Raw genomic sequence first — 56034 nt, 5'->3', positions numbered from 1 at the left:
CGCCCGCGGCGCGACGACCGAGGTGGAAGGTGCCGATATTGACCCCGGCCTCGCCCAACGTGGTGCCGATGCGGCCGATGAAGCCCGGCGCGTCCTCGTTGACGACGTAGAGCATGTGCCCGGCGAGATCGGCCTCGACCTTGATGCCGAACAGCTCGACGAGGCGCGGCGCGGCGTTGCCGAACAGCGTGCCGGCGACCGACCGCTCGCCCTGATCGGTCGTCACGGTGACGCGGACCAGCGTGTGATAATCGCCTTCGCGATCGTGGCGCACCTCGCGCACGTCGAGCCCGCGCTCCTTGGCGAGATACGGCGCGTTCACCATGTTCACCGTGTCGGTGTAGCGGCGCATCAGCCCGGCCAGCACCGCGCCGGTGATCGGCTTCATGTTGAGCTCGGCCGCGGCCCCCTCGACCTCGATGGCGATGCCCTTGAGCGGACCCGTCGCGAGCTGGCCGACCAGGCTGCCGAGCTTTTCGGCGAGCGCCATATACGGCTTGAGCTTGGGCGCTTCCTCGGCCGACAGACTGGGCATGTTGAGCGCATTGGTGACGCCGCCATTGACCAGGTAATCGGCCATCTGCTCGGCGACCTGGATCGCGACATTGACCTGCGCCTCGGTGGTCGACGCGCCGAGATGCGGGGTGGAGACGAAATTGGGCGTGCCGAACAGCGGCGATTCCTTGGCCGGCTCGGTGACGAACACGTCGAGCGCGGCGCCGGCGATATGGCCCGATTCGAGCCCTTCCTTGAGCGCCGCCTCGTCGATCAGCCCGCCGCGCGCGCAATTGATGATCCGCACGCCCTGCTTGGTCTTGGCGAGGTTTTCCTTGGACAGGATGTTGCGCGTCTGATCGGTCAGCGGGGTGTGCAGCGTGATGAAATCGGCGCGCGCGAGCAGCGCGTCGAGATCGACCTTCTCGACCCCCATCTCGATCGCGCGCTCGGGCGTGAGAAAGGGATCGTAAGCGATCACCTTCATCTTGAGGCCGCGCGCACGATCGGCGACGATCGAGCCGATATTGCCGGCGCCGATCAGGCCGAGCGTCTTGCTGGTCAGCTCGACGCCCATGAAGCGGTTCTTTTCCCACTTGCCGGCCTGGGTGGAGGCGTCGGCCTCGGGAAGCTGGCGGGCGAGCGCGAACATCAGCGCAATGGCGTGCTCGGCGGTGGTGATCGAGTTGCCGAACGGGGTGTTCATGACGACCACGCCCTTGGCCGAGGCGGCGGGAATATCGACGTTATCGACGCCGATGCCGGCGCGGCCGACGACCTTCAGGTTGGTCGCGTGATCGAGAATGTCCTTCGTCACCTTGGTCGAGCTGCGGATCGCAAGTCCGTCATAATCGCCGATGATCGCCTTCAGTTCGTCGGGCGTCTTGCCGGTAATCTCGTCGACCTCGACGCCACGCTCCTTGAAGATCTGCGCGGCCTTGGGGTCCATTTTGTCGGAAATAAGCACTTTGGGCATGGGTAATTCCTTGAATCTAGACACCCGTTCGCCCTGAGCTTGTCGAAGGGCGTGATCCGGGCACGTGCTTCGACAGGCTCAGCACGAACGGTGGAAGGGGTTCAGCCGGCCTTTACGGTCGCCCAGGCCCAGTCGAGCCAGGGGCCGAGCGCCTCGATATCGGCAGTGTCGACGGTGGCGCCGCACCAGATGCGCAAGCCCGGCGGGGCGTCGCGATAGCCGGCGATGTCGTAGGCGGCACCTTCCTTCTCGAGCAGGCCGGCGAACGTCTTGATGAAGTCGGTATCGGCGCCCTCGACGGTGAGGCACACGCTGGTCTTCGAGCGGATGCCGCGATCGACCGCGAGATGGCCGAGCCACTCACGATGCGCGACAATCTTGTCGAGCGCCTCGGCATTGGCGTCGGAGCGGGCGATCAGCCCGTCGGCGCCGCCAACCGACTTCGCCCATTCGAGCGCGGCGATCGCGTCCTCGACAGCGAGCATCGACGGGGTGTTGATCGTCTCGCCCTTGAACACGCCCTCGACCAGCTTGCCGCCTTTGGTCAGGCGGAACACCTTGGGCAGCGGCCAGGCAGGGGTGTAGCTTTCCAGCCGCTCGACCGCGCGGGGGCCGAGGATCAGCACGCCATGCGCCGCCTCGCCACCCAGCACCTTCTGCCACGAGAAGGTGGCGACATCGATTTTGTCCCACGGCAGGTCATAGGCGAACACCGCGCTGGTCGCGTCGGCGAAGCTCAGGCCCTCGCGACCGTCGGCGATCCACTCGCCATCGGGCACGCGCACGCCCGAGGTGGTGCCGTTCCAAGTGAACAGCACGTCGTCCGACCAGTCGACGCTGTCGAGATCGGGAAGCTGGCCGTAATCGGCGCGCATCACCGTGGGTTCGAGCTTCAACTGCTTGAGCGCATCGGTGACCCAACCTTCACCGAAGCTCTCCCACGCCAGCGTCGTCACGCCGCGCGCGCCCAGCATCGTCCACATCGCCATTTCGAAGGCGCCGGTATCCGAACCGGGCACGATGCCGATGCGGTGCGTATCGGGCAACCGCAGCAGCTCGCGCATCAGATCGAGGCAATATTGCAGGCGCGCCTTGCCGAGCTTCGAGCGGTGCGAACGGCCGAGCGAATCGGTGGCGAGTTTGGCGGCATCCCAGCCCGGCGGCTTGGCGCAGGGGCCCGAGGAAAAGAACGGGCGGGCAGGCTTGGTAGCTGGTTTTGCGGACGCAAGGGTGGCGTCGGCGGCAGTCGTATCAGTCATATAGACTCTCCTTGCAGAGAGCACGCGCGGCGTTGGGACCGCGTGGCCCGCCGACGGCCCTATAGATGGTCGCGGCGAAGTCAAGGAAAGCGTGGTGGGCCGGGGCTATTTCGGCACGAACACCGGCTTGGGATGATAGAGCAGACCCTGGTCGGACAGCCAGTCGGTTACCCGTTCCGGCCAGTGCTGCAGGCTGACCAGCGGCGTATCCTCACCCATGTTGAAAGCGTGCCCGCCGGCGGCATAGAGGTGCATTTCGACCGACGCATGCGCGGCGCGATATTCGTTGAGCACGTCGACAGCGGGGCCGGAGCAGCATTTGTCGTCGTTCGCCGCGCTGATCAGCACGGGCGGCGAGTCGGCGGTGACATGCTCGACGGCGTGAAGCGGGCCGGGAAATTCGAGGATCGAGAAATCGGGCTTTTCGGAAACACGGTCGATCGCGTCGGGCGTGCCTTGTGGCGGCACCGGCGGGCTGAGCGTCACCATCCGCGCCAGTTCGCCGCCGGCGGAAAAGCCCCATACGCCGATGCGGTGCGGATCGATATGGAACTCGGCCGCCCGCGCGCGCACCGTGCGCATCGCGCGTTCGACATCGGCGCGTGCATCCTCCTCGGTGTAGGGCGTCCCTTTCTCTCTAAACAGGCGATAGCGCACGACGAACGCCGCCACGCCCTTGTCGGCGAGCCAGTGCGCGACATCGCCGCCCTCGGTGGTCGTCACCAGCAATTCATGGCCGCCGCCGGGCAGGATGACGATCGCGGTGCCGGTCGCATTCTTCGGATCGGGCAGATAGGCGGTGATGCTGGGATTGTTGATATGCTTCGTCCAGTAGTCCTGGGATTGTTCGGGGATGTCGGCGCGATCCTCGAAGCCCGGCGCGCCGTGCGCCCAGAGCGGATAGCGCTGCTGCGCCGACGCCCCGCACGACAGCATTGCCAGCGCGATCGCACCGATTCCGATCAATGGCCTCATCATCCGACTCCCCTTTTTGTCTGACATACGTCGAACGGGGAACGGCATCTGTCAATCGGGGGAGCGATGTGTAAGGTGGCGGGCGTCCATGCGTCGCGTTTTTCCCTTTCTCTTGATCGTCCTGCTGCTCGCCGGCTGCGGCGGGCGGTCGGCGCCGACAACGCCCCACGGCCGCACCATGGCCTATGCGCCGAGCAAGGCCGAGACGCGGCAATGCTATGCCGAACTCCGCCGCATCGGCGTCGCCTTCACGCCGCTGCCCGATCGCAACCGCGGGCATAGCTGCTCGACGATCGGCACCGTGCGGCTCGACAATATCGGCGTGCCGGTAAGCAATCTCGGCGCGATGCGCTGCGGGCTTGCCGAGGCATTCACCGAATGGGTGAGGAACGCGGTGGCGCCGGCGGCATATCAGATGCTCGGCAGCCAGCTGGTCAAGGTGGAGACCTATGGCACCTATGCCTGCCGCGACACGGTCGGCACCGCGAATGCGAAACTTTCCGGCCATGCGATCGCCAATGCAGTCGACGTCGCCGCATTCGACCTTGCCGACGGGCGACGGATCAGCGTGCTCGACGACTGGCATTCGAGCGACGCGCAGGTGCGCGGCTTCATGGCGATGATCCACACCTCGGCGTGCAAGCGCTTTGGCACGGTGCTGAGCCCCGATTACAATTATGCACATCGCAACCACTTCCACCTCGAGGACGACCACGCCGATTTCTGCCGCTGACGCCTCGTCGACGGGCCTCTCCGGGCGATCACGACCATTGCCAGTAACCGGCCCTGACCCTAAAGACCGCTTCAATGAGCGATACACATGTTCCGTCCCGCGTGTTCCGCGGGGCCAAGCAGGAAGCCGAGACCGTCAAGGCCGGCGTCTCCACCCCGCAGACCGAAAATCCCGCCTATCGCCTGGCCTTCCAGGACATGGATTTCCTGCTGCGCGAAGATCTGCGCCCGGTGCGCTTCCAGCTCGAGCTGCTCAAGCCGCAGCTGCTGCTCGACGAGGCGAATATCGGCTCGACCTTCGTGTTCTACGGCTCGGCGCGCATCCCATCGCCCGACAAGGCCGAAGCGCTGTTGAAGGCCGCCGAAGGCGAGGAGGCGAAGAAGGTCGCCGAGCGGCTGGTCGCCAAGTCGAAATATTATGAAGTCGCGCGCGAGCTTGCCCGGACCGTGAGCCAGCTGCCGACCGACGAGAACGGCAAGCGGCAGTTCGTGGTCTGCTCGGGCGGCGGGCCGTCGATCATGGAAGCGGCCAATCGCGGCGCCGCCGACGTCGGCGCCGAATCGGTAGGGCTCAACATCGTGTTGCCGCACGAACAAGCGCCCAACCCGTATGTGACGCCGTCGCTGAGCATGCAGTTCCACTATTTTGCGCTGCGCAAGATGCACTTCCTGCTGCACGCCCGCGCGCTCGCCGCTTTCCCCGGCGGGTTCGGCACGTTCGACGAACTGTTCGAGCTGTTGACGCTGATCCAGACCGGCAAGATCGATCCGATTCCAGTGCTGCTCTACGGCCGGGATTTCTGGAGCCGCGTGGTCAATTTCGAGGCGCTGTGCGAGGAAGGCGTCATCAGCCCGCGCGATCTCGACATCTTCACCATCGTCGAGACGGCCGAGGAAGGGTGGAACGTCGTCAAGGACTTCTATCGCCGCCGCCGCGAGGCCGAGCAGGCGATCGAGACCGCCAACGAACACGCCCGCCACGAATTCGAGGAACAGGCGCCGATGGAGCGCAAACAGGGCTGACGCTCGGCCGCGCGCGACCGGCGCAGGACAACAAGCGGCGGTTGGCTCGCGGCACCCGGCCCCCGAACAAGTCCGGGGGACGGATAGCCTTATTTGCCGGCCTTGCTCGCCTCGACGGCAGCCTGCTTGTCGACCGAGGGCGCGCCGGGCGCAGGCGTCGCCTGATTGGTGACGTTGGTCGACGAGGTGACATTGTCCTCCGCCGCGGCCTCGCTGGCCGGCGCCGCACCGTTGGCGGCGGCAGCGCCGTTGTCAGCAGCGGCGGGCGCGGCCTCGGGCTTGGGCAGCGGCAGGTTCGAGCCTTGCGAGTTAAGATAGGCGATTACATTGGCGCGATCCTGCGGATCGGACAGGCCGGCGAAGGTCATCTTGGTGCCGTTGGCGAACTTGCGCGGGCTCGTCAGCCACTTGTCGAGCGCCTCGAAAGTCCAGGTGCCGCCGACGCCCTTCAGCGCATCGGAGAAAGCGAAGCCGTTCTTGCCCTTCGCGATCGGTTCGCCGACCGTGGCGTAGAGGTTCGGCCCCTGGCCATTGGCGCCGCCCTGGTTGATCGTGTGGCAGGTCTGGCACTTCTTGAACACCTCCGCGCCCTTGGCCGGATCGGCCTTGGCGAGGCGATTGGCGATCGGCTCGACCGCCGCCCCGGCATCGCCGGATGATTCCTCGACCCCTTGGATCGGATAGCCTGGTTTTTCCGGCGCTTCGGAATGCAGCCACATGCCGCCGACGATCGACAAGCCCAGCGCCGAAGCAAAGCCCGCCAGAATCCACCCCGCAATCGTATTTGTTCTATTATCCATGTCGTCGTCGCGTCCTTGAAGAACGGGCCCCCGAAGCCGGCCGCCCATGGGAAGGGCCCTTTCTTTAGAATCGCCGTGGCGCCATCGCAAGCCGCGCTTGCCGACGCCGCCAACCGCCGCTACGCGCGCCAGCGCAATGGAAAATTATCCCGCACCGGCGCGCCCGATCGTCGCCGCCATGTCCGCCGAAGCCGCCGCGCATCCCGAGCGCGCCGTCGCGTTCCAGGGCGCACCGGGGGCCAATTCGCATATCGCGGCGAACGAGGCGCTGCCCGGCTGCCTGCCGCTGCCGTGCTTCGCCTTCGCCGACGCGATCGAGGCGGTGCAGGACGGCACCGCCGCGCGCGCGATCATCCCGATCGAGAATTCGCTGCACGGCCGCGTCGCCGATATCCACTTCCTGCTGCCCGAATCGGGGCTGGTCATCACCGGCGAATATTTTCTGCCGATCCGCTACGCGCTGATGGGGCTGGGCAGCGTTGGCGAGGTGCGCGAGGCGATGAGCCATCCGCAGGCGCTGGGCCAGTGCCGGCATTGGCTCAAGGCCAAGGGGATCGAGCCGATCGCCTATCCCGATACCGCCGGCGCCGCGGCACGGGTCGCCGAACTCGCCGATCCGCGCACGGCGGCACTGGCGCCACCGGGCGCGGCCGAGATCTACGGGCTGACGCGGCTCGCCGAGGATATCGCCGATGCCGAGCACAACACCACGCGCTTCGTGGTGCTGGCGCGCGAAGCCGAGGCACTGACCGGGGACGGGCCGTTCGTCACTACCCTGATCTTCGAGGTGAAGAACATTCCCGCCGCGCTGTACAAGGCGATGGGCGGCTTCGCGACCAACGGCGTCAACATGACCAAGCTGGAAAGCTACCAGCGCGGCGGCAGCTTCGCGGCGACCGAATTCTACGCCGATATCGCCGGCAAGCCCGGCGACCCGGCGGTCGATCGCGCGCTGGACGAGCTTGCCTATCACAGCAAATGGGTGCGGCTGCTCGGCACCTATCCCGAGGCGCGGCCGCGGTAACGAGCGGAACGACGCAATGCAGTGAAGCGCGCGGCGCCCTGGGGTCGTGTCGTCGCGGCACCCTCGCAATGACGGCGAGGCACAAAATCCCTGTCACCCGGCGCCGTATCTGTGCCACGATGGCGGCAACACGACTTTCAAGGGGATATGCCGCCGATGACCGACGACCGCACCGCGAGGCCGCTCGCCGAGTTGACCTTGCGCGGGATCATCCTCGGCGGGCTGATTACCCTGCTGTTCACCGCGGCGAACGTCTATCTGGGGCTCAAGGTCGGGCTGACCTTCGCGACCTCGATTCCCGCCGCTGTCATCTCGATGGCAATCCTGCGCGGGTTCAAGGATTCGACGATCCTCGAGAACAACATCGTCCAGACCGTGGCGAGCGCGGCGGGAACGCTGGCGGCGATCATCTTCGTGCTGCCCGGCCTGATCATGATCGGCTGGTGGCAGGGCTTTCCCTATTGGACGACCGCGCTGATCACCGGGACGGGCGGCATCTTGGGCGTGCTGTTCTCGGTGCCGCTCAGGCGCGCGCTGGTAGTCGATACCGACCTGCCCTATCCCGAGGGCCGCGCGGCGGCGGAGGTGCTGCGGGTCGGATCGGGCAGCCGCGAGGGCGCGGAGGAAAGTGCCAAGGGGCTGGCGGTGCTGGTCGTCAACAGCATCGCCTCGGCGGCCTTCGCGATCCTGACGCAGACGCGGCTGGTGGTCAGCGAGGCGGCGACCTATTTCAAGGCCGGCGCGGGCGCGACCGGGATTTCGGGCAGCCTGTCGATGGCGCTGATCGGGGTGGGTCATCTGGTCGGCATCTCGGTCGGGGCCGCGATGGGGCTGGGCATGGTGATCGGCTGGTGGGTGCTGCTGCCGATCCTGACCGCGCACCACCCGATGCCGGGATCGAGCGCGGGCGATTGGGCCAATGCCATTTTTTCGCAGGACGTGCGCTTCTTCGGCGCGGGCGTAATCGGCGTCGCGGCGATCTGGACGCTGGTCAAGATCGCCGGGCCGGTGATCGGCGGCATCCGATCGGCGATGGCGGCAAGCGCGGCGCGGCGCGGCGGCGAGACGCTGGCGCTGACCGAGCGCGATCTGCCGATCTGGATCGTCGGCGCCGGATCGATCGCGATGCTGGCGCCGATCGCCTGGCTGTTGTGGAGCGTGATCGCCGGCGGGCCGATCGCGGGATCGGCGGTGTTGGTGATCGCCGGCGCGCTGGTGTTCGTACTCGTCATCGGGCTGCTGATCGCGGCGGTGTGCGGCTATATGGCCGGGCTGATCGGCGCGTCGAACTCGCCCGTTTCGGGGATCGGCATCCTGTCGGTGGTCGGCGCGGCACTGATGCTGGTCGGCATCTTCGGGCGTCACAGCCCGCCCGACACCACTGCGGCGCTGGTCGCCTATGCGTTGATCGTGACGGGCGTGGTGTTCGGCGTGGCGACGATTTCCAACGACAATCTGCAGGATCTGAAGACCGGCGAGCTGGTCGGCGCGACGCCGTGGAAACAGCAGGTGGCGCTGGTGATCGGCGTGGTGTTCGGGGCGCTGGTGATCCCGGTGGTGCTGAACCTGCTCAACACCGCGTTCGGGTTCGCAGGCGCGGCCAATGCCGGGCCGAACGCATTGCCGGCGCCGCAGGCCGCGCTGATCTCGGCGCTGGCCAAGGGCGTGCTGGGCGGGAGCCTCAACGCCGCGATGATCGGCTATGGCGCGCTGACCGGAATCGGGCTGATCGTGCTCGACGAGGTGCTGGGCAAGCTGAAGCTGCTGCGGCTGCCGCCGCTCGGCGTCGGCATGGGGGTCTATCTGCCGATGAGCCTGATCCTGCCGACCGTGGTCGGCTCGGTGGTCGGGCTGTTCTACGATCGCTGGGCCGATCGCACGTCGAACCCCGAGTTCGCGCGGCGCATGGGCGTGCTGACCGCGACCGGGCTGATCGTCGGCGAATCGCTATGGGGCGTGGTGTTCGCCGGGATCGTCGCGACATCGGGGAGCGATGCGCCGCTGGCGCTGGTCGGCGACGGCTTCGCAACCTATGCGCTGATCGGCGGGACGATCGTGTTCATCGCGCTGCTCGCGTGGCTCTATCGCCGGACGCGAGGCCTGGTGCGAGACTAAGCACGAAGGGCGTTTTCACGCCCGGCTCTCTTGCGGCAGGCGCCTTTCGACACGCTCAGGGCGAACGGCGGGAGTGTAGCCGATAAGGAGCGGTTACATCGCCGAGAGGATCGCGCTGATTGGCGCAAACGCGAAAGCGACCGAGGAATCCGCCACGCCATAGGGGATGAACAGCGTGTCCTCGTGGCGCAGCGCGCCGCAGGAATAGACGACGTTGGGGACATAGCCCTCGCGGTCTTCGTCGGCGGCAGCGATGATCGGTTCGCGGGTGCGACCGAGCACCTTGGCCGGATCGTCCTTGTCGAGCAGCACCGCGCCGATCGAATATTTGCGCATCGCGCCGACCCCATGGGTGAGCAGCAGCCAGCCCTCGTCGAGCTCGATCGGTGGCCCGCAATTGCCGATCTGGACGAATTCCCACGGATATTCGGGCGTGAGCAGCTTGCGCCCCTCCTCCCAATGCGTGACATCGTCCGAATCGAGCAGGAACAGGTTCTCGCCATCCTGCCGGCCGATCATCATGTATCTCCCGCCGATCTTGCGCGGGAACAGCGCCATGCCCTTGTTGCGCGCCGCCGAACCGGACATCGGCACCAGCTCGAACGCGCGGAAATCACGCGTCCGCATCAGCTCGGACTGGATCTGCGAGCCGTTATAGGCGGTATAGGTGCCGAGCCATTCATACGTGTTGTCATCGTGATCGAAGCGGACGAGGCGCAGATCCTCGAGCCCGTTCGACTGCGCCTTGGTGATCGGGAAGATCACCGTGCCCGACAGCGTCGAATCGCGATGGCGGTGGACCGTCACCGGGCCTTCGGGAATGTGCATTTCCTGCTTGCCGAACACATCGGTCGCGGTGGCGAACGGCGGCTCGGGTGCGAGCTTCAGCTCGCCCTTGTCGGTGATGATGCCTTCGCGGAAGGCGACCGAGGAGATGTGCCCCTCCCCCACCGCGCGCATCGACATGATGACGCGCATCGATCCCGGCGGCATGCCCGATTGATCGAAATGCGGCACCGCGCTGGGGTTCATCAGCGCCGCGGCGGCATAGGAATATTCGTGGCAGAAATAGGCGCCGATCAACTGGCGCCGCTCGTCACCGATCTCGGCGCCATCGAGCTTCAGCTCGGCCTCGATCTCGTCATAGCGGGTCATGAACACGCGCCGCGTCTGCCAATGGCGCGCCTCGAAATCCTTGAGCACGCGATCGAGCTGCTGGCGCGCCTCGCCTGCCGGCATCTCGAGCACTTCATGGACCAGCCGCTCGGCCCGACTCGGCGCCGAGCCATTCGATTGCCAGCCAATCTGGAAAGGCCGCACCACGACGCGCGACGGATCGGCGTGCAACCGCAACGAATGATAGAAAATCTCGGCCATGCCCCGCCCGGTATTGCGCAAACAAACAGCGCGCCGCGAGTCAGGCCACGGCGCGCTCGGGCCGTCCTGCCACGGTTCCGCCCTGCTTTGAAAGAGCCGAAATCGCGCATGAGGCGAGTTGCAGCGCGAGGATCGACTCTGCGCCCTGGTTGCGATTGACACCGTGCGGCATCAGCCCGTCGAAGCAGCCGCCGTCCTGCGGCGAGGCGAGCGGCAGATCGAGATCGTTGACCCCGAGGAACCAACGGTATGCGCGCTCGGCCTCGGCGACCCAACGGCGATCGCGCGTGACGGCGAAGGCGGCCGCGCAGGCATCGATCGTCGCCTGCGCCTCGAGCGGCTGCTGATCGAACGCGGCCGGCTCGGCGTACGCGCGGCCGAAACTTTCGGTGCCGACGGCGCGGAAGCGGCCCTCGGGCGAAGTCTGCTGCGCGACGATCCAGTCGAGCGTTTCGAGCCCGCGCGCCATCATGTCATCACGGCCCAGCGCCTCGCCGGCGCGGATCAGCGCTTCGGGCAAGCGCGCGTTGTCGTACGCAAGAACGATCTCGAACCACGACCATTCGGGCCGCCGCGCCTCGGCAAGCAACGCCATCAGCTCCTCGCCGAAGGTGGTGAGGATGCGGCGTGCCACGGCATGATCCGGATGCGTGTCGAGCATCGCCGAAGCGCCGAGCATCGCGAACGCCTGCGCACGCGGGCTGCCGAGATCGAAGGCAAGCCCGGCCGTCATATCGAACATCGAGCCGGCCCAATCGCGATGCTTGACGATCCCGGCATCGCGCGCGACGACGCCGAGCGCCCACAGCGTGCGCCCGTTCGAATCCTCCGATCCTGCGTCCTCGCACCAACTGCGGTCGTAATTCATGAAATTGCGGAAACGGCGGGTGTCCGGATTCCAGGCATGCTGGACGAACGAGGCGTAGATCGTCGTCCAGGTATCCCGCAGTTCTTCGACAAGATCGGCCATCTGGGTGACCAGCATCAGCGCGCGGGCATTGTCGTCGATGCAATAGCCATGACGGCGATCGGGCACCGAATAGATCGCATGCTGAAGGATACCGGTCGCGTCGCTCATCCGCTCGATCGCGGTGAGATCGGGGGTGAGCGGCTTGAGCGGGGCCGGCACCGCGCGGGCGATGCGGCGCGGGGCGGACGCGACGGCGGCATCTACCTCGCGCATCGCGGCTTCGGCGAGACGCGGCCAGATCATCGTCCGGCCGCGGGCATAGGCGCGTTCGGACAGCGCACGCCGCGCGGCAGCATCCGCGAGCAGCGCACCGATCTCGTGCGCCATCGCCGTGCTGTCGCCGAACGGCACCAGCCGGCCGTGATCGTCGGCCAGTATCTCGGTCGCATGGACATAGGGCGTCGACACAACCGCCTGGCCGACGCCGACTGCATAGGACAGCGTGCCCGAGGTGATCTGCGCCGGGTTAGTATAGGGTGTTACATAGACGTCGGCGGCCTGGAGGTAATCGAGCAATTCCTCCTGCTCAACGAAGCGATCGACGAAGGCGATGTTGCCGGCGACGCCAAGCTCGGCGGCCAGCGCCTTCAGGCGATCGCGATACGCCTCGCCCTCATGCGCGACGAGATTGGGATGCGTCGCGCCGACCAGCACATAGAGTGTCGACGGTTCGGCCGCGACGATCGCGGGCAGCGCCTCGATCAGCGTCTCGATCCCCTTGCCGGGCGCGAGCAGGCCGAAGGTGAGGACCACCTTGTGGCCCTGCCAGCCGAAGCGCGGTTTGATCGCGTCAGGCTCTGCCAGCGCGCGATCGGGCACGCCGTGCGGGATCATCACCACCTTGCGCGGATCGGCCTGATAGACGCGCGCGAGGATTTCGCGCCCCTTCTCCGCCATCACAACGACGCGCGCGGCGCGCTTCAGCAGCGCCTCGAGCACGCGGCGCTCATCGGGATTGGGCTGTTCGAGAACGGTGTGCAGGGTGACGATCAACGGCGCCGAGACGCGATCGAGCAACGCCAGGATCAATTCGCCGGCGGGGCCGCCATAAATGCCGTATTCGTGCTGCAGCCAGACTGCCTGCGCACCGCTCGCCTCGATCGCGCGCGCGGCATCGAGATAGGCGCCGCGCTCATTCTGCGCGATCGCGCGAGTGACCTCGGCGGGATAATCATAGGCGCCGGGACGATCATCCATCGCATAGACGTCTACCCGAAGATCGGGGAACCGTGCCTTGAGCGCGTTGTAGGTATCGGTCGTGTAGGTGGCGATACCGCATTTGCGAGGCAGGAAATTGCCGATCAGCGCGATATGCCGCGTCCTGGGAAGATCATCCTGCACGATCGCCATCATAACCCTTTCGCTAACGCAACAAGAGGCGAACCCCGACTCAACTCCTTGCATCGAAACACGTCAATGATACGAAGGTTTCACAAATGCTGCGGTGCAGCAAGACGAATCTCGCTAACGTGCGTCAAGGCGGGCGTGCTACCGGGTCAACCGCGGCCGCGATATCCGGGAACTCCCTGATCCGGGAGCCACAGCCCCTCGGGCGGCACCCCCGATTGCCAGAACACGTCGATCGGGATGCCGCCGCGCGGATACCAATAGCCGCCGATCCTGAGCCAGCGCGGCTTCATCTCTTCGGTGAGCCGCTGGCCGATGCCGACCGTGCAATCCTCGTGAAACGCCGCATGATTGCGGAACGAGCCGAGGAACAGCTTCAACGATTTCGATTCGACGATCGTCTCGGCCGGGGCATAGTCGATCACCAGATGCGCGAAATCGGGCTGTCCGGTGACCGGGCAGAGCGAGGTGAATTCGGGCGCCGCGAAGCGCACGAGATAGAGTTCGCCCGCGCGCGGATTGGGAACATAATCGAGCTCCGCCTCTTCCGGACTGGCGGGGAGCAGGCTGGCCTGGCCGAGATGCTTGGGTGTCATGGCGCGGATGTAGGAGGTGGGACGGCGAAATGAAACGGCGGCGATGACGATCCTGATCCCGATCCTGGGCGACCAACTCACCCCGGCGATCACGTCTCTCGATGGAGTCGATGCAGCCTCCGCGGTCGTGCTGATGATGGAGGTCGCCGACGAGACGACTTACGTCCGCCACCACAAGAAGAAGATCGCCTTCATCCTGGCGGCGATGCGCCACCATGCCGAGAGACTTCGCGGCCTCGGCTGGACAGTCGATTACGTACCGCTGGACGATCCCGACAATGCGGGCAGCTTCACCGGCGAAATCGCCCGCGCGATCGAGCGGCACGCTCCCGAGCGGATCATCGTCACCGAGGCGGGCGAATGGCGCGTTGCGGCAATGCTGGAGAATTGGGAAACCCTGTTCGGTCTGCCGGTCGAGATCCGCGCGGACACACGCTTCATCGCCAGCCATGCGGCGTTCGAGGCCTGGTGCGAGGGTCGTAAGCAATTACGCATGGAATATTTCTATCGCGAGATGCGGCGCGAAACCGGGCTGCTGATGAACGGCGACGAACCTGCGGGCGGCATATGGAATTACGATAGCGAAAACCGCAAGCCCGCCGAACGCGACCTGTTGATGCCGCGTCCGATCGCATTTCGTCCCGACGCGACGACCCGGGCCGTGATCGCGCTCGTCGCCGACCGTTTCGCCGACCATCCAGGCACGCTCGACACGTTCACGTTTGCGGTGACGCACGAAGAAGCGATGCGGCAGCAGCGCCACTTCCTGAACGACGCCCTGCCCCGTTTCGGCGATTATCAGGACGCGATGCTGAGTGACGAACCGTATCTGTGGCATTCGACCCTCTCACCCTATCTCAATGCCGGCCTGCTCGACCCGCTCGATCTGTGCCGCAAGGTCGAGGCGCGGTGGCGCGATGGCGACGTCCCGCTGAACGCGGCGGAAGGGTTCATCCGTCAGATCATCGGCTGGCGCGAATATGTTCGCGGCATCTATTGGCGCGAAGGCCCGGATTACGTCCGCCGCAACTTCCTCGGCGCCAAACGCGCGCTGCCCGGCTTCTATTGGAGCGGCGAGACTGACATGAACTGCCTGTCGCAGGCGATCGGGCAAACGCTCGACCTCGCCTATGCGCATCATATCCAGCGACTGATGATCACCGGCAATTTCGCGCTGCTGATCGGCGCCGATCCGGCGCAGGTCCACCAATGGTATCTGGAAGTCTATGCCGATGCCTATGAGTGGGTCGAACTGCCCAACACGCTGGGAATGAGCCAGTTCGGCGACGGCGGGCTGCTCGGCTCGAAACCTTATGCCGCGTCGGGCGCGTATATCAACCGCATGTCCGATTATTGCCGGCGCTGCCGTTACGACGTCAAACAGCGCACCGGCGAGGATGCCTGCCCGTTCAACGCGCTCTATTGGGACTTCCTCGCGCGCAACGAAGCCCGACTGGGCGACAACCCGCGGCTGGCGATGCCGTATCGCACCTGGGCGAAGATGGCGGCAGCGGACAAGCGCGCGATCCGCGCCGCCGCGCATGCCTTCCTCGATCGGCTCGACGAGGCAGACACGCGCGTCTAGGGTCTGCGCGATATGGATTCTCTCGTTTCTACCGATTGGCTGGCCGCACATCTCGGCGATCCCGATCTCCGGGTGATCGACGCCAGCTATTATCTGCCCGAGCACCAGCGCGACGCGCGCGCCGAATATGCCGCGGATCATATCGCCGGCGCGGCGTTCATGGACCTGGCCGGCTTCGCCGATGCCGCGAGCAGCCTGCCCTCGATGGTGCCGTCCGACGCCGACGCCGCCGGGCGCGTCAGCCGGCTGGGGATCGACAGCGGCAGCCGCGTCGTCGTCTATGACGATTCGCCACTGCACAGCGCGGCGCGGGGCTGGTGGCTGCTGCGGCTGTTCGGAGTACGCGACGTCGCGGTGCTCGACGGCGGTTTCGCCAAGTGGCGCGCGGAGAAGCGGCCGATCGGCTATGGTTTCGATCTGCCCGAGCCGGGCAATTTCGCCCCGGTGAGCGACCGCGGCCGGGTCCGCGACCTCGCAGCGATGACGGCCAATCTCGATCACGGCCGCGAGCAGGTTGCCGATGCGCGCTCACCCGCGCGGTTCGCCGGCACCGAGCCCGAGAGCCGGCCGAATACCGAGGCCGGCCACATCCCGGGTTCGCGCAACGTGCATTATGCGACGCTGTTCAACGCGGACGGGACTTGGAAGCAGGGCGAGGCGCTGGCCCGCGCCTTCACCGACCAGGGGATCGACCTCGACAAGCCGCTGATCGCGACTTGCGGATCGGGTATCACCGCGGCCGCGCTGGTGTTCGGCGCGCATCTGCTCGGGCACGAGGCGGCACTCTACGACGGCTCCTGGGCCGAATGGGGCGCGACACCATCGGCGCCCAAGGCAACGGGGCCGGCATGAGCAAGCGCGACGACATCAAGCCGGCAACCCGCGTCGTGACCGCCGGGCGCCGCCGCGAATGGACTCAGGGGATCGTCAACCCGCCGGTGTGGCGCGCCTCGACCGTGCTCTACGATTCGATCGCGGAGATGCGCGAGACGGGCCGCGGCGATACCACCCACAAACTCTATTACGGCCGCCGCGGCACGCCGACGCAATGGTCGCTGGCCCACGCGCTGACCGAACTCGAGCCCGGCGCGGCGGGCACCTTGCTGTACGGATCAGGCGTCGCGGCGATCTCGACCGCGTTGCTCTCGGTGCTCGGCCCGGGCGACGAACTGCTGCTGGTCGACAGCGCCTATGAGCCGACGCGCGCGCTTGCCAACGGCCTGCTCAAGCGGTTCGGGATTTCCACGCGGCTTTATGACCCGATGATCGGCGCGGGCATCGCCGACCTGATCGGCGACAAGACGCGCGCGATCTTCCTGGAGAGCCCCGGCAGCCTGACCTTCGAGGTGCAGGACGTGCCGGCGATCGTCGCCGCGGCCAGGGCGCGCGGGCTGGTGACGCTGCTCGACAATACCTGGGCGACGCCGCTCTATTTCCCGGCGATCGAAAAGGGCATCGACCTGACGATCCTGGCCGCGACCAAATATGTCGTCGGCCATTCGGACGCGATGCTGGGATCAGTGACGGCCAATGCCGAATGGTTTCCGCGGCTGCGCGCGACGACCTATCAACTCGGCCAGACGGCGAGCCCCGACGACGCCTGGCTCGGCGCGCGCGGCATCCGTACCATGGCGGTGCGGCTGGCGCAGCACGAGCGGAGCGCGCTGGCCATCGCGCACTGGCTCGCGGACCGGCCGGAGGTCGCCCGCGTGCTGCATCCGGCGTTGCCGTCATGCCCCGGCCATGACCTGTTCGTGCGCGATTTTGCCGGGTCCACAGGGTTGTTCGCCTTCGCGCTCGCCGACGGCGACGAAGCATCGCGCGCCGCGTTCATCGACGCGCTGGACCTGTTCGGCATCGGCTTCAGCTGGGGCGGCTATGAAAGCCTCGCGATCCCCTGCGATCCGGTGCGCAGCGTGGCTGAGACCGACTTCGGCGGGCCGCTGGTGCGGCTGCACATCGGCCTCGAAGAGCCGGACGACCTGATTGCCGACCTCGATCGCGCCTTCTCCCTGTTCCGGGATCGACGCGGATGAATCCGATCACGCACTGGATGGCGGAAAACGGCATCGCCATGCCGTCCACCGACGCGTTGATCCAGGCGGGAATCGCGATCGGCCTGATCGCGCTGGCGCTGCTGTGCGGCTGGTTTGCCGGGCGCACGCTCGGCCCGCGGCTGACCGGGCTGTGGCGGCGGTTCGTCGGGGAACATCGCGAGGGGCTGGGCGACCAGCTCGGCGCCGTCACTCATTATGCCACGATCGCGCTGCTGTTGGCGTTGCTCGCCAACGCCTGGGTGTGGAGCACGCCCGCCGCGATCGCCATCGGGCTGGCGATGGGCGCCGCCGTGGCCTTGTGCGCGCGCGCGATCCTGCGCGGATTGCAGCTGCCGCGCTGGGCGACATGGCTGGTCGCCGCGGCGCTGTTCGTGCTGGTGCTGTCGAGCACGATCCGCCACGCGACCAGCAACTTCAACCTGCTCGCCGTGCTCGATTCGATCGGCTTCACCGCCGGCAGCCGCCGAGTCTCGCTGTTGTCGGCGATCATGATCGCGATCGGCGGCATCGCGCTGGTGGCGATGGTGCGCGTCGCCAACCGCGTGATCGAACATTCGATCACCAAGACCCAGAGCTTCGATCCGACGCAGAAGCTGCTGATCCAGAAGCTCGCCGGGATTGCGGTGATCATCGTCGCCTTCTTCGTCGGCATCGACCTGCTGCAGATCGACCTCACCACCTTCGCTGTGTTTTCGGGCGCGCTAGGCCTCGCGGTGGGCTTCGGCTTGCAGAAAACCGTCGGCAACCTGATCGCCGGCATCATCCTGTTGATGGACCGATCGATCAAGCCGGGCGACGTGATCGTCGTCGGCGAGAGCTTCGGCTGGGTCAACAAGATCGGCGTGCGCGCCGTCTCGGTCGTCACCCGCGACGGCAAGGAGCATTTGATCCCGAACGAAAACCTGATGACCCAGGAGGTGGAGAACTGGTCCTATTCGGACCGCAAGGTGCGCGTCCACATCCCGGTGGGCGTCGCCTACAGCGCCGATCTCGACCTCGCGCAGGAACTGATGCTGCGCGCCGCCAGCGAATCGCCGCGTGCGCTCAAGAGCCCCAAGCCCGTCGTGCAGCTGATCGCGTTCGGCGATAGCTCGGTCGATCACGAGATCCGGCTGTGGATCACCGACCCCGAGGACGGCGTCACCAACGTTCGTTCCGACGTGCTCAAACGGCTGTGGCGCCTGTTCAAGGAGCACGAGATCGAGATCCCCTTCCCGCAACGCGACCTGCACGTTCGCTCGTTTCCAACGCCGCCGTCCACCTGACCCGCACTGTTGCGAATGCGCAACAGAGGGGCGAATGTGACAGTTATGCGATGAAAGGCTGTTGTGCGCCGCAACAGAAATCGGCACTATTGTGTCGTTACCCGGGGATGTGTGCACAACGGCGCTGGCCGTGAAAAACGATGCGCTGCAACCAGGGTGACGGCAGGCGGGGACGTCGCAAAGCACCTTTCGAAAGGGACAAGATGCGCATCTCCACGATCTCGCTCGGCGCGCTGCTGCTCGCCGCCACCGCTGCGCCCGCGTTCGCGCAGGACACCGCACCACCCAAGCCGTTCACCGTTACCGGCGGCGTGACGCTGACCTCGGACTATCGTTTCCGCGGCATCTCGCAGACCGACGGCGATGGCGCGATCCAGGGCACGGTGAACATCAACCATTCGAGCGGCCTCTACGTCGGCACCTGGGTCTCGACGATCGACGACAAGGTTTCGCTGCCCGGTTACGGCGGCGCCGAGGTCGATCTCTACGGCGGCTACACGAAGACGCTGGACAACGGGTTCGGCTTCGACATGGGCCTGCTCTATTATTACTATCCCGACGGCGACAAGGGCGTGAACACCGACTTCTTTGAGCCCTATGCCTCGATCAGCTACGGCATCGGGCCGGTCTCGGCCAAGGTCGGCGTCAACTATGCCTGGAGCGGGCAGAAGGGCCTGATCAACAAGGACGACAGCACCTATGTCTACGGCCAGGCTGGCGTCGGCATCCCGGGCACGCCGGTGACGGTGACGGGCCATGTCGGCTACACCGCCGGGTCGCTGGGCTACGTCAATCTCGACGCCAATGACGACAATTACCTCGATTACTCGCTCACCGCGGAAGCAGTCGGTGGCCCGTTCAAGGTCGGCGTGACCTATATGGACACCGACATCAGCCACGCCAAAGTATCGGCGCTCGGCGGCCGGTTCGATGAAAAGCTGGCGCGCGGATCGACCGTGCTGGCCTATGTCGGCGTGAGCTTCTGAGCGTTCATCGACAACCGAAATGAAAAGGGGAGCGGCACGCCGCTCCCCCTTTTTGATTCCGTCCGACGCAGGTTATTGCGTCGAGGTGCTTGCTTCCTGGCCATCGCCAGCGGGCGCCGCCTCGATGTCGCGCGTGGTCGAGCCCATATTGACGACATTGGTGCCGGGATCGCCAACCGCCGAGCGGATGCCGGGATCGGCGGCATCCTGACCGGCAGCGTTGAGCGCGGCCGTCTCCGCCGTGCTGCGCGGCGCCGGGCCGCCAAACATCGCGGCGAGCGCGGCCGCGCTGGGATCGGTATCCTGCGGTCGGGCAGCGCCCGGTTGCGGCGGACGCAATGAGAAATTGGGCGGAATGACGAGCGGCGCTTCGCGCGCGACCTCGAATTCGTTGGGACCACCACCGATGCCCTTGCTGCCCGCACATCCGGCGAGCGCCACGGCCAGGCCCAGCCCGCAGGCAATCGGCACCATCTTACGCATTGCTATTCTCCACAGAAGCTCGCGGCGCCTTCGGCTTGTCGCGCGCCACCAGCGCGCGCCCCAAAAGGATCAGGACGCCGATCGTAATCGCCGCATCGCCGAGATTAAAGACCAAAAAGGGCTTCCACGCGCCGAAATGCAAATCGGCATAATCGACGACATAGCCAAGCCGCACGCGATCGAGGATGTTGCCCAGCGCGCCGCCCAGCACCATGCCGAGCGCGATCACGTCGGCACGCACCTTCTCGCGCAGCATCCATATGGTGACGCCGATCGCGATCGCGGCGGTCAGCGCGACGAGCAGCCAGCGACTGGTATCGCTGTTCGCCTGCAACAGTCCCAGCGATACGCCGATATTGGCGACGAAGCGCAGGTTGAAGATCGGTAGAATCTCCATCACCGCGCCATTGTAATCGAGCTGCAGCGGCCCGGTGACGACGAGCTTGATCGCCTGATCGAGCACGAACACCAGCGCCGCGGCGGCAAAGCCCCAGAGGCGGATCGTGCGCGTCACGCCACCACCTCGGCGCAGCGGTGGCACAAGGCGCCGTCTTCGGTCACCTCGGGGAGCAGCCGCCAGCAACGGCCGCATTTGTGATAATCGGTGCGGGTCACGCTCACGCCATCACCTTTAGCGACTTTCGCGACGATGAACACCTCGGCCAATGCCCCGGCCGGGAGCGGCAGGTGCGGCACCGTCACCTCGGCCTCGAGGCTGGAACGGATCACCTTTTCGCGGCGCAAGGGCTCGATCGCCTCAGTCACAGCCTCGCGCAGGCGGCGCACGTCTTCCCAATTGGTGCTGATCGCATCGTCGCCGGGCAGCGCCGGTAGATCGGGCCATTCGAGGAAATGGACCGAGCCGTCCTCGCTGGGGAAGCGCGATTGCCACACTTCCTCGGCGGTGAAGCACAGGATCGGCGCGGCGTAGCGGACCAACGCGTGGAACAGCAGGTCGAACACGGTGCGCGCGGCGCGGCGCTTCACGTCGCCGGGGGCGTCGCAATAAAGCGAATCCTTGCGGATATCGAAATAGAAGGCCGAGAGGTCGTCCTGCGCGAAATCGGTGAGCAGGCGCAGATAGCGGTTGAACTCGAACTTCTCCGCCGCATCGCGCAACGCGACGTCGAGGCGCCCAAGTAGGTGGAGCACGTAGAGCTCCAGCTCGGGCATCTTGTGGATGTCGAGCTTCTCCGCCTCGTCGAAGCCATCGAGCGCGCCGAGCAGGTAACGGAAGGTGTTCCTGAGCTTGCGATAGGCGTCGGACGCGGTGCTCAGCACTTCCTTGCCGATCCGCACATCCTCGAAATAATCGGTCGAGGAGACCCACATGCGCAGGATGTCGGCGCCCGATTCCTGGATGATCTTGAGCGGATCGACGACGTTGCCGAGGCTCTTCGACATCTTGCGGCCCTGCCCGTCGAGCGCGAAGCCGTGGGTGAGGACGGCATCATAGGGCGCGCGGCCGCGGGTGCCGCAGCTTTCGAGCAGCGACGACTGGAACCAGCCGCGATGCTGATCCGAGCCTTCGAGATAGAGGTCGGCGCGAACGCCCTCGCCGTAGCGCGCCTCAATGACGAAGGCATGGGTGGAACCCGAATCGAACCACACGTCGAGGATGTCGGTGACAACCTCGTAATCGTCGAGATTGTAGTCGGGGCCGAGCAGCGCCTGATGGTCCGCCTCGAACCAGGCATCGGCACCGCCGGCGCGGAAGGCCTCGACGATGCGGGCGTTGACGGCCGGATCGTTGAGATACGTGCCGGTCGCGCGGTTGACGTAGAGCGCGATCGGCACGCCCCAGGCGCGCTGGCGCGAGATTACCCAGTCGGGCCGCCCTTCGACCATCGCGCGGATGCGGTTCTTCGAGCGCGTGGGCACCCAGCGGGTGCGCTCGATCGAATCGAGGGCGAGATCGCGGAGGGTGGGCTGGTTCGAAAGCCCCTCCCCTTCAGGGGAGGGGTTGGGGTGGGGCAGTCCGGCCGGCGCCCCGCTCTGCGAGGCATCCCCCACCCCCATCCCCTCCCCTGAAGGGGAGGGGCGAATATTGCCGTCCATTGGAATGAACCATTGCGGGGTGCAGCGGAAGATCACCTTGGCCTTGGAGCGCCACGAATGCGGATAGCTGTGCTGGAAATCGTCCGACGCCGCGAGCAGCGCGCCGGCGTCTCGCAGGTCAGAACAGATCGGGCCGTCGGAAGCGACGAACTTCTTGTTGATGACGCTGCCCTGCCCGCCGAGCCACGCCCAATCCGGACGATAGAAGCCCGCCGCATCGACCGCGAACACCGGATCGATGCCGTATTGGCGGCACAGCAGGAAATCGTCCTCGCCATGATCGGGCGCGAGATGGACCAGCCCGGTGCCCGCATCGGTGGTGACGAAATCGCCGGGGAGCAAAGGGCGGGGTTTGGCGAAGAACCCGCCGAGATGGTGCATCGGGTGACGTGCGATGGCGCCCGCGAGTTGCGAGCCCTTGATCACGACCGACCGAACAACATGCAATCCAGTTCTATGCTCGAATTCTTCGATCAAAGGCTCAGCGATGACAACGCGTCCGCGTTCTTCGATACTCGGGATTGTCCGATTGGGCGACCCGATCCACTGAGCTTCACCGGCGAAAGCCGTGCCGACAACGTACTCGATCTCCTCCCCATAGGCCAAAGCCTGGTTGACCGGGATCGTCCACGGCGTCGTCGTCCAGATCACCGCGTGCGCGCCGACCAACTCCGGCGCGTTCGGCGCTTCCACAATCTCGAACGCGACGTCGATCTGCGTCGAGACGATATCGTCATATTCGACCTCGGCCTCGGCCAGCGCGGTCTTTTCGACCGGCGACCACATCACCGGCTTGGCGCCGCGATAGAGCTGGCCGCTCTCGGCGAACTTGAGCAACTCGCCGACGATCACTGCCTCGGCGTCGAACTTCATCGTGAGGTAGGGATCGTCCCAATCGCCCATCACGCCGAGCCGCTCGAACTGGGCGCGCTGTACGTCGACCCATTTCTCGGCATACGCCCGGCATTCGGCGCGGAACTGCGCGACGGGCACCTCGTCCTTGTTCTGCTTCTTGGCGCGATAGGCTTCCTCGACCTTCCACTCGATCGGCAGGCCGTGGCAATCCCAGCCGGGGACGTAGGGCGCGTTCTTGCCCATCAGGCTCTGCGAGCGGACGATGATGTCCTTGAGGACCTTGTTGAGCGCGTGGCCCATGTGGATGTCGCCGTTCGCGTAGGGCGGGCCGTCGTGGAGCAGCCAGCGCTCGCGGTCGGCGCGTTGTTCGCGCAGGCGGTCATAGACGCCGATCCGCTGCCAGCGATCGAGAATGCCCGGTTCCTTGGCGGCGAGGCCGGCCTTCATCGGGAAGTCGGTCTTCGGCAGGAAGACGGTGTCGCGCCAGTCGCGCTTGGTATCGATCGTGTCGTTCATGGAGTTGCGCCGTTTAACGTCTGTTTCCTGCTTCGTCATGCTGAACTTGTTTCAGCATCCATGGCGCATCGACAGCGTCGCCGCCAACGCGGATGCCGGTCCATGGACCCTGAACAAGTTCAGGGTGACGGCGGGTTGGAGAGGATCGCCCGCGCCCGCTCGCAATCCGCCTCCATCTGCGCGGTCAGCGCCTCGAGGCTATCGAACTTCGCCTCCGGCCGCAGGAAATCGATCAGCTCGACCTCGATCGTCTGGCCGTAGAGATCGCCGGCGAAATCGAAGAAATAGGGTTCGAGCAATTCCTTGGGCGGATCGAAGGTCGGGCGGATGCCGAGGCTGGCGGCGCCATCGAGCACGCGGCCATCGGGCAGCCGCCCGCGCACCGCATAGATGCCGTAGCGCGGGCGCAGGTAGGTGCCGAGCGACAGATTGGCGGTGGGATAGCCGATCGTGCGGCCGCGCTTGTCGCCATGCTCGACCACGCCCTGGATCGCGAAAGGGCGCGTCAGCAATTCAGCCGCCGCGCGCGGATCGCCGGCTTGCAGCAGCTCGCGAATGCGGCTCGACGAAACGGCCTGGCCGTGATCCGCCACCGCGCCGACCGTGTCGACCGAAAAGCCGTGCTTTGCGCCGAGCTGGGCGAGCACCTGGATATTGCCGCCGCGGCCCTTGCCGAAGGTGAAATCCTCGCCAGTGACGACGCCGGCGGCGCCGATCAGGCCGAGCAGCCGCTCGGTGACGAATTGTTCGGCGGGCAGGCGCGCGAGCGTGGCATCGAAATGAAAGACGAGCATCGCATCGGCGCCGGCCCCTGCGAACAGGCGCTGGCGCTGATCGAGCGTGGTGAGGCGGAAGGGCGGGACGTCCGGCTTGAAGAAGCGCACCGGATGCGGATCGAAAGTCGCGACCAGCGCCGGGCGGCCCTCCGCCCGCGCCCGCGCGACGGCGCGGCCGACCACCGCCTGGTGGCCGGCATGAAATCCGTCGAAATTACCAAGCGCGACGATGCCGCCGCGCAAAGGCGCCGGGACCGCCGTGCCGCCATCGAGCCGCTCCATGACGCGAGCCTATAGGGGCGAGGCCAGCGCCATGCCAGCCCTGTGGATGTTCGGCGAAGCGTCGGGAGCCTGATTGCTTCCTCGCTGACATCGTTGGCGCTGGGCGCACCGAAGCAGCTTCTCGCTCCCTCGCCCTTCGACAAGCTCAGGGCGAACAGAAGAGCGGCGCTCTATGCTTTAATCGAACAGGCTCGAGACCGACGATTCGTCGGCAATCCGGCGGATCGCCTCGGCGAGCAGCGGGGCGATGGTCAGGTGGCGAATGCGGCGCGCGTCCTTGATCATCTCGTGGCTGCCGATCGAATCGGTGATGACCAGCTCGGAAAGCTGCGAGCCTTCGACCCGCGCTACCGCGCCGCCCGACAGCACGCCATGGGTGCAATAAGCCACCACGTCCTCGGCGCCGGCCTCCTTGAGCGCGGCGGCGGCGTTGCACAGCGTGCCGGCCGAATCGACGATATCGTCGATCAGGATGCAGAAGCGGCCCTCTACCTCGCCGATGATATTCATCACTTCCGATTCGCCGGCGCGCTCGCGGCGCTTGTCGACGATCGCCAGCGGGGCGTTGTCCAGCCGCTTGGCGAGCGCGCGGGCACGCACCACGCCGCCGACATCGGGCGAGACGACCATCAGGTTATGGCCTTCGAACCGCGCCTTGATATCCGCCGACATCACCGGCGCGGCGTAGAGATTGTCGGTCGGGATATCGAAGAAGCCCTGGATCTGCCCGGCATGGAGATCGACCGAGAGCACGCGATCGGCGCCCGCGACGGTGACGAGGTTGGCGACCAGCTTGGCCGAGATCGGGGTGCGGGGGCCGGGCTTACGATCTTGCCGGGCATAGCCGAAATAGGGAACGACGGCGGTGATCCGCTTGGCCGAGGCGCGCTTCAACGCGTCGATGCAGACCAGCAGCTCCATCAGATTGTCGTTGGCGGGAAAGCCGGTCGATTGCAGGATGAAGACATCCTCGCCCCGGACGTTCTCGAGGATTTCGACGAAGATTTCCTCGTCGGCGAAGCGGCGGACCAGGGCGTTGGTCAACGGCAGTTCGAGATAAGCGGCGATATCGCGCGCCAACGGAAGGTTCGAATTGCCGGCCATCAATTTCATGTGCGTCGCTCCCCGCCTGGTTCGCGTCCCCTTAAAGCGACAAGACGGTGACAGGAAGGGGGCATTGCCGGCGGCGTGACGCGAGCGTAAGCGCAGCCGGCATGAGCGTCGTCACCCGTTTCGCCCCCTCGCCGACCGGCCGGCTGCATGTCGGCAACATCCGCACCGCGCTGCACAACTGGTTGTGGGCGCGGCAGAATGGCGGGCGCTTCGTGCTCAGGATCGACGATACCGATAGCGAGCGCAGCGAGGAACGGTTCGTCGAGGCGATCCGCGCCGATCTCGACTGGCTGGGCATGACGCCCGATGGCGAGGAGCGGCAATCCGCCCGGTTCGCGCTCTACGAGGCGCGATTCGCCGAGCTGGTCGCGGCGGGGCGGCTCTATCCGGCCTATGAGACCGCGCAGGAGCTCGAGCTCAAGCGCAAGATCCTGCTCGGGCGCGGGTTGCCGCCGGTCTATGACCGCGCCGCGCTGGCGCTGACCCCGGACGATCGTGCGGCGCTTGAAGCGGAAGGCGTGCGGCCGCACTGGCGGTTCAAGCTCGATCACGACGCGATGATCGAATGGACCGACCTGATCCGGGGGCCGCAGCATTTCGATCCCAGGACGATGAGTGACCCGGTGGTGCGCCGCGCTGACGGCTCGTGGCTCTACATGCTGCCCTCGGCGATCGACGATGCCGAGATGGGCGTGACCCATGTGGTGCGCGGCGAGGATCACGTGTCGAACACCGCGCTGCAGCTGCAGATGTTCGCGGCGCTGGGCGCCGACGCACCGGCCTTCGCGCACGAGGCGCTGCTGGTCGGCAGCGAGGGCAAATTGTCGAAGCGGCTCGGCTCGGTGGGCGTCGACACGTTTCGCGAGAGCGGGATCGAGCCGGCGGCGGTGCGCGCATTGCTGGCGCGGATCGGGACGAGCGACCCGGTCGAACCGCTGACCGATGCCGCGCCGCTGATCGAGACGTTCGATTTCGCGCGGTTCGGGCGCGCGCCGGCGCGGTTCGACGAGAGCGAGCTGGCCCAGGTCAACAGCCGGATCGTCCACCAGCTCGATTTCGCCGAGGTCGCCGATCGGCTCCCGGCGGGGATGGACGCGGCGGCGTGGCTGGCGATCCGGCCCAACCTATCGGTCGTCGCCGAAGCGGCGGACTGGTGGCACGTCGTCGAGGGACCGATCGAGCGGAGCGCCGCCGCGGAGGACCGCGATTATCTCGCCCGGGCGCGCGCCGTCGCCGCCGAAATCGATTGGGCCGGCGATCCCTGGCACACGCTGACCGCACGGCTGAAGGACGAGACCGGGCGCAGGGGGCGCGCGCTGTTCCTGCCGCTGCGCCAGGCGCTGACCGGCCGCGATCATGGGCCGGACATGGCCGCGCTGCTGCCGCTGATCGGCCGCGAGCGGGCGCTGGCGCGTCTGACGACCGACTGAGGAAAACCGACAAGGGACTGGCGTGAAAGCATTTGTCGTGTTTGCCGTTACGTTGTATCATGTCAATCGACCCGGCCGCAGAGACGGGCGAAAGCACAGGAGAATGCCAAATATGGTGGAATTGAAGCTCGCCTAAAAAGTGTCGTCATGCCGAACTTGGTTCGGCATCCATGGAGCAACGCCAACCGAGACGCTTGATGGTGGTGGGGCGCCATGGACCCTGAAACGAGTTCGCGGTGACGATTCCCCTGCGGCGAATTTCGATTCCCGATGACCAGGAGAAAGGCCATGTATGCGGATCGTCATGCCGGGGCGCGCGGGATCAAACCGGTCAGCCTCGGGGCTTCGTTGCTCGTCAATGGCGCGGTGGTGCTGGCGCTGATCTACGCCGCGCCCAATGTGGTTGGCCACAAGGAGCCGCCGATCAAGATCGAGTTCATTCCGATCCCGCCCCCTCCGCCGCCCCAACCGCAGCCGAGCGCTGCGCCGCACCGGGCGACGCCGGCGCCGCTGCCTTATGTGCCCAAGCCCGACGTGCCGGTGCCCCACCTGACACCGCCGATCGACATCACGCCGTCGCTGCCGCTCAATCCCGGGCCGATCGTGGGGCTCGACGACGGGCCGGCGGTGCAGCCGAGCCCGTCACCGCTGGCGCTGGTCGGCGCGACAATCGATCCGCGCCATGCGGCCGATTTCCAGCCGCCCTATCCGCCGTCCGAGCAGCGCGCGGGGCGCGAAGGCCGCGTGGTGGTGCGCGTGCTGATCGGCGTCGACGGGCGGGTGAAGCAGATCGAGAAGGTCTCGGCGACGAGCGACGCCTTCTTCGACGCGACGCGCCGGCAGGCACTCGGCAATTGGCGCTTCAAGCCCGCGACGCGCGGCGACGTGCCCGTCGAGCAATGGAAGCAGATGAGCGTGACGTTCGTGCTCCAGGGTTAGGGCTGATCTAGCGCGGGCGGGCCGTGGGGCCGCGACGGGCGGGGTCGGACTGCCTGACGATGCGCTTCGTTTGGCAACCCCGACCTCGCCCGCGCGGCCATGACGATCAGGAGAAACGGCAGCTGGCGCGCCCTGGCAATCCACCCACCTGTCGATGGGGATGGCGAGGCAGTCCTTCGCGGTCTTCAAACCGAAGCTGAATATATTGCTGCACGCGGCAGCTAATGTGGTGGAATCGAACTTCGCTGCATCCATGATCGAATCGTCACCCTGAACTTGTTTGGCGTCTATCCCCTTCGCATACGTGATTGACGTAAGGGTATGAATGGGAATAGCTTCTCCTGAGGGGGAGGGGCTCCGTGGTTCAAGAAGACCTAATTCTCAAATTGGAAATTGTTCCAGAACGCGCTCCAGAAGCTGATTCAGTAGCGGAGGCGATAGCCGCCTTTGTCGATGTTCTTCGCGCTGCCGCTGCCGTTGCAGAGCCTGAAACCGGACTTTCGGTCGAATTGGTCGGTGTCGAGCCCGGCAGTCAGATGTTCAAGTTGGCGCTTCGTAAATTGCACGATGCGGCTGAGCGCATCGGTGAAGGCGGCGACGAATTTCCACTTTTCAAGAAAGCGGCAATCACGTTGGGCGGCTTGATCGGCAGCACCGTTCTAGTGGTGACGATCACGAATGCCATGACACCGGATTCTCGTATCCCTCCAGATCAGATGGCGGTGTTCGAAGAGATCAATAGGAACATGGCGGAGTCTGTTGATCTCCAGCGTCAATCAGCTCGTTTTTGGGGTGTGATGCAGGATGAGCCTGCCTTTAGCGGTGTTCGCGTCCTCAATGGACATGACCGCTCCCAAATATACAGCGTTCCCCGCAGTGAGTTTGCAGAACGCAGCGGACTTTGGGACGGCGACGGGGGCGAATTTGTCGCGGCCACTGAAAGGCGCACCGCCACTTGGGATGTCATTCTCGTTAAGCCTGTTCTGTTGCCTAGCGAGCGTCGATGGACATTCGCCCGTGAAGGCCTCGAATTTTCCGCGCTTATGACCGACAAAGCGGTCCTACAGGCAATCCACGATCGCACGCTTCCCCTTCAGTTGGCCGAAGGCGTTCCGATGAAAATTGAAGTGCAATATCGTGAACGATACGACGGAAAAGCTTGGCTACCAATTCCAGGCTCGCATAGAGTTCGCAGAGTTTTGTCACCCTTGCCGCCGACAAGATCAGGGCCTCTTTTTGCCCCCAACAAACCATAGAAACACCAGCAGCGCGACCAAAACGAGAGTTGATACCGCAAGCGTCCAACCGATCGAGACGCGCGCAAATCCGACAAACGAAATGATTGTCGCAGCGACGACCACAAGGCCGCTAATCCACTGACGGCGGCTCTCGCCTGGTGGCTTTGAATGGGTCAATCTGCTATCGTTGTGCACGGCTAAACATATCACACTCTTATCGAATCACCTAATGTCGAGTCATTTCAAGACTTTGATTCAAAAGGATGAATCCCTATGGATTCGCGTAACAAGATCACTCTCGCGGAAGCCAGGAAACAAGGCAAGCTAGAGGAATTTATGACAGACCGCGAAGCCGACAAGAGCGGCGACGAGGCCGCCTTCAATCGCACTTTGGTGTCAATGGCGCAAAAGTCGAAAGCAGTTCCGGCAACATCAAAGAAGGGCAATCGCGACGATTGAAGCGATATTCTGCTTCCTTCGCATATTTCCACAGGTGCTTGCCGCTCATATGAATGTGGGTACCGTTGATCGCCCGCTTCAGCTGTGCCCAGAAGCCCTCGATCGCGTTGACGCCACCGCCGTTGTGCGTCGTGTATTGCCCCTTGTTGTGACGCACGGTGATGTGATTGAAACCGAGACTGTCTAGGCGGCGATAAGAACCAAACTCGTCGGTGGCGATCGTCGAGCCGAGAAGCACGTTGTCCTGCACGAGGCGCTCCATCGGCTCGCGATGGCGGCTCGTCACGACCTTGGTAACGACCTCGCCGCCACGCTCCAGCATGCCGACAACGCAAGTCTTATTGCCCTTGTATCCGCTCCCCTTGCCTTCGACCGAGCCGCCGATCAGAGTCTCGTCAACCTCGACAAAGCCGCCAGCCCCGCCGAGCATCATGTCGCCGTCAACATTGGCCATATGCTCGCGAATAAGGCCCGCCATGCGCCACGCAGTCTTGTAAGTGACGCCGAGCTGGCGCTGCAACTCCTTCGCCGCCACACCGTTGCGAGTCGTCGTGAACAGGAAGATCGCGTAGAACCAAAGCTGCAACGGCGTCCGGGTTTGCTCGAAAGGGGTGCCGACAGTCGGGTGAAGATGGTGACCGCACCACTGGCAGGAATAGGCGCGCTCGGCTTTGATCCGATACCAGTTCGAGGCGCGGCCACAGGAAGGACACTCATAGCCTTGTCCGAACCGGACCTCGAACAGATGGGCGAGGCAAGCCTCGTCATTCGGGAACTGCTTGAAGAACTCGCGAATGGTCTGGGGCTTGCTCATGCCCTAGCTCATGCCAGTTTGTTCTACGTATGTAAAGGGGATAATCGCCAACTTGTTTCAGGGTCCATGGTGCTTCATCACCGCCAAGCGAGGCGGTTGGCGTTGCTCCATGGATGCTGAAACAAGTTCAGCATGACGACATTTATGACGCGAACTTAAGATTCAGGTGACTAGCGCTCGACTTACGGAAATGTCCGCCTAGTCATCGCTCTCCTGCCCTACCGCATCCAAGCCGTCAGTCAGACTCGCTTCAAACAAACCCCACTGGCCTCGCGGCGGTTGAGGGCCTATCTTCGTGGCCATGTCCGTCCTGCGTTATTTTTCGGTGCCGCGCGCTTATCGCGACGTGAAGCGTGTATTCGTCACGCGGCGCAAGCCTTATGAAATCTGGTTCCTGTTGCTGGCGATGGCGCTGACGGTGGCGATCATCGCCGGGTTCGTGCACGATTCGAACATCAAGCGACCGTATCACGAGGACATCATCTACGTGCAGAGCTGGCCGCTCGATCGCTCCGAAGCGGAAATCCTGGCGCAGCAGAAGATCGACGCCGCCAAGAAGGCCAAGGAGCAGGCAGCGATCGAGAAAGCCGAAAAGGAGCGGCAGGCGCAGTTCCAGCGGCTCGACAACGAGCTCGACGCTTGGGGGATCTGATCGACGCACGCTGGATGGCTGCCGCGCTGGCGCTTGCCGAGCGCGGACGCGGACGGACGGCACCCAATCCCAATGTCGGCTGCGTGATCGTCAAGGACGGGCGCGTCGCAGGGCGGGGCTGGACGCAACCCGGCGGCCGGCCGCATGCCGAGGCGATGGCGCTGGCCGAGGCGGGCGCCGCGGCACAGGGCGGCACGGCTTACGCGACGCTGGAGCCCTGCGCACACCGCAGCACACGCGGGCCGGCCTGTTCGGCGCTGCTGGTCGAGGCCGGCGTCGCGCGCGTGGCGATCGCGCTGGTCGATCCCGATCCGCGCACCGCCGGCGCCGGGATCGCGCGGCTGGAGGCGGCGGGCATCGCGGTGACGACCGGCATGCTGGCCGGTGAGGCGCGGCAGGCGATGGCGGGATTCCTGACGCGGCAGGCGCTGGGGCGGCCGCAGGTGACGCTGAAGCTCGCCACCTCGCTGGACGGCTGCATCGCGCTGGCGAACGGCGAGAGCCGGTGGATCACCGGCGCGCAAGCGCGCGCCCACGCGCACCTCGAACGCGCGCGGCATGAGGCGATCCTGGTGGGGCGAGGCACGGTCGAGGCGGATGCGCCGAGGCTCGACGTCAGGCTGCCTGGACTGGAAGATCGTAGCCCGCGCCGGATCGTGCTCACGCGTCAAACGGCACACGTCCGCGACGACGGGTGGACGGCGATTGGCGCGCCCGCCGAGATTGCCGCGCTGGAAGACGTCGATCATCTGCTCGTCGAGGGCGGCGCGCAGACCGCCGCCGCCTTTCTGGCCGCCGATCTGGTCGACCGGCTGCTCCTCTATCGCGCGCCGATCGTGATCGGCGGCGGGGCGCCGGCGGTTGGCGACATCGGCCTTACCGATCTCGCCGCCGCGCACGGCCGCTGGCGCCGTGCCGACGCGCGCGATCTTGGCAGCGATCGATTGGAGGCTTACGTGCGCCTGCGGGAGGCCCGCTAAGTGTTCACTGGAATCATCACCGACGTCGGCACGATCGAGCGCGTCGAGCAGCGCGGCGATCTGCGCGTCGTGGTCAACACGGCTTATGATACCGCGACGATCGACCTCGGCGCGTCGATCGCCTGCTCGGGCGTGTGCCTCACCGTCGTCGATAAGGGACCGGGCTGGTTCGCAGTCGATGTCTCGGGCGAGAGTGTGTCGCGCACGGCGCAGGGGCAGTGGAGCGCGGGCAAGCGGCTCAACCTCGAACGCGCGATGAAGCTCGGCGAGGAAATGGGCGGCCACATCGTCACCGGCCATGTCGACGGCGTCGCCGAGGTGATCGATGTGCGGGCCGACGGGGATTCGAAACGCATCGCGATCCGCTTGCCGCGCGACCTCGCGCCGTTCGTCGCCGCCAAGGGCTCTATCACCGTCGATGGCGTATCGCTGACGGTCAACACGGTGGACGATGCGGCGGACGGCACGCATTTTACCGTCAACATCATTCCGCACACCCAGGCGGTGACGACGCTCGGCGCGATCGAGGCCGGCCAGCCGGTCAATATCGAGATCGACGTGCTCGCTCGCTACCTCAAACGCATGGAGGCCTATCGTGGCCAAGCCTGATTCGAAGCTCGCGCATCTCCGCCACGGCTTCCTGTCCTCGCCCGAGGAGCTGATCGACGAAGCGCGCAACGGCCGGATGTTCATCCTGGTCGATGACGAGGATCGCGAGAACGAAGGCGATCTCGTCATTCCCGCGCAAATGGCGACGCCCGATGCGATCAACTTCATGGCGACGCACGGCCGCGGGCTGATTTGCCTGGCGCTGACCAAGAACCGCGTCGACAGCCTCGGTCTCGACCTGATGAGCCGCAAGAACGGCACCCGGCACGAGACCGCCTTCACCGTCTCGATCGAAGCGCGCGACGGCGTGACCACCGGCATTTCGGCGGCCGATCGCGCGCGGACGATCGCGGTGGCGATCGACGCGTCGAAGGGCGCAGACGAGATCGTCACGCCGGGGCATGTCTTCCCGCTCGTCGCGCGCGATGGCGGCGTGCTGGTGCGCGCCGGGCATACCGAGGCGGCGGTAGACGTCGCACGGCTGGCCGGGCTCAATCCTTCGGGCGTAATCTGCGAGATCATGAACGAGGACGGCACGATGGCGCGGCTCGACGACCTCGTCTCGGTCGCGCAGCGCCACAACATCAAGATCGGCACGATCCGCGACCTGATCGCCTATCGGCGGCGCCACGACCATCTCGTCGAGCGCCGCGCCGAGGCACGCTTCGCCAGCCGCTGGGGTGGCGACTGGACCGCCGTCACCTTCTACAACAAGGCCGAAGGCACCGAGCAGATCGCGCTGGTCAAGGGCAAGGTCGATCCGGCCAAGCCGACGCTGGTGCGGATGCACGCATTGTCGCCATTCACCGATATTTTCGGCGAGGGCGGCGCGCGCGGCGACATGCTCAGGCGATCGATGGAAATCATCGGCGAGGAAGGTGCGGGCGTCGTCGTGCTGCTCGCCAGCCAGCGCAGCGACGCCTTCACCCGCGCGGTGCAGGCCAAAGCGGGCACGCTGAAACCCGCCGACATGGACGAACTGCGCGATTACGGTGTCGGCGCGCAGATCCTGACCGAGCTGGGCATCGAGGAAATGGTGCTGCTCACCAACACGCACCATACGCTGGTCGGGCTCGACGGTTACGGCCTGTCGATCGTCGGCGAGCGGGCGATTGCCTGATCCATACGCCGCTCGTCGCCCCGGACTTGTTCCGGGGTCCACCGACCGGCAGAGACGAACGCTGAGGATTTGCGGCACGGTGGATGCCGGAACAAGTCCGGTATGACGGAAGAGACTAGATGGCCAATATCCTGATCGTCGAAGCGCGCTTTTACGAGCATTTGAACGACCTGCTGCTGCAAGGCGCGCGGGCCGCGATCGAAGCGGCAGGGCACAGCCACGAAACGATCACCGTCCCCGGCGCGCTGGAAGTGCCCGGCGCGGTGGCGCTGGCGAGCGAGAGCGGGCGGTACGACGCCTATGTCGGCCTGGGCGTGGTGATCCGCGGCGAGACCTATCATTTCGAGATCGTCGCTGGCGAAAGCGCGCGCGGGCTGATGGCGCTGAGCATGGACGGCCTGGCGATCGGCAACGGCATCCTGACGGTGGAAAACGAAGCGCAGGCGCTGACTCGCGCCCGGCCCGACGAGAAGGACAAGGGCGGCGAAGCGGCCAAGGCGGCGCTGGCGATGCTGGCGCTCAAGGACCGCTTTGGCTGATCGCACGCTCGAAGCGCCGCCGCCGCGCCAGCGCGTCGTCGAGCGCGAGGGGCGGCTGGTGGTGATCGACAGCGGCACGATTGCGCCCGCGCGGGCCACGGCGACGGTGCGCGAACGCGGCTTCCGGCAGACGGCCTTCGACGGCCGCGGCATCCTGACGACGCAACGCTGGTATGACGACAAGGGGCCGCGCCGGCTGGCGGTCGATCCGGGCACCGGGCGAATCGCGCGGCTGACGCCCGTGGCCGCGGCGCTGGGCGTGCTGGCGCTGGCGGGCGTGCTGATCGCCTTTCCCTATGCGCTCGCCGCGATCCCGTTTCTGGTCCAGCCGAAGCCTTGGGAAAGGACGCGGGGACGGATCACCGCTTACCTCGACAAATTTCCGGCGGCGTAATGCCGGGTGCGGTCGCGGCGGCACCGTTTGCGCCGGGCAGGCGTTGAGAGGGCATGAGCGACCCCGCCGAAGCCCGCGCCGAACGCACTCATCGCAAGATCGCCGAAAGCGCGGCGGTGGTCCGCGCCAGCGAGGCGCAGCAGGCCGACACCGCCGACCAGCGCACGCGGCTGGCCGCCGATCGCACCGTGCTCGCCGCCGAGCGGACCTATGCCGCCTGGGTGCGCACCGGGCTCGCCGCGCTGGCCTCGGGAATCGGGGCGCGGGCGCTGCTCGACAAGCTGGTGGTCGATTGGCTGATCGTCGCCACCGGCTGCCTGCTGGTGCTGTTCGGCGCGTTCTGCTTCATCGCCGCGGTGTGGCGCGAGATGCTGCCCAGGATTAAGCCCGAACACGATACGCACCGCTTGCCGCCGGCGCTGTTGATCGCGATCAACGGTTTCCTGGTGCTCGTTTCGCTCGCCGCGTTCGTCGGGCTGCTGGCGAGCTGAACTCAGCCGAGCGGCGCGCGATCGAGGCGCCGGCCGAGGCCGACGAACAGATAGATAACCGGCGGCACGAGGATCGCCGACAGCACCACCTTGGCGATCATCTGGCCGACCAGCAGCGCGCCGATCGGGAAGGTGCTGGCGAACGCGATCGTAACGAACAGCAGCGTATCGACCACCTGGCTCAGCATCGAGGCGAGGCCCGCGCGCAGCCATAGCAAGCGGCTGCCTTCGCTGCCCTTCAGCGCGGCGAAGATGGTGACGTTGAGCGTTTGCGACACGCCATAAGCGACGATCCCGCCAAGCCAGATCCGCCAGGTGCCGCCGAGCACGAGCTGGATCGCGTCGCGATTGGCCGGCTGCATCTCGGGCGAGGCGGGCAGCGCGCGAACGACGATCGACAGCAGGATCGAGACGATCAGCGGCACGAAGCCGATCAGCACCAGCCGGTTGGCGACCTGCCGGCCATGCAGCTCGGCAATCGAACTGGAGGTGACGACCAGCAGCAGGAAGGCGACGATCCCCGCCTCGACCGCGAGCGGCCCGACCCCGAGCAGCACGCCCAATTGCGACAATGGCCCCAGCGCGATCTGCTTGTTGCCGAGCACGCCGGCGATGCAGACCATGCCGCCGTAGAAGATCGAAAAAGCGAAAAGCGAGCGCGGGATCGCGCGGGGACCGTCGTTCATCGCCGCGACGCTAGACGGATTCGATCGCGCGTCAACGGGGACTCGCGTCGCGCGGCGAGTTTCGCCATAACCCGCCCTTTCGTGACAAGCCGGCCGTTTGCGCTGGTGGGTGGGGACGCAACAGACACGCATGACTCGTATCCTGATCGGCATCGCCGGCATCATCGTAATCCTGTGCATTGCCTTGCTGCTATCGACCAATCGCCGGGCGATCCGGCTGCGCGTGGTCGGCGCCGCGTTCGCGCTGCAGGCGGGGATCGCGACGCTGGTGCTCTACGTGCCGTGGGGGCGGAACGTGCTGGCCTTCATGTCGGGCGGGGTTTCCGACCTGCTCGGCTTCGCCAAGGCGGGCGTCGACTTCATCTTCGGGCCGCTGGCCAGCCCGGCGATCGGCGGCAACAGCTTCGCGATCGCGGCCCTTCCCGTCATCATCTTCTTCGCCAGCCTCGTCTCGATCCTCTATTACCTCGGCATCATGCAGTTGGTCGTGCGTTGGATCGGCGGGGCGATCGAATGGGTGATCGGCGTCTCCAAGGTCGAGAGCCTGTGCGCGGCGGCCAACATCTTCGTCGGCCAGAGCGAATCGCCGCTCGTTATTCGCCCCTATCTCGCCGGGCTGACGCAGGCGCAGCTGTTCACGGTGATGACCAGCGGCATGGCCGGCGTCGCGGGCACGATCCTGGCGGCTTACGCAGCGATGGGGATCAGGATCGATTATCTGCTCGCGGCAAGTTTCATGTCGGCGCCGGGCGGCATCCTGATGGCCAAGATCATCATGCCCGACACGGTTTCCCCCGCCGAACTCGATGACATCGCCTTGTCGGAAAGCCGGGTCAGCGCGCGCGGCCCGGCGGCGCTGCTGCCCGAAGGCAAGCAGCCCGAAGTCACGCTGGCCGAGGCGACGCATGACGAGGAGAAGCCCGCCAATATCATCATGGCCGCCGCCCAGGGCGCGCAGACCGGCGTCAAGCTGGCCGTCGCGGTCGGCGCGATGGTGCTGGCGTTCGTCGCGCTGGTGGCGCTGGCCAACGGCATCCTGACCGGCATCGGCCATTGGTTCACCAGCGACGACATCACCTTCCAGGGTATCATCGGCACGATCTTCAAGCCGGTGATGTTCCTGCTCAACGTGCCGTGGAAAGAGGCCGGCGCGGCGGGCGGGTTCTTCGGCGAGAAGATCGTGCTCAACGAATTCGTCGCCTATATCGATCTCGGCAAGGTGCAGGCGACGCTCTCCCCGCGCACCGTCGCGATCGTCACTTTTGCGCTGTGCGGCTTCGCCAATTTCTCGTCGATCGCGATCCAGATGGCGGTGACCGGCGGGCTGGCGCCCAACCAGCGGCCGGTGATCGCCAAGCTGGGCCTGCGCGCGCTGGCGGCGGGCAGCCTCGCCAATCTGATGTCCGCTGCGCTCGCCGGGCTGCTGATCGGCTGACGAGGGCCTGGCAGCGCCTCCCGCGCGTTGAGGCCCTATGACGCAGTTCATCCTCCACCTGATCGAGAGCGCGGGCTATTGGGGCGTCGCGCTGCTGATGGCGCTGGAGAACGTCTTCCCGCCGATCCCGTCCGAAGTAATCATGGGGTTCGGCGGGATCATCGTCGCGCACGGGCGGATGACGTTCGGCTGGTTGCTCGCCTTCGGTACCGCGGGATCGGTGGCGGGCAATTATGCCTGGTATCTGGTCGGGCGGCTGCTGGGGCTCGAGCGGCTGAAGCCGCTGGTCGATCGCTGGGGACGCTGGCTGACGATCGAATGGCGCGATCTGGAAAAGCTCAACACCTTTTTCGACGCGCATGGCGGCAAGACCGTGCTGATCGCGCGCATCCTGCCGACGTTCCGCACGATGATCTCGCTACCCGCCGGCCTGACGCGGATGCCGACCGCGAAATTCCTGGCGATGACCGCGATCGGCACCGGGATCTGGAACACGATCTGCGCCGCGTTCGGCTATTGGCTGGGCATGCGCTTCACCGCGATCGAGAAATTCACCGGGCCGGCGGCGGCGGCATTGTTCGCCGGGGTGATCGTGCTTTACCTTTATCGCGTGCTGACGTGGAAGCCGCGCGGGTAACGAGACCAAGGCAAGCCGCCCTTCGACCTGCCCAAGCGAACGAAGCAATGTCAGGCGCGCGGATGGGCGTTGCGATAGACGTCCATCAGATGCGCGGCATCGACCGCGGTGTAGATTTGCGTGGAACTGAGGCTGGCGTGGCCGAGCAATTCCTGCAGCGCGCGCAGATCGGCGCCGCGGCCGAGCAGGTGGGTGGCGAAGCTGTGGCGAAGCGCGTGCGGCGTGGTCCGCTCGGCGAGGCCGAGGCGGCCGCGCGCGCCGCGCACCGCACGCCGCACGATCGCCGCCGATAGCGGCCCGCCGCGCGCGCCGCGAAAGAGCGCGCCGTTACGCGGCAACGGCCAGGGACATTGTGCGGCATAAGCCTCGATCGCCTCGCGCACTTGCGGCAGCAAGGGCACGATCCGGGTCTTGTCGCGCTTGCCGGTGACCGCGAGCGTCTCACCGAGCGGCAGCACCGAGGCGGTGAGCGACACCGCTTCTCCCACGCGCAGACCCGCGCCGTAGAGCAGCAGCAGCACTGCCCAGTCCCGCGCGGCGAGCCACGGCTCGGCCGCCGCCTCGGCGACATCCTCGGCAAGCGCCACCGCTTCGTCGGGCGAAACGGGGCGCGGCACGCCCTTCTTGACGCGCGGGCCCTTGAGCCGGGGCATCGCCCCCTCGCCTGCCGCGAAGGCCACGAACCCGCGCACCGCCGAAAGCTCCCGCGCTGCCGAGGCGTTGCCGAGCCCCTGCCCGCGACGATGCGCGAGATAGGCACGCAGATCGGCCGAGGTCAGCTTGGCCAGCCGGCGGGCATCGGGCGTCTCCCCCCAATGCCCGCCGAGGAAGCGCAGCAGCCGCAACGCGGTCGCCTGATAAGCGCGCACGGTGTGCGCCGAGCGCCGGCGGTCGCGCGCGAGATGCTGGCCGAACGCGGCGGCGAGGCCGGTCTCGTCCACCGCCGATGGCTCAGACGCGGGCGATCAGCACGCGGACACTGGGCGCGGTGATGCCGGTGAGGTGCAGCGCGTAGCGGCCGCGCTTGAGCGGGAAATCCACCACTTTGGCGATCCCCGAACAGGCCGGCCCATGGCCGTGCGCGACCGACTTCACCACCCTGTTGCCGGTGACGACGTCGACCCACGCCTTGTCCGACAGGGCGACGCGATAGGTAGCGTCGCTGGTCACTTCGAACGGCACCAGCGCGGCATTGCCGGCGCGGCTGACCTCGCCGACGCGCAGGCCGCGGATCGTCGTCGGGTCGGCGCCGGCCACCGTGAACGCCTTGCCGATCGCGCCCGGCGTGCCGGTGTCGCTCCACCCGACCAGCGAGGCGGGCATCGCCACCCGCACCGCGTCGCATTGAGGCGCCGGGGCGGCAGGACCGGCCTGCGCGAAAAATATAGCGAGCGCGATCGGCGCAACCATGATCCTGATCCTTCAGACGAACGGGTCGCGACGATAGCCGAACTCACCGCCATCGAACAGGGCAGGGCACCATTTTCGGGCATGGTCAGATTGTCACAAAAGTGTCACATGGCGTCCACCACTACCCATCCAGAGTCTCTTTGACGTGCGCCTCCTTCTCGCCGCCGTGATTCTAGCCTCGTCTTCGATGGCCGCCGCTCCCGCGATTGCCAGCGATCCGCAAACTTGGCTGGACAGTGGCGCCAGCATCCGGCTCGCCCCGAAACTGTCGGCCAATCTGACGGCGATTGCCCGGTTCGGCGATGCCGCGGGCGGGCTTTATGAAACCGAATTCGGCGGCGGGCTTGGTTATGATCTCGGCAATGGGTGGACGGCGGCGGTAGGCTATGTCCGCGTGCCCGGTTATCGCGATGGCCACGCCACGCATGTCGAGGACCGGCCGAGCGAGCAAATCGGCTTTCGGCTGTTCCGATTGGGCGGGGCAAGCATCGGCGGGCGCGTTCGGCTCGAGCAGCGGCTCCGCAACGACGGCAACGGCACCGCCTGGCGGTTACGGCCGCAGATCAAGCTGCTTTTGCCGCTCCATCCCGGATCGCCCATTGCCCTCGTCGCGAGCCACGAAAGCTTCATCCAGCTCAATCACACCGACTGGGGGCAACTGGCCGGTTACAGCCGGATGCGCAACACGATCGGGCTGCGTACCACGCTGCTGCCACACGTCGCGATCGAGGCGGACTATATCAACCAACATGATTTCGGCTTGCACGACGCGCGCGATACGACTGCCAATGTCGGCGTGCTCGGTCTGTCGATCGCGCTCTGACGGGGTCGCACAACGCGCTGCAATTGCCTAGGTGAAGGCCGATGCCTTCGTCGCGCGCCCGTGTCCTCGTCATGAATTCGGCCCTCGGCCCGCTCGATTACCGGGTGCCGCACGGGATGGAGGTCGAGCCCGGCTCGATCGTCGTCGCGCCGCTGGGGCCGCGCCAGTTGATCGGCGTGGTGTGGGAGCCTGAGCACATGCCGTCCGACGCCGAGGTCGGCGACAACCGCCTGCGCAACCTGATCGGCGTGCTGCCGGCGCCACCGCTCAAGGCGCCGCTCAGGCGGCTGATCGAGTGGACCGCCGATTACTATCTCAGCCCACCGGCTGCGGTAGCGCGGATGGCGCTCGCCTCGACCTCGGCGCTGGAGGGTGGGCGGACGATCACCGAATATCGCGCCACCGGCACACTGCCCGAGCGAATGACGCCGCAACGCCAGCAGGCGCTCGACGCGATCGGCGAGCGTCAGGGCCTGATCCGCGAACTCGCGCTCGCCGCCGACGTCTCCGACGCAGTGATCCGCGGGCTGGTCAAGACGGGCGCGCTGGAGGCGGTCGAGGTCGATATCGACAGTCCCTTCCCCCTCCCCGATCCCGATCACGCCGCGCCCGAACTTTCTGCCGATCAGCAGCTCGCCGCCGACGCGCTGACCGCCTCGACCCGCGCCGGGCTGTTCCAGCCGTACCTGCTCGACGGCGTGACGGGATCGGGCAAGACCGAGGTCTATTTCGAAGCGGTCGCGGCGGCGATCGCGGCGGGCAGGCAGACCCTCGTGCTGCTCCCCGAGATCGCGCTGACCGAACCGTTCCTCAAGCGCTTCACCGCGCGGTTCGGCTGCGAGCCGGTCGCGTGGCACTCCGGCCTGCGCCAGTCGCAGCGCCGCCGCGCCTGGCGGCAGATCGCCGAGGGGCAGGCGCTGGTGACGGTCGGCGCGCGATCGGCCTTGTTCCTGCCCTATGCCAATCTCGGCCTGATCGTCGTCGACGAGGCGCATGAGACGAGCTTCAAGCAGGAGGACGGCGTCCATTATCACGCGCGCGACGTGGCGGTGATGCGCGGGCTGTTCGAGAAATGCCCGGTGGTGCTCGCCTCGGCGACCCCGGCGATCGAGACCCGCCAGCAGGTCGAGATCGGCCGTTATGCCGAACTCAAGCTGCCCGGTCGCTACGGTGTCGCCGAAATGCCGACGATCGAGGCGATCGACCTGATCGCCGAGCCGCCCGAGCGCGGCCGCTGGATCGCGCCCAAACTGGTCCGCGCGATCGACGAGGCGCTCGGCCGCGACGAGCAGGTTCTCCTCTTCCTCAACCGTCGCGGCTATGCGCCCCTCACCCTGTGCCGCACCTGCGGCCACCGCTTCCAATGCCCCAATTGCACCGCCTGGATGGTCGAGCACCGCCTCGTGCGCCGCCTCGCCTGCCATCATTGCGGGCATATCGAGCCGGTGCCGCGGGTCTGCCCCGAATGTCGGGCGGAGGACAGCCTGGTCGCCTGTGGCCCCGGGGTCGAGCGCATCGCCGACGAGGCGGCAGCACTCTGGCCGGACGCCAAGACCGCGATCGTGACTTCCGATACGATCTGGTCCCCCGCCAAGGCCGCCGAGTTCGTCCACCGTATGGAGGCCGGCGATATCGACATCGTGATCGGCACGCAGCTCGTCACCAAGGGCTATCACTTTCCCAATCTGACGCTGGTCGGGGTGATCGACGCCGATCTCGGACTCGAGGGCGGCGACCTGCGCGCGGCCGAGCGCACATTCCACCAGATCATGCAGGTCTCCGGCCGCGCCGGCCGCGGCGAGAAGCCGGGGACGGTCTATATCCAGACGCACAGCCCGTCAGCCGCGGTGATGCGGGCATTGGTCAGCGGCGACGCCGACTCCTTCTACGCCGCCGAGACCGAAGCGCGCCGCGAGGCCGACGCCCCGCCGTTCGGCCGCTACGCCGCGATCGTCATCTCCTCGGAAGACAAGGACGCCGCGCACGCCGCCGCGACGCTGATCGGCCGCACCGCGCCGCGCGTAGAGGGGATGCACGTTTACGGCCCCGCCCCCGCCCCGCTCGCCATGCTGCGCGGCCGCCACCGCTTCCGCCTGCTGGTCCATGCGCGCCGCGCGCTCGACGTGCAGGACGTGATCCGGGAGTGGCTGGGCAAGCTCGACTGGCCGAGCAAGGTGCGCGTCGCGGTCGACGTCGATCCGTACAGCTTCTTGTGACGATCCGGGGCTTCGGCCATGAAGCGGCATGGCCAAGCTCTATTTCTACTACGCCTCGATGAACGCGGGCAAGTCGACCACGCTGCTGCAGGCCGATTTCAACTATCGCGAGCGGGGCATGGAAACGATGCTGTTCACCGCCGCGATCGACGACCGCTTCGAGGCAGGCAAGATCGCCTCGCGAATCGCGCTGTCGGCGCCGGCGACGGCGTTCGACGGCTCGACCGATCTGCACGCCTGTGTGGCGGACGAACTGAGCCTGCGGACGCTCGCCTGTGTCCTGGTCGACGAGGCGCAGTTTCTGAGCGAACGGCAGGTGGGGGAGCTTGCGCGGGTGTGCGACGAACTTGGCGTGCCGGTGCTCGCTTACGGCTTGCGGACCGATTTTCAGGGCGCGCTGTTTCCCGGCAGCGCGCGGCTGCTGGCGATCGCCGACGCGCTGATCGAGATCAAATCGGTGTGCGCCTGCGGGCGCAAGGCGACAATGAACCTGCGCGTCGACGCCAATGGCAACCCGGTTCGGCACGGCGCGCAGACCGAGATCGGCGGGAACGATCGCTATATCGCGATGTGCCGCAAGCATTTCACAGCGGCGATGGCCGGGGAATCGCTCAGCACCGGTTCAGCCGCAATGGCGTAAACGCCGGCGCCAAAGAGCATTCTCATGCGTATGATGCCAAGTGCCGTTTTCGCCCTTCTGGCCCTGAGTGGCGCGACCGGCGCGCTCGCTGCCCAGCACGAGCGGCCGATCGGCAAGGAAACCAGTATCCCGTTCGCCGATCATCACGGCCTGAGGGACTGGGCCGAAGGGCCGACCGACGACCAGTTCTACGTCCAGGATTATCGCAACGACTGGTATCTGGTGAAGCTGAGCGGCCCGTGCATCGGCAACATGACCGCGCTGCGCGTCGCGTATACGACCGGGCCAGGCGGCGCGTTCGATCTGTTTTCGCACGTGTTCAGCACCGATTATCCGGAAATGACCTGCGCGGTGACGAGCATCACCACCAGCCTGGCGCCTCCCGAACGACAGAAGAAGCAGAAGAAGGATTGAGCACGGGGTGTCGCGCGCCGGCCAATAAGACTAAGCGCGCGCCATGCATGGCTGGATCATTCTCGACAAACCCGTGGGGTTGGGCTCGACGCAAGCAGTGAGCGCGGTGAAGCGCGCGCTGCGCGAGGGGGGCTATCCGAAGCTGAAAGTGGGGCATGGCGGGACGCTCGACCCGCTGGCCTCGGGCGTACTGCCGGTGGCGGTGGGCGAGGCGACCAAGCTTGCCGGGCGAATGCTCGACAGCGACAAGGTCTATGCCTTCACGGTTCGATTCGGCGAGGAAACGGATACGCTCGATGCCGAAGGCGCGGTGATCGCCACGAGCGATGTGCGGCCAACCAGCGAGGCGATCGAAGCGGTGCTGCCGCGCTTCACCGGCACGATTCCGCAAGTGCCGCCGGCCTATTCGGCGCTCAAGGTCGACGGCAAGCGGGCCTATGATCTGGCGCGGGCCGGCGAAGAGGTGGCACTCGCGACGCGGACGGTGACAGTGCATGCGCTTCACTCCTCCCAGGTGCTGGGAGGGGGACCGTTCGAAGAGCGGTTGGGGGGGATGGCCGCGGATGGTTCGCTTGCGGCGAGCCCCCTCCACCAGCCTGCGGCTGGTTCCCCTCCCCGTGCCGGGGAGGATGAGGTGACGCTGGTTGGCCACGTTTCCAAGGGCACCTATATCCGCAGCCTGGCGCGCGACATTGCGCAGGCGCTCGGCACCGTCGGGCATGTCACCATGTTGCGGCGGATCAAGGCGGGGCCGTTCGGGCTCGATTCGGCGATTTCGCTGGACAAATTGGCGGAAGCCGGTAAGGCCCGCGTGCTTGAAGACGTTTCTCTGCCGCTGACGGCGGGGCTGGACGACATCCCGGCTCTACCCGTCACCCCCGATCAGGCAGGGCTGCTCCGTCAGGGGCGGGTCTTGGTCGGGATCGCCGTTGACGATGGCCAATACTTTGCGTGCCGTGCTGATGTGCCGGTCGCCTTGGTGGAAGCACAGGACCGCGAGGTCCGGGTCGTTCGCGGGTTCAACCTGTAAAGCGATGTCGAAGGAAAAGCTGAATGTCGATTACGCAGGAGCGCAAGGACGCGCTCGTCAAGGAACATGGTCGCACCAAGGGCGACACCGGCTCCACGGAAGTCCAGGTCGCGATCCTCACCGAGCGGATCAAGAATCTCACCGAGCATTTCAAGACCCATGCGAAGGACAATCATTCGCGCCGCGGTCTCTTGATGCTGGTCAACAAGCGGCGGTCGCTGCTCGATTACCTTCGCAAGACCGAAGGCGATCGCTACACCGCCCTCATCGCGAAGCTCGGGCTTCGCAAGTAATTGCAAGGGCGCCCTCGCGGCGCCCTTGTCATATGTGTCGGCCGCAATTCGGCGTCCCCGGCATGAGCCAAAAACGGCTCCATACGGCGTCCATCAGGGGTGCCGACTACAGGCCCCGGTCCGCATAGGGCGGCCGGTCCAAAGGAAATCAAATGTTCGATACGAAGAAAGTAAGCATCGAGTGGGGCGGAAAGACCCTCACGCTCGAAACGGGCAAGGTCGCCCGTCAGGCCGACGGCGCGGTGATCGCGACGCTTGGCGAAACCGTTGTTCTGTGCGCCGTCACGGCCGCCAAGAAGGTCAAGGAAGGGCAGGATTTCTTCCCGCTGACCGTCCATTATCAGGAAAAGTTCTCGTCGGCCGGGCGCATTCCGGGCGGCTTCTTCAAGCGCGAGCGCGGGGCCACCGAGAAGGAGACGCTCGTCTCCCGCCTCATCGACCGGCCGATCCGCCCGCTGTTCCCCGAAGGTTTCTACAACGAGATCAACTGCATCTGCCAGGTGCTCTCCTATGACGGCGAGAACGAGCCGGACATTCTCGCGATGGTCGCCGCCTCGGCCGCGATGACGATCTCGGGCGTGCCGTTCATGGGCCCGATCGGCGCCGCGCGCGTCGGCTACAAGGACGGCGAGTATCAGTTGAACCCGACCGACGAGATGGTCGCCGAGGGCGAACTCGACCTCGTCGTTGCCGCCACGCAGAACGCGGTGATGATGGTCGAATCCGAAGCCAAGGAGCTTTCGGAAGACGTCATGCTCGGCGCGGTGATGTTCGCGCACGACGCCTGCCGCACCGTGATCGACGCGATCATCGATCTCGCCGAGCAGGCCGCCAAGGAGCCGTGGGAACTCAGCCAGAGCGACGACAAGGACGCCGTCAAGGCCGAGCTCAAGAAGCTGATCGGCAAGGACATCGAAGCCGCCTACAAACTGACCGACAAGCAGCAGCGCCAGGTCGCGCTCGGCGAGGCGCGCGCCAAGGCCAAGGATGCCATGGCCGACAAGACGCCGCAGGAGCAGCTCGTCGCTTCGAAGCTGGTCAAGAAGCTCGAAGCCGACATCGTCCGCACCGCGATCCTGAAGGACGGGCGCCGCATCGACGGCCGCTCGACCACGCAGGTCCGCCCGATCGAGGCCGAGGTCCACTTCCTGCCGCGCGCGCACGGTTCCGCGCTGTTCACCCGCGGCGAGACGCAGACCATCGCCACCACCACGCTCGGCACCAAGGATTCCGAGCAGATGATCGATGGGCTGGGCGGCCTCAGCTACCAGCATTTCATGCTGCACTATAACTTCCCGCCTTATTCGGTCGGCGAAGTCGGCCGCTTCGGTGCGCCGGGTCGTCGCGAAGTCGGCCACGGCAAGCTCGCCTGGCGCGCGCTGCACCCGGTGCTGCCGACCAAGGACGAGTTCCCCTATACGATCCGCGTGACCAGCGACATCACCGAGTCGAACGGCTCGTCGTCGATGGCAACGGTGTGCGGCGGTTCGCTCAGCATGATGGACGCCGGCGTGCCGCTCAAGCGCCCGGTGTCGGGCATCGCGATGGGGCTGATCCTCGAAGGTGATGAGTTCGCCGTGCTCAGCGACATCCTCGGCGACGAGGATCACCTCGGCGACATGGACTTCAAGGTCGCCGGCACGTCCGAGGGCATCACCACGATGCAGATGGACATCAAGATCGCCGGCATCACCAAGGAGATCTTCGAAGCCGCATTGGCGCAGGCCAAGGAAGGCCGCGCGCACATCCTCGGCGAAATGGCCAAGGCGCTGGGCGAGACCCGCACCGAGCTTTCCGAGCACGCCCCGCGCATCGAGACGATGCAGATCGACAAGTCGAAGATCCGCGACATCATCGGCACCGGCGGCAAAGTGATCCGCGAGATCGTCGCCACCACCGGCGCCAAGGTCGATATCGACGACGAGGGCCTGATCAAGATTTCGTCGTCCGATCTCTCGCAGATCGAGGCGGCGAAGAACTGGATCGCCGGCATCGTCGAAGAGGCCGAGGTCGGCAAGATCTACACCGGCAAGGTCGTCAACATCGTCGATTTCGGCGCGTTCGTGAACTTCATGGGCGGCAAGGACGGCCTCGTCCACGTCTCCGAGATGAAGAACGAGCGGGTCGAGAAGCCGACCGACGTCGTCTCCGAAGGCCAGGAAGTGAAGGTCAAGGTGCTCGAGATCGATCCGCGCGGCAAGGTCCGCCTGTCGATGCGCGTCGTCGATCAGGAAACCGGCGAGGAACTCGAAGACACCCGCCCCCCGCGCGAACCGCGCGGTGATCGCGGCGACCGTGGCCCGCGCGGCGACCGTGGCGATCGCGGTGGTCGTGGCGATCGCGGTCCCCGTCGTGACCGTGGTGACCGCGGCGGCGACCGCGGCCCCCGCCGCGAGCGCGGCGAGCGTTCCGAAGGTGGTAAGGATGACGGCCCCGCGCCCGAATTCGCCCCCGCCTTCCTGACCGGCGACCGCGACTGAACTCTAGCGAAATACGCTAGGAGAGGATGGGGCTCGGGCTATGTACCCGGGCCCCTTTTCTTTTTTACTAGACCTTGAAAACAAAAGGCCTCGGCCGATAGCCGTTGCCTTAACCGTACCGTGACTGATACTTGGCCCCGACTGGTTTATCCTTGGGGGGAGGGACGGTGAGTCAGCCATGGGACACGTTTGAGGCCGGTGGGCGCCAGGAGCCCCTCGTCTTTGAAACAAAAGATAGCATCTTGGCATGGGTCGCCAGCGAGCGAGCCCTATGGTCTTGGCTTTGGTCTAACGGAGCCAAGGAAGCCCCCGGCCTGTCGCCGGATTATTTCAATGACTACGGCGCGGGTTGGGCACAAGGTGATCAATACATCCGAAATGCCTCAGATAACACTGACGGCAATTACATTCAGTGGAAAAACGCGCGGCTGAGAGGCCAATCGACCGGCCGACTGGTTGTCAGTGATACCATTGAAGGACAAGACATACTCACAATCAAGGAGGCGGCTGGCACCATCGCAGGGCGATGGGCTTACTGGTTTACCGTGGGAAACGCCCAACCTCAGCAGGCGCGGTCCGTTGAAGATGTGCGCGGCCTTATATTGTCGGCGTTCCCTGCGATGGTTGGCGCCGAGCATTATCGCGATATTCTCCAGCGAGAGCGTCGGAATTATCGCGAAGAGGTTGCACGTGTTCAACGAACGACCGATCAATTCCAACGGGATAGGACAGAAGAATGGCAGCGTCGCTATCACCGCGTTGCGCGTCTGAGCAAAAATTTAGTTCGAAAGACTCAAGCCATTTGGGCGCAGGAAAACTCAGATTTTAACGACCTTGCGCGAAAGGCGCTAGGCGACCTAGAAACCACGAGAAATCGCTATGAAACGCAAATGGCGCTCGCGGCTCCGGTAAAATACTGGAAAGACAAATCAAGCGAGCACAAAACTGCTGAAAGAACCATGCTAAAGTCGAGCGCATGCTACTTCTTGGTTGCGATCATATCTCTATTCTTAGTTGCCTATCTATGTTCAGATTATATTCTTTCATTGCCAAAGGACATTGATCGTGCTGCTGTTTATGTGATCGTTAGTGGAGGATTGTTGGCTTTTACAACTATATTGTTTTGGGTAGGCCGCATCATAATTAAGCTCTACTTAAGCGAACATCACCTTAGGGTTGATTCTGCTGAGCGAGCGGTGATGACGCAAACCTATTTGGCCATGACCGAAGAAGGATCGGCTACCGATGCAGAACGCGCGATCGTTCTCACCTCAATCTTTCGGCCCAGCCCCGACGGGATCGTGAAAGAAGACGGCCCCGCAGACGCCAGCTTGGGCGGAATCTTGTCGAGATTGCTTACGACGAGATAAAACGCCCCTCACACCACATCAAACCGCCGCACCACCGGCGCCAGCACGCCCTCCATCACCGCATAGCCCTCGGCGGTCGGGTGGACGCCGTCCACGGCCATGCCGGGCTTCATGCCACCGGCTGCCGTCGCCAGCGCGGGGGTGTAGTCGACCCAGGTCGCGCCCGCTGCTCGCGCATAGCCCTCGATCCAGCGGTTGAGCGTGCGGATCTGCTCGGTCACCGCCAAGCCCGGACGCCAGGGAAAGGCCACCGAAGGCGGGATCGAGGCGAGGATGACGTGGATGCCCGCCGCCTTCGCCACCTCGGTCATCATGGTGAGATTGTCTTCCGTCTGCGCCGCCGTCATCGGGCCGGTGTTGCCGGCGATATCGTTGGTGCCGGCCATGATGTGCACCGCCTTGGGTTTCAGGTGCACGACATCGGCCATCATGCGCAGCACCATCTGCGGCGTCGTCTGCCCGCTGATCCCGCGGCAGACATGGTTGGTGTCGGCGAAGAACGCCGGATGCTTCGACTGCCACCCCTCGGTGATCGAATCGCCCATGAATACGGTGCCGACCGGCTTGCCCGAGGCGATCAGCGTGGCATTGTCGTCGGCATAGCGCGCGAGCCAGGGGAAATCCTCGCGCATCTGCTTGTCGTGCGCCTCGTCGGCCAGCGCCGGGGCGGCCGCGGCGGCGAACGGGAGCATGGCGGCGGTGCCGATCAGCGAGCGGCGGCTGAGGGCGAGTTTCATCGGCGGATCCTTCCTGTGGCGGGCGAGAACGTGATCGTGTCTTGTCGAGGCGGGCTTGTCGACCCCAGGGCGGGTGGCGAGCACGCGCCGATCGTGACATAATCGGGTGCCAAGCTTTGGAGGATTTCGCGATGACCCGTCATCCATTCGCCGTGTTGGCGCTCGCCGCGCTGGCGGGGGCGTGCCACGCTCCGCCGCAGCAGCCCGCCGCCAATACCACCACGTCCGCCGCCGCCACACCGGCCGATGCGTTCGCCGAGAAGCTTGCCGCGCTGCCCGACGCGCAGCGCCAGGGCGTGTTCATGCGCGCGATCACCGATGCCGGTTTCCTGTGCCAGAAGATCGAGACGCAAGCTGAGCACGCGCCGATCGACGGCCATCCGGCCTGGTCGATCGGCTGCGATCACGGCAATAATTACGTCGCGCTGGCGATGCCCGGCGACACGCTGCAGATCGTGCCCGGCACAACCAAGACGCCGGCCGCCCAATAAGTCAGCGCGCGTCGAAGCGATCCAGTTCATAGGCGATCGACGCCTCGACGAGCTGATCCCATAGATGCGCGATGACGGCATCCGGCAGGCCGGCGACGCGCGCGGCGGCGCGGGCGTTGTCGATCACCTGAGCCTTGCGCGCCTCGTCACGGACATGCCCGCGCTCGGGCTTGATGCGCGCGGCGGCGTCCATATAGGCGAAGCGGCGGACGAGCAGCGCGATCAGCTCGCGATCGACCTGATCGACGCCGGCGCGGACCTCGGCCATGGTCGTGCAATCGGGGCCGGGAAGAATGGTTTGCGTCATGGCCGGGCTCTAGAGCGGCACCGCGCGCCCTGTCCAGCTTGACTCGGCCGTCCCCGCCCGCTAGGCGCGCGCCTTCGCAATTGGCCCCGCATGCCGGTGAAGCGGCGGCCGTGCCCGATCCCGATCGATCGACGCAGGCGATACCGGCGGCAACGTTAACGCAATTGAGGAACTGATATGTCGAAGCGCAACAGCGCCAAGTACAAGCTCGACCGCCGGATGGGCGAAAACATCTGGGGTCGCCCGAAGAGCCCGGTCAACAAGCGTGAATACGGCCCCGGCCAGCACGGCCAGCGCCGCAAGGGCAAGATGTCGGACTTCGGCATCCAGCTGCGCGCCAAGCAGAAGCTGAAGGGCTATTACGGCGACGTCACCGAGAAGCAGTTCAAGGCGGCGTACCAGGAAGCCTCGCGGATGAAGGGTGACACCGGCCAGAATCTGATCGGCCTGCTCGAGCAGCGGCTCGACATGATCGTCTATCGCGCCAAGTTCGCGCCGACGATCTTCGCCGCGCGCCAGCTCGTTTCGCACGGCCATGTCCGCGTCAACGGCGTGAAGTGCAATATCGCCTCGCGTCGCTGCTTCGTCGGCGACGAGATCACGCTGGGTTCGAAGGCGCAGGAAATGGCGCTGGTGCTCGAGGCGCAGAGCCTGGCCGAGCGCGACATCCCCGATTATGTCGCCCCCGATGGCGCCGCCAAGGTGACCTTCACTCGCGTGCCGACCCTCGACGAGGTGCCGTATCCGGTGAAGATGGAGCCGAACCTGGTCGTCGAGTTCTACTCGCGCTGATCCGGATTTCCGGCGAATGGATTGCAAGGGGCGGCCGGCAACGGTCGCCCCTTTTCACATGCCCATCGAACTGCGCAGGAAGGCGTCGGCGGTCTCCAGCATCTGCGCGCGCGCATCGCTGTCGTCGAGCTGGTGATCGAGGCCGTCGAACGTGACCAGCCGCACCGGCTTGCCGGCATCCTTCAGACGATCGGCCATCAGCTCGGATTCGCCGATCCCGACATTCTGATCGATATCGCCATGAAACAGCAGCACCGGCGCCTTGAACCGATCGGCATTCTGCGCCGGTGAGGCGGCGGCGAGATCGGGGCCGTCGCCGATCATCGCCGCGACATTCTTGTAATTGGTGAAGTGCAGCGATTCGCTCTTCAACGTCTGAAGATCGGTTACCGGCGCGATGGCGACGACGGCCTTGAACAGATCCGGGTTGATTACGGCGCTCTGCAGCGCGGCATAGCCGCCATAAGACCATCCCACGATCGCCAGTTTCGCCGGATCTGCGATCCCCTGCCCGACCAGCCAGCGGCCGCCATCATCGATATCGCCGATCGCCGTGCGCCATGACCGGAAGCCGTTATCCTGGAACCAGGCATCGCCATAACCCGTCGAGCCCCGGAAATTGGGCTGCAGCACCGCATAGCCGCGATGCGCGAAGAATTGCGCGAGCCAATCGAACCCCCATTCGTCGCGGTCACCGGGGCCGCCGTGGGGCATGACGATCGCGGGCAGGCCCTTCTTTGCCGATCCGGGCGGCAGCGTCAGATAAGCGGGAATCGAGGTGCCATCCGCAGCATGAAAGGTGATCGCCTCGACCGGCGCGAGCTGCACATTATCAAGGCCCGCACGCTCGGACAGCAACGGGTTGAGCTGATGCGTCCGCTTGTCGAACAGATAATAGCTCCCCGGATCGACATCGCTGCCGGCGAACAACAGCAGCCGGTTTTCATCGGCGCTGGCATCGACGAACGTCACCAGCGGATCATTGGGCAGCGCCTTGGCCAGCGCCGCCTGCAACGCCTTGAGCTCCGGATCGAAGAACGCAGTGTGCCGCTTGTCGGTAACGTAGGAAACGCCGACCACGCGCTGTTGGCGGCCGACCTTCACCAAGCCGGCGACATCGACATCGGGCCTGGCATATACCAGCTCCTTCTTCATGCTGCCATCGAGCGCGACCTTGTAGACGGCGATGCGGCCGTCGTGAGCGTCGAAGCCATAAGCGACGTCGAGATCGCGATCGACGGCAAGCGGCGTGAAGCCGGTCTGCTTGACGCCATCGCTCGTTACATGGCTGAGGGGCAGCCATGTACGATCGCCGGGCTTGCGATAAAAATAATCCACCGCATTGCCATCATAGCCGCTAGACACCTTCGGCACGTCGGCCTTGATCCGGACAGTGCCGTGGCCGTCGGTGATATAGCCGGCCGCCTGCGATTCAGGCTGCTCGATCACCGACTGTTTCAACGAGGTGACGTCGATCCGCGTGACCCCCATGCCTTCTCGCATCCGGCGTCGCGGCCGCGTGAGCGCTCGCAGCGCCCACCGCCAACACCATGCCGGCAAGCATCTTCCCCTTCATCGAATATCCCCCTCGTTCGACACGGTTTTAGAAGCGATCGGTCGCTCGTCAAGAACCGCTCGGCGGTTGTGATTTTTCTGCGCCAGTGCCAGAACCCGGCCCATCGACCACTTCTTCGGGGGCCCCGTGATGCGTGTTTCTCTTCTCCTTCCGATGGCTGCGCTGCTGAGCACGACCGCCGCCGTCGCGCAGACGGCACCGGCCGCGCCGGATATCTCGGTGCAGACGCTCAGGGATGTCACCAAAACGCTGTCGAGCGACGATTTCGGGGGCCGCAAGCCGGGCACGCCCGACGAGACCAAGACGATCGATTACATCGTCCAGCGCTTCAAGGCGGCAGGCCTGCAACCCGGCAATCACGGCAGCTGGTTCCAGGACGTGCCGGTCGTCCAGATCACCGCCAAGAATCTGACTCCGCTGACGATCACAGGCGGCAAGACGCCGCTCAGCCTCGATTACCGCAAGGACATGGTGGTCGCGACCTATCGCGTTACGCCGCGCATCGATATCAAGAACAGCGACATCGTGTTCGTCGGCTACGGCATCGATGCGCCGGAGCGCGGCTGGAACGACTATGCCGGCGTCGACGTGAAGGGCAAGACGGTGATCATCCTGGTCAATGACCCCGACTGGCAATCGAGCGACCTCAAGGGGCCGTTCGAGGGCAAGGCGATGACCTATTACGGCCGCTGGACCTACAAATATGAGGAAGCCGCGCGGCAGGGCGCCGCGGCGGCGATCATCGTCCACCAGACCGCGCCCGCCGCATACGGCTGGGGCGTGGTGCAATCGTCATGGACCGGCCCGCAGCAGGAGCTGGACGTCAAGGGCGATCATATGGACCAGAGCCAGGCGATCGGCTGGATGCAGAAGGACGATGCCGAGAAGCTGTTCGCCACCGCCGGCAAGGATTTCGCGACGATGGAAGCCGCCGCCGGCAAGAAGGGGTTCCACGCCGTGCCGCTGGGCCTCAAGGCCTCGGTGTCGTTCGACAACGATATTGCACGGATGAAGTCGCACAATGTGATCGGCATCCTGCCCGGCACCAAGCGCCCCGACGAAACGGTGTTCTACACCGCGCACTGGGATCATCTCGGCCATTGCGATCCGGTCGACGGCGACGGTATCTGCAACGGCGCGCGCGACAATGCCAGCGGCGTCGCCGGGCTGGTCGCGCTGGCCGAGGCGCAGGCCAAAGCGGGGCCGGCGGCCCGCACGCTCGCCTTCATGTCGGTGACCGACGAGGAGGCCGGGCTGCTCGGTTCCGAATATTATGCCGAACACCCGATCTTCCCGCTGTCGAAGATGGTCGGCGGGGTCAATATGGACGTGCTCAACACCGACGGCGCGACCAAGGATTTCGTGATTACCGGCTATGGCAAGTCCGAGCTCGAGGATCTGGTCAAGCCGCTGGCGGCAGCGCAGGGCCGCGTCGTCGAGCCCGAGCCCGATCCGGAGCGCGGCGGCTATTTCCGGTCCGACCATTTCAGCTTCGCCAAGCTGGGCGTACCGATGCTCGACGGCGGCAGCGGCGAGGATCTGGTCAACGGCGGCACCGCCGCGGGCCATGCCGCGACGCTCGATTATATCGAGCATCGCTATCACAAGCCACAGGACGAATATAACCCCGACTGGGATTGGTCCGGCGCAGTGCAGGACCTGCAGCTCTATTACGAGCTGGGCCGCGAACTTGCCGATGGCAACGCCTGGCCCAACTGGTATCAGGGCACCGAATTCCGCGCGATTCGCGATAAGAGCCGCGCGGGCGTCGCCACCAACGAGTAACGAGCTAGGCCATGACGAGGCTGATCCAGCCGCCCGAATGGGCACATCACAAGGCGGTCTGGATCGGCTTCCCCAGCCACCCCGAATTATGGGGTGACGATCTCGAACCCGCGCGCGACGAAGTGGTCGCCTTCGCCGCCGCCGTCCATGCCGGCGGCAAGGGCGAGCGCGTGCTGCTGGTCGCCGCCGACGAAGAAGCTGCGGAAGCGGCGCGGAAGCTGGCGCGCTTCGCCGAGATCGTCGTCCAGCCATTCGGCGACATCTGGCTGCGCGACACCGGCGTCATCATGGTCGGCCGCCACAAGGCACGCAATTTCCAGTTCAACGGCTGGGGCGGCAAATACGATCTGCCCGGCGACGACGATATCGGCGAGCGGCTGGCGATCGAGCGCGGGATCGACGTTACCGACTGCGACTGGATTCTGGAAGGCGGCGCGATCGACGGAGACGGCACCGGCCTCGTCGTCACCACCGAGCAATGCCTGCTCAACCGCAATCGCAATTCCTGGTTGAGCCGCGAGGAGATCGAGCGCCGGCTGCACGACGATCTCGGCTTCACCGACGTATTGTGGCTCGGCGACGGTTTGCTCAACGATCATACCGACGGCCATGTCGACAATCTCGCGCGCTTCGTCGGCCCGGCCAGGCTGGCGATCCCCGAGGCGTCCGACAACGATCCCAACTGGATGGTCTATCAGCGCGCCGCCGAGCGCGCCCGCGCCTTCGGGCACGATCTCGATCTGGTTCGCCTGCCCTCGCCGGGCCGCATCATCCATGACGACGATATCGTGCCAGCGAGTTACATGAATTTCTATATCGGCAACGCCGCGGTGGTCGTCCCCCAATATGGCGCACCCAATGACGAAGCGGCGGTCGCGGCGATCGCGGAACTGTTCCCCGGCCGCCAGGCGATCGGCCAGCGCGCCGATCATATCCTGACCGGCGGCGGCAGCTTCCATTGCATCAGTCAGCAGATTCCGGGCTGATCGAGCCGCTCGCTCAATGCCGCAGCGCGGTGGTCATCAGCCAATCGCGCTGCATCGCCTCGAGATCGCGGCGCAGCGGCAAAATCTCGTCGCGGTTGCCGTGGCGGAGCATCGCCTGCAGCCGGTGCAGCGTCACCACCATCGCGCTGCCGCGCGATACGTGCGCGTCGCAGCCGCCGCGTTCACGCAACCCATCGAGCGCGCGATAGAGCATCGCCAGCGTTCCCGGCGGCACGTTGCCGTCTACACGGCCGAGCGCCGCGTCGATCGCCTGATAGATCGCCGAGAACCAGTCCGGCCGGTCCTCGATACCGGCATGAAACAAGCAAGACGATTGGTCCATTTTCGTCCCTTTCAGCCGCATTTCATGAACGAGATTGGCTAATGTCGCGTTAACGCGCCTCCGGACCGCGCAGCGATTGTATCATGGCCAGCACGCGCTCGGCTTCGCGGAGATGAAGCCGCTCGACCATCTTGCCATCGACGCGGATGGCGCCTTTGCCGGCATTGGCGACATCGGCGAACGCGGCGACGATCGTCTCCGCCCGCGCGATTTCGCCGGCGTCGGGCGAAAAGGCCAGGTTGCAGGGATCGAC

The 56034-nt window shown here is 65.7% G+C and carries 54 protein-coding genes (2 of these 54 running past the window's edge); 33 read left to right on the top strand and 21 right to left on the bottom strand.

The annotated features are described in order from the left end of the window. The 3 genes from serA to K7G81_RS11165 form a co-directional block, all read right to left on the bottom strand. Nucleotides 1-1471: the 5' portion of a phosphoglycerate dehydrogenase gene (gene serA / locus K7G81_RS11175; RefSeq protein ID WP_223030876.1), read on the bottom strand. Its footprint begins 107 nt before the window's first position; 1471 of the gene's 1578 nt are visible here — the first part of the coding sequence; it begins with the start codon at nucleotides 1469-1471; its stop codon lies beyond the left edge, outside the window. A 101-nt stretch (nucleotides 1472-1572) separates the two neighbouring features. Next, nucleotides 1573-2730 carry a phosphoserine transaminase gene (locus K7G81_RS11170; RefSeq protein ID WP_223030875.1) on the bottom strand — a complete coding sequence of 386 codons (1158 nt, stop codon included), beginning with the start codon at nucleotides 2728-2730 and terminating at the stop codon, nucleotides 1573-1575. A 105-nt stretch (nucleotides 2731-2835) separates the two neighbouring features. Further along, nucleotides 2836-3708, bottom strand: a complete 873-nt coding sequence (locus tag K7G81_RS11165; RefSeq protein ID WP_223030874.1) for an alpha/beta hydrolase — start codon at nucleotides 3706-3708, stop codon at nucleotides 2836-2838. Nucleotides 3709-3793: 85 nt separating this feature from the next. Between K7G81_RS11165 and K7G81_RS11160 the strand changes: the two genes are divergently transcribed. Both K7G81_RS11160 and K7G81_RS11155 read left to right on the top strand, forming a co-directional pair. Then, complete coding sequence (locus K7G81_RS11160) at nucleotides 3794-4438, top strand: extensin family protein (RefSeq protein ID WP_223030873.1); 645 nt, start codon at nucleotides 3794-3796, stop codon at nucleotides 4436-4438. Between the two features lie 74 nt (nucleotides 4439-4512). Continuing rightward, nucleotides 4513-5460 carry an LOG family protein gene (locus K7G81_RS11155; protein WP_223030872.1) on the top strand — a complete coding sequence of 316 codons (948 nt, stop codon included), beginning with the start codon at nucleotides 4513-4515 and terminating at the stop codon, nucleotides 5458-5460. Between the two features lie 89 nt (nucleotides 5461-5549). On the opposite strand, the gene K7G81_RS11150 is transcribed toward K7G81_RS11155, so the two are convergent. After that, nucleotides 5550-6260 (bottom strand): c-type cytochrome, encoded by a 711-nt coding sequence (locus tag K7G81_RS11150; RefSeq protein WP_223030871.1) that lies wholly within the window; start codon nucleotides 6258-6260, stop codon nucleotides 5550-5552. 136 nt (nucleotides 6261-6396) lie between these two features. Between K7G81_RS11150 and K7G81_RS11145 the strand changes: the two genes are divergently transcribed. Both K7G81_RS11145 and K7G81_RS11140 read left to right on the top strand, forming a co-directional pair. Continuing rightward, complete coding sequence (locus tag K7G81_RS11145; protein ID WP_223030870.1) at nucleotides 6397-7284, top strand: prephenate dehydratase; 888 nt, start codon at nucleotides 6397-6399, stop codon at nucleotides 7282-7284. Between the two features lie 156 nt (nucleotides 7285-7440). Continuing rightward, on the top strand, nucleotides 7441-9399 hold the full coding sequence (locus K7G81_RS11140; protein WP_223030869.1) for an OPT family oligopeptide transporter: 1959 nt from the start codon (nucleotides 7441-7443) through the stop codon (nucleotides 9397-9399). A gap of 93 nt (nucleotides 9400-9492) precedes the next feature. Here K7G81_RS11140 and K7G81_RS11135 read toward each other — a convergent pair whose 3' ends face one another. The 3 genes from K7G81_RS11135 to queF all read right to left on the bottom strand — a co-directional run bounded on the left by K7G81_RS11135 (nucleotide 9493) and on the right by queF (nucleotide 13689). Beyond that, nucleotides 9493-10776, bottom strand: a complete 1284-nt coding sequence (locus K7G81_RS11135) for a glycoside hydrolase family 130 protein (protein ID WP_223030868.1) — start codon at nucleotides 10774-10776, stop codon at nucleotides 9493-9495. Between the two features lie 40 nt (nucleotides 10777-10816). Beyond that, nucleotides 10817-13096 (bottom strand): glycosyltransferase family 4 protein, encoded by a 2280-nt coding sequence (locus tag K7G81_RS11130; RefSeq protein WP_223031041.1) that lies wholly within the window; start codon nucleotides 13094-13096, stop codon nucleotides 10817-10819. Between the two features lie 146 nt (nucleotides 13097-13242). After that, nucleotides 13243-13689, bottom strand: a complete 447-nt coding sequence (queF, locus tag K7G81_RS11125; RefSeq protein WP_223030867.1) for a preQ(1) synthase — start codon at nucleotides 13687-13689, stop codon at nucleotides 13243-13245. Nucleotides 13690-13732: 43 nt separating this feature from the next. On the opposite strand from queF, the gene K7G81_RS11120 reads away from it, so the two are divergent. The 5 genes from K7G81_RS11120 to K7G81_RS11100 all read left to right on the top strand — a co-directional run bounded on the left by K7G81_RS11120 (nucleotide 13733) and on the right by K7G81_RS11100 (nucleotide 19582). Beyond that, nucleotides 13733-15274: a cryptochrome/photolyase family protein gene (locus K7G81_RS11120; RefSeq protein ID WP_223030866.1), complete on the top strand. Its 1542-nt coding sequence runs from the start codon at nucleotides 13733-13735 to the stop codon at nucleotides 15272-15274. 12 nt (nucleotides 15275-15286) lie between these two features. Continuing rightward, on the top strand, nucleotides 15287-16126 hold the full coding sequence (locus K7G81_RS11115) for a sulfurtransferase (protein WP_223030865.1): 840 nt from the start codon (nucleotides 15287-15289) through the stop codon (nucleotides 16124-16126). After that, on the top strand, nucleotides 16123-17310 hold the full coding sequence (gene metC, locus K7G81_RS11110; RefSeq protein WP_223030864.1) for a cystathionine beta-lyase: 1188 nt from the start codon (nucleotides 16123-16125) through the stop codon (nucleotides 17308-17310). Before K7G81_RS11115 ends, metC begins: the two co-directional genes overlap by 4 nt. After that, the gene (locus K7G81_RS11105) at nucleotides 17307-18596 is read left to right on the top strand and encodes a mechanosensitive ion channel family protein (RefSeq protein WP_255586925.1); all 1290 of its coding nucleotides are present in this window, start codon (nucleotides 17307-17309) and stop codon (nucleotides 18594-18596) included. Before metC ends, K7G81_RS11105 begins: the two co-directional genes overlap by 4 nt. 203 nt (nucleotides 18597-18799) lie before the next feature. Next, nucleotides 18800-19582 carry a TorF family putative porin gene (locus tag K7G81_RS11100; RefSeq protein WP_223030863.1) on the top strand — a complete coding sequence of 261 codons (783 nt, stop codon included), beginning with the start codon at nucleotides 18800-18802 and terminating at the stop codon, nucleotides 19580-19582. A 72-nt stretch (nucleotides 19583-19654) separates the two neighbouring features. On the opposite strand, the gene K7G81_RS11095 is transcribed toward K7G81_RS11100, so the two are convergent. The 5 genes from K7G81_RS11095 to K7G81_RS11075 form a co-directional block, all read right to left on the bottom strand. Then, the gene (locus K7G81_RS11095) at nucleotides 19655-20065 is read right to left on the bottom strand and encodes a DUF3035 domain-containing protein (protein ID WP_223030862.1); all 411 of its coding nucleotides are present in this window, start codon (nucleotides 20063-20065) and stop codon (nucleotides 19655-19657) included. Further along, nucleotides 20058-20579 (bottom strand): signal peptidase II, encoded by a 522-nt coding sequence (gene lspA / locus K7G81_RS11090; protein WP_369412091.1) that lies wholly within the window; start codon nucleotides 20577-20579, stop codon nucleotides 20058-20060. Before lspA ends, K7G81_RS11095 begins: the two co-directional genes overlap by 8 nt. After that, a complete protein-coding gene (ileS, locus tag K7G81_RS11085; RefSeq protein ID WP_223030860.1) occupies nucleotides 20576-23494 on the bottom strand; it encodes an isoleucine--tRNA ligase in 2919 nt (972 codons plus the stop codon). Before ileS ends, lspA begins: the two co-directional genes overlap by 4 nt. Nucleotides 23495-23613: 119 nt before the next feature. Further along, nucleotides 23614-24552: a bifunctional riboflavin kinase/FAD synthetase gene (locus K7G81_RS11080; RefSeq protein WP_223030859.1), complete on the bottom strand. Its 939-nt coding sequence runs from the start codon at nucleotides 24550-24552 to the stop codon at nucleotides 23614-23616. A 177-nt stretch (nucleotides 24553-24729) separates the two neighbouring features. Next, nucleotides 24730-25665 (bottom strand): ribose-phosphate pyrophosphokinase, encoded by a 936-nt coding sequence (locus K7G81_RS11075; RefSeq protein WP_223030858.1) that lies wholly within the window; start codon nucleotides 25663-25665, stop codon nucleotides 24730-24732. 101 nt (nucleotides 25666-25766) lie between these two features. On the opposite strand from K7G81_RS11075, the gene gltX reads away from it, so the two are divergent. The 3 genes from gltX (at nucleotide 25767) to K7G81_RS11060 (ending at nucleotide 29290) form a co-directional block, all read left to right on the top strand. After that, entirely contained in the window at nucleotides 25767-27095 is a 1329-nt protein-coding gene (gene gltX / locus K7G81_RS11070; RefSeq protein ID WP_223030857.1) for a glutamate--tRNA ligase, read from the top strand. A gap of 288 nt (nucleotides 27096-27383) precedes the next feature. After that, the gene (locus tag K7G81_RS11065; RefSeq protein ID WP_223030856.1) at nucleotides 27384-28034 is read left to right on the top strand and encodes an energy transducer TonB; all 651 of its coding nucleotides are present in this window, start codon (nucleotides 27384-27386) and stop codon (nucleotides 28032-28034) included. Between the two features lie 359 nt (nucleotides 28035-28393). Next, nucleotides 28394-29290, top strand: coding sequence for a hypothetical protein (locus K7G81_RS11060; RefSeq protein WP_223030855.1), 897 nt, complete (start codon nucleotides 28394-28396; stop codon nucleotides 29288-29290). 361 nt (nucleotides 29291-29651) lie between these two features. On the opposite strand, the gene K7G81_RS11055 is transcribed toward K7G81_RS11060, so the two are convergent. Further along, complete coding sequence (locus K7G81_RS11055; protein ID WP_223030854.1) at nucleotides 29652-30545, bottom strand: IS1595 family transposase; 894 nt, start codon at nucleotides 30543-30545, stop codon at nucleotides 29652-29654. 301 nt (nucleotides 30546-30846) lie between these two features. Between K7G81_RS11055 and K7G81_RS11050 the strand changes: the two genes are divergently transcribed. From K7G81_RS11050 to K7G81_RS11020, 7 genes are all read left to right on the top strand, one after another. After that, nucleotides 30847-31197, top strand: coding sequence for a hypothetical protein (locus K7G81_RS11050; RefSeq protein ID WP_223031039.1), 351 nt, complete (start codon nucleotides 30847-30849; stop codon nucleotides 31195-31197). A gap of 14 nt (nucleotides 31198-31211) precedes the next feature. Continuing rightward, nucleotides 31212-32177, top strand: a complete 966-nt coding sequence (gene ribD / locus K7G81_RS11045) for a bifunctional diaminohydroxyphosphoribosylaminopyrimidine deaminase/5-amino-6-(5-phosphoribosylamino)uracil reductase RibD (protein WP_223031038.1) — start codon at nucleotides 31212-31214, stop codon at nucleotides 32175-32177. Beyond that, nucleotides 32178-32786 (top strand): riboflavin synthase, encoded by a 609-nt coding sequence (locus tag K7G81_RS11040; protein WP_223030853.1) that lies wholly within the window; start codon nucleotides 32178-32180, stop codon nucleotides 32784-32786. Continuing rightward, complete coding sequence (gene ribB / locus K7G81_RS11035) at nucleotides 32770-33906, top strand: 3,4-dihydroxy-2-butanone-4-phosphate synthase (protein WP_223031037.1); 1137 nt, start codon at nucleotides 32770-32772, stop codon at nucleotides 33904-33906. Before K7G81_RS11040 ends, ribB begins: the two co-directional genes overlap by 17 nt. Nucleotides 33907-34025: 119 nt before the next feature. After that, nucleotides 34026-34445: a 6,7-dimethyl-8-ribityllumazine synthase gene (gene ribH / locus K7G81_RS11030; RefSeq protein ID WP_223030852.1), complete on the top strand. Its 420-nt coding sequence runs from the start codon at nucleotides 34026-34028 to the stop codon at nucleotides 34443-34445. Further along, nucleotides 34438-34839 (top strand): hypothetical protein, encoded by a 402-nt coding sequence (locus K7G81_RS11025; RefSeq protein ID WP_223030851.1) that lies wholly within the window; start codon nucleotides 34438-34440, stop codon nucleotides 34837-34839. The genes ribH and K7G81_RS11025 overlap by 8 nt, the downstream gene beginning before the upstream one ends. A 53-nt stretch (nucleotides 34840-34892) precedes the next feature. Beyond that, complete coding sequence (locus tag K7G81_RS11020) at nucleotides 34893-35330, top strand: YidH family protein (RefSeq protein WP_223030850.1); 438 nt, start codon at nucleotides 34893-34895, stop codon at nucleotides 35328-35330. Nucleotides 35331-35332: 2 nt separating this feature from the next. Here K7G81_RS11020 and K7G81_RS11015 read toward each other — a convergent pair whose 3' ends face one another. Beyond that, nucleotides 35333-36016 carry a queuosine precursor transporter gene (locus tag K7G81_RS11015; RefSeq protein ID WP_223030849.1) on the bottom strand — a complete coding sequence of 228 codons (684 nt, stop codon included), beginning with the start codon at nucleotides 36014-36016 and terminating at the stop codon, nucleotides 35333-35335. Between the two features lie 130 nt (nucleotides 36017-36146). Between K7G81_RS11015 and K7G81_RS11010 the strand changes: the two genes are divergently transcribed. Beyond that, nucleotides 36147-37451, top strand: coding sequence for a NupC/NupG family nucleoside CNT transporter (locus K7G81_RS11010; protein WP_223030848.1), 1305 nt, complete (start codon nucleotides 36147-36149; stop codon nucleotides 37449-37451). A 37-nt stretch (nucleotides 37452-37488) separates the two neighbouring features. Then, nucleotides 37489-38088, top strand: coding sequence for a DedA family protein (locus K7G81_RS11005; RefSeq protein ID WP_223030847.1), 600 nt, complete (start codon nucleotides 37489-37491; stop codon nucleotides 38086-38088). 50 nt (nucleotides 38089-38138) lie between these two features. Here the strand turns inward: K7G81_RS11005 and K7G81_RS11000 are convergent, their stop codons facing one another. Together K7G81_RS11000 and K7G81_RS10995 are read right to left on the bottom strand one after the other, a co-directional pair. Then, a complete protein-coding gene (locus K7G81_RS11000; protein WP_223030846.1) occupies nucleotides 38139-39029 on the bottom strand; it encodes a tyrosine recombinase XerC in 891 nt (296 codons plus the stop codon). A gap of 10 nt (nucleotides 39030-39039) precedes the next feature. After that, a complete protein-coding gene (locus K7G81_RS10995; protein ID WP_223030845.1) occupies nucleotides 39040-39498 on the bottom strand; it encodes a homogentisate 1,2-dioxygenase in 459 nt (152 codons plus the stop codon). A gap of 187 nt (nucleotides 39499-39685) precedes the next feature. Here K7G81_RS10995 and K7G81_RS10990 point away from each other — a divergent pair, with 187 nt between their 5' ends. The 8 genes from K7G81_RS10990 to K7G81_RS18030 all read left to right on the top strand — a co-directional run bounded on the left by K7G81_RS10990 (nucleotide 39686) and on the right by K7G81_RS18030 (nucleotide 48764). Next, the gene (locus K7G81_RS10990; RefSeq protein WP_223030844.1) at nucleotides 39686-40321 is read left to right on the top strand and encodes a DUF2490 domain-containing protein; all 636 of its coding nucleotides are present in this window, start codon (nucleotides 39686-39688) and stop codon (nucleotides 40319-40321) included. 41 nt (nucleotides 40322-40362) lie between these two features. Continuing rightward, nucleotides 40363-42537: a primosomal protein N' gene (locus K7G81_RS10985; protein ID WP_223030843.1), complete on the top strand. Its 2175-nt coding sequence runs from the start codon at nucleotides 40363-40365 to the stop codon at nucleotides 42535-42537. Nucleotides 42538-42565: 28 nt separating this feature from the next. Beyond that, complete coding sequence (locus tag K7G81_RS10980) at nucleotides 42566-43177, top strand: thymidine kinase (protein WP_223030842.1); 612 nt, start codon at nucleotides 42566-42568, stop codon at nucleotides 43175-43177. A gap of 24 nt (nucleotides 43178-43201) precedes the next feature. After that, on the top strand, nucleotides 43202-43591 hold the full coding sequence (locus tag K7G81_RS10975; protein WP_223030841.1) for a DUF6491 family protein: 390 nt from the start codon (nucleotides 43202-43204) through the stop codon (nucleotides 43589-43591). Between the two features lie 43 nt (nucleotides 43592-43634). Then, on the top strand, nucleotides 43635-44621 hold the full coding sequence (truB, locus tag K7G81_RS10970) for a tRNA pseudouridine(55) synthase TruB (protein ID WP_223030840.1): 987 nt from the start codon (nucleotides 43635-43637) through the stop codon (nucleotides 44619-44621). Between the two features lie 23 nt (nucleotides 44622-44644). Continuing rightward, nucleotides 44645-44914: a 30S ribosomal protein S15 gene (rpsO, locus tag K7G81_RS10965; protein WP_223030839.1), complete on the top strand. Its 270-nt coding sequence runs from the start codon at nucleotides 44645-44647 to the stop codon at nucleotides 44912-44914. A 152-nt stretch (nucleotides 44915-45066) separates the two neighbouring features. Further along, on the top strand, nucleotides 45067-47394 hold the full coding sequence (pnp, locus tag K7G81_RS10960) for a polyribonucleotide nucleotidyltransferase (RefSeq protein WP_223030838.1): 2328 nt from the start codon (nucleotides 45067-45069) through the stop codon (nucleotides 47392-47394). A 167-nt stretch (nucleotides 47395-47561) separates the two neighbouring features. Beyond that, complete coding sequence (locus K7G81_RS18030; RefSeq protein WP_223030837.1) at nucleotides 47562-48764, top strand: DUF6161 domain-containing protein; 1203 nt, start codon at nucleotides 47562-47564, stop codon at nucleotides 48762-48764. An 8-nt stretch (nucleotides 48765-48772) separates the two neighbouring features. Here K7G81_RS18030 and K7G81_RS10950 read toward each other — a convergent pair whose 3' ends face one another. Continuing rightward, nucleotides 48773-49501: a GDSL-type esterase/lipase family protein gene (locus K7G81_RS10950; RefSeq protein WP_223030836.1), complete on the bottom strand. Its 729-nt coding sequence runs from the start codon at nucleotides 49499-49501 to the stop codon at nucleotides 48773-48775. 131 nt (nucleotides 49502-49632) lie between these two features. On the opposite strand from K7G81_RS10950, the gene K7G81_RS10945 reads away from it, so the two are divergent. Next, nucleotides 49633-49992 carry a hypothetical protein gene (locus tag K7G81_RS10945; RefSeq protein WP_223030835.1) on the top strand — a complete coding sequence of 120 codons (360 nt, stop codon included), beginning with the start codon at nucleotides 49633-49635 and terminating at the stop codon, nucleotides 49990-49992. A gap of 1 nt (nucleotide 49993) precedes the next feature. Here K7G81_RS10945 and K7G81_RS10940 read toward each other — a convergent pair whose 3' ends face one another. Beyond that, entirely contained in the window at nucleotides 49994-50299 is a 306-nt protein-coding gene (locus tag K7G81_RS10940; RefSeq protein WP_223030834.1) for a chorismate mutase, read from the bottom strand. A gap of 177 nt (nucleotides 50300-50476) precedes the next feature. Between K7G81_RS10940 and rpsD the strand changes: the two genes are divergently transcribed. After that, nucleotides 50477-51091: a 30S ribosomal protein S4 gene (rpsD, locus tag K7G81_RS10935; RefSeq protein WP_223030833.1), complete on the top strand. Its 615-nt coding sequence runs from the start codon at nucleotides 50477-50479 to the stop codon at nucleotides 51089-51091. Between the two features lie 54 nt (nucleotides 51092-51145). On the opposite strand, the gene K7G81_RS10930 is transcribed toward rpsD, so the two are convergent. After that, complete coding sequence (locus tag K7G81_RS10930; RefSeq protein WP_255586921.1) at nucleotides 51146-52582, bottom strand: alpha/beta hydrolase family protein; 1437 nt, start codon at nucleotides 52580-52582, stop codon at nucleotides 51146-51148. A gap of 214 nt (nucleotides 52583-52796) precedes the next feature. On the opposite strand from K7G81_RS10930, the gene K7G81_RS10925 reads away from it, so the two are divergent. Then, nucleotides 52797-54452, top strand: a complete 1656-nt coding sequence (locus K7G81_RS10925) for a M28 family metallopeptidase (protein ID WP_223030831.1) — start codon at nucleotides 52797-52799, stop codon at nucleotides 54450-54452. Between the two features lie 11 nt (nucleotides 54453-54463). After that, nucleotides 54464-55438: an agmatine deiminase family protein gene (locus K7G81_RS10920; protein WP_223030830.1), complete on the top strand. Its 975-nt coding sequence runs from the start codon at nucleotides 54464-54466 to the stop codon at nucleotides 55436-55438. Between the two features lie 13 nt (nucleotides 55439-55451). On the opposite strand, the gene K7G81_RS10915 is transcribed toward K7G81_RS10920, so the two are convergent. Both K7G81_RS10915 and K7G81_RS10910 read right to left on the bottom strand, forming a co-directional pair. After that, the gene (locus tag K7G81_RS10915; protein ID WP_223030829.1) at nucleotides 55452-55781 is read right to left on the bottom strand and encodes a hypothetical protein; all 330 of its coding nucleotides are present in this window, start codon (nucleotides 55779-55781) and stop codon (nucleotides 55452-55454) included. Between the two features lie 49 nt (nucleotides 55782-55830). Continuing rightward, on the bottom strand, nucleotides 55831-56034 hold the 3' end of the coding sequence (locus K7G81_RS10910; RefSeq protein WP_223030828.1) for an HpcH/HpaI aldolase/citrate lyase family protein. It continues 675 nt past the right edge of the window; 204 of the gene's 879 nt are visible here — the last part of the coding sequence; its start codon lies off the right edge, out of view; its stop codon occupies nucleotides 55831-55833.

It is taken from the genome of Hephaestia mangrovi, from assembly GCF_019880555.1.
Classification (GTDB): domain Bacteria; phylum Pseudomonadota; class Alphaproteobacteria; order Sphingomonadales; family Sphingomonadaceae; genus Sphingomonas; species Sphingomonas mangrovi.
This window is presented reverse-complemented; position numbering and strand designations above follow the sequence as displayed.

What these genes read in the sequence shown, in the direction of transcription:
- K7G81_RS11065 (WP_223030856.1), top strand. Translation starts at nt 27,384, where the DNA reads ATGTATGCGGATCGTCATGCCGGGGCGCGCGGGATCAAACCGGTCAGC.
- K7G81_RS11120 (WP_223030866.1), top strand. Translation starts at nt 13,733, where the DNA reads ATGACGATCCTGATCCCGATCCTGGGCGACCAACTCACCCCGGCGATC.
- K7G81_RS11010 (WP_223030848.1), top strand. Translation starts at nt 36,147, where the DNA reads ATGACTCGTATCCTGATCGGCATCGCCGGCATCATCGTAATCCTGTGC.
- K7G81_RS11015 (WP_223030849.1), bottom strand. Translation starts at nt 36,016, where the DNA reads ATGAACGACGGTCCCCGCGCGATCCCGCGCTCGCTTTTCGCTTTTTCG.
- K7G81_RS11150 (WP_223030871.1), bottom strand. Translation starts at nt 6,260, where the DNA reads ATGGATAATAGAACAAATACGATTGCGGGGTGGATTCTGGCGGGCTTT.
- K7G81_RS11100 (WP_223030863.1), top strand. Translation starts at nt 18,800, where the DNA reads ATGCGCATCTCCACGATCTCGCTCGGCGCGCTGCTGCTCGCCGCCACC.
- rpsO (WP_223030839.1), top strand. Translation starts at nt 44,645, where the DNA reads ATGTCGATTACGCAGGAGCGCAAGGACGCGCTCGTCAAGGAACATGGT.
- K7G81_RS10920 (WP_223030830.1), top strand. Translation starts at nt 54,464, where the DNA reads ATGACGAGGCTGATCCAGCCGCCCGAATGGGCACATCACAAGGCGGTC.
- K7G81_RS10980 (WP_223030842.1), top strand. Translation starts at nt 42,566, where the DNA reads ATGGCCAAGCTCTATTTCTACTACGCCTCGATGAACGCGGGCAAGTCG.
- K7G81_RS11135 (WP_223030868.1), bottom strand. Translation starts at nt 10,776, where the DNA reads ATGGCCGAGATTTTCTATCATTCGTTGCGGTTGCACGCCGATCCGTCG.
- K7G81_RS11055 (WP_223030854.1), bottom strand. Translation starts at nt 30,545, where the DNA reads ATGAGCAAGCCCCAGACCATTCGCGAGTTCTTCAAGCAGTTCCCGAAT.
- K7G81_RS10995 (WP_223030845.1), bottom strand. Translation starts at nt 39,498, where the DNA reads ATGGTTGCGCCGATCGCGCTCGCTATATTTTTCGCGCAGGCCGGTCCT.
- K7G81_RS10950 (WP_223030836.1), bottom strand. Translation starts at nt 49,501, where the DNA reads ATGAAACTCGCCCTCAGCCGCCGCTCGCTGATCGGCACCGCCGCCATG.
- K7G81_RS11105 (WP_255586925.1), top strand. Translation starts at nt 17,307, where the DNA reads ATGAATCCGATCACGCACTGGATGGCGGAAAACGGCATCGCCATGCCG.
- queF (WP_223030867.1), bottom strand. Translation starts at nt 13,689, where the DNA reads ATGACACCCAAGCATCTCGGCCAGGCCAGCCTGCTCCCCGCCAGTCCG.
- K7G81_RS11075 (WP_223030858.1), bottom strand. Translation starts at nt 25,665, where the DNA reads ATGAAATTGATGGCCGGCAATTCGAACCTTCCGTTGGCGCGCGATATC.
- rpsD (WP_223030833.1), top strand. Translation starts at nt 50,477, where the DNA reads ATGTCGAAGCGCAACAGCGCCAAGTACAAGCTCGACCGCCGGATGGGC.
- K7G81_RS11005 (WP_223030847.1), top strand. Translation starts at nt 37,489, where the DNA reads ATGACGCAGTTCATCCTCCACCTGATCGAGAGCGCGGGCTATTGGGGC.
- K7G81_RS11165 (WP_223030874.1), bottom strand. Translation starts at nt 3,708, where the DNA reads ATGATGAGGCCATTGATCGGAATCGGTGCGATCGCGCTGGCAATGCTG.
- K7G81_RS11170 (WP_223030875.1), bottom strand. Translation starts at nt 2,730, where the DNA reads ATGACTGATACGACTGCCGCCGACGCCACCCTTGCGTCCGCAAAACCA.
- metC (WP_223030864.1), top strand. Translation starts at nt 16,123, where the DNA reads ATGAGCAAGCGCGACGACATCAAGCCGGCAACCCGCGTCGTGACCGCC.
- ribH (WP_223030852.1), top strand. Translation starts at nt 34,026, where the DNA reads ATGGCCAATATCCTGATCGTCGAAGCGCGCTTTTACGAGCATTTGAAC.
- K7G81_RS11020 (WP_223030850.1), top strand. Translation starts at nt 34,893, where the DNA reads ATGAGCGACCCCGCCGAAGCCCGCGCCGAACGCACTCATCGCAAGATC.
- K7G81_RS10945 (WP_223030835.1), top strand. Translation starts at nt 49,633, where the DNA reads ATGACCCGTCATCCATTCGCCGTGTTGGCGCTCGCCGCGCTGGCGGGG.
- K7G81_RS10925 (WP_223030831.1), top strand. Translation starts at nt 52,797, where the DNA reads ATGCGTGTTTCTCTTCTCCTTCCGATGGCTGCGCTGCTGAGCACGACC.
- K7G81_RS10930 (WP_255586921.1), bottom strand. Translation starts at nt 52,582, where the DNA reads ATGGGGGTCACGCGGATCGACGTCACCTCGTTGAAACAGTCGGTGATC.
- K7G81_RS10915 (WP_223030829.1), bottom strand. Translation starts at nt 55,781, where the DNA reads ATGGACCAATCGTCTTGCTTGTTTCATGCCGGTATCGAGGACCGGCCG.
- K7G81_RS10940 (WP_223030834.1), bottom strand. Translation starts at nt 50,299, where the DNA reads ATGACGCAAACCATTCTTCCCGGCCCCGATTGCACGACCATGGCCGAG.
- K7G81_RS11080 (WP_223030859.1), bottom strand. Translation starts at nt 24,552, where the DNA reads ATGGAGCGGCTCGATGGCGGCACGGCGGTCCCGGCGCCTTTGCGCGGC.
- K7G81_RS11115 (WP_223030865.1), top strand. Translation starts at nt 15,287, where the DNA reads ATGGATTCTCTCGTTTCTACCGATTGGCTGGCCGCACATCTCGGCGAT.
- K7G81_RS11130 (WP_223031041.1), bottom strand. Translation starts at nt 13,096, where the DNA reads ATGGCGATCGTGCAGGATGATCTTCCCAGGACGCGGCATATCGCGCTG.
- truB (WP_223030840.1), top strand. Translation starts at nt 43,635, where the DNA reads ATGCATGGCTGGATCATTCTCGACAAACCCGTGGGGTTGGGCTCGACG.
- K7G81_RS11145 (WP_223030870.1), top strand. Translation starts at nt 6,397, where the DNA reads ATGGAAAATTATCCCGCACCGGCGCGCCCGATCGTCGCCGCCATGTCC.
- K7G81_RS10975 (WP_223030841.1), top strand. Translation starts at nt 43,202, where the DNA reads ATGCGTATGATGCCAAGTGCCGTTTTCGCCCTTCTGGCCCTGAGTGGC.
- K7G81_RS11140 (WP_223030869.1), top strand. Translation starts at nt 7,441, where the DNA reads ATGACCGACGACCGCACCGCGAGGCCGCTCGCCGAGTTGACCTTGCGC.
- K7G81_RS11095 (WP_223030862.1), bottom strand. Translation starts at nt 20,065, where the DNA reads ATGCGTAAGATGGTGCCGATTGCCTGCGGGCTGGGCCTGGCCGTGGCG.
- pnp (WP_223030838.1), top strand. Translation starts at nt 45,067, where the DNA reads ATGTTCGATACGAAGAAAGTAAGCATCGAGTGGGGCGGAAAGACCCTC.
- K7G81_RS10985 (WP_223030843.1), top strand. Translation starts at nt 40,363, where the DNA reads ATGCCTTCGTCGCGCGCCCGTGTCCTCGTCATGAATTCGGCCCTCGGC.
- ribD (WP_223031038.1), top strand. Translation starts at nt 31,212, where the DNA reads ATGGCTGCCGCGCTGGCGCTTGCCGAGCGCGGACGCGGACGGACGGCA.
- K7G81_RS10990 (WP_223030844.1), top strand. Translation starts at nt 39,686, where the DNA reads ATGGCCGCCGCTCCCGCGATTGCCAGCGATCCGCAAACTTGGCTGGAC.
- ileS (WP_223030860.1), bottom strand. Translation starts at nt 23,494, where the DNA reads ATGAACGACACGATCGATACCAAGCGCGACTGGCGCGACACCGTCTTC.
- K7G81_RS11160 (WP_223030873.1), top strand. Translation starts at nt 3,794, where the DNA reads ATGCGTCGCGTTTTTCCCTTTCTCTTGATCGTCCTGCTGCTCGCCGGC.
- K7G81_RS11155 (WP_223030872.1), top strand. Translation starts at nt 4,513, where the DNA reads ATGAGCGATACACATGTTCCGTCCCGCGTGTTCCGCGGGGCCAAGCAG.
- K7G81_RS11050 (WP_223031039.1), top strand. Translation starts at nt 30,847, where the DNA reads ATGTCCGTCCTGCGTTATTTTTCGGTGCCGCGCGCTTATCGCGACGTG.
- gltX (WP_223030857.1), top strand. Translation starts at nt 25,767, where the DNA reads ATGAGCGTCGTCACCCGTTTCGCCCCCTCGCCGACCGGCCGGCTGCAT.